Source organism: Isoptericola sp. NPDC060185 (assembly GCF_042728595.1).
GTDB lineage: Bacteria > Actinomycetota > Actinomycetes > Actinomycetales > Cellulomonadaceae > Isoptericola.
In genome coordinates, this window is sequence record NZ_JBHWYY010000018.1 from 1 (window position 1) to 57,671 (window position 57,671).

44 protein-coding genes (1 of these 44 running past the window's edge) are annotated in these 57,671 nt (G+C 73.6%); 26 read left to right on the top strand and 18 right to left on the bottom strand.

What is annotated here, in order from left to right; genetic code table 11:
* Positions 1–73 precede the first annotated feature (73 nt).
* Complete coding sequence (cysC, locus tag ACFWDO_RS08785; RefSeq protein WP_380323027.1) at positions 74–1,330, bottom strand: adenylyl-sulfate kinase; 1,257 nt, start codon at positions 1,328–1,330, stop codon at positions 74–76.
* Positions 1,327–2,301 carry a sulfite exporter TauE/SafE family protein gene (locus ACFWDO_RS08790; protein WP_380323030.1) on the bottom strand — a complete coding sequence of 325 codons (975 nt, stop codon included), beginning with the start codon at positions 2,299–2,301 and terminating at the stop codon, positions 1,327–1,329. The genes cysC and ACFWDO_RS08790 overlap by 4 nt, the downstream gene beginning before the upstream one ends.
* A 133-nt stretch (positions 2,302–2,434) precedes the next feature.
* Here ACFWDO_RS08790 and ACFWDO_RS08795 point away from each other — a divergent pair, with 133 nt between their 5' ends.
* The 5 genes from ACFWDO_RS08795 (at position 2,435) to ACFWDO_RS08815 (ending at position 11,521) form a co-directional block, all read left to right on the top strand.
* The gene (locus tag ACFWDO_RS08795) at positions 2,435–3,298 is read left to right on the top strand and encodes a 3'(2'),5'-bisphosphate nucleotidase CysQ (protein ID WP_380323033.1); all 864 of its coding nucleotides are present in this window, start codon (positions 2,435–2,437) and stop codon (positions 3,296–3,298) included.
* Positions 3,295–4,197 (top strand): sulfate adenylyltransferase subunit CysD, encoded by a 903-nt coding sequence (gene cysD, locus ACFWDO_RS08800; protein ID WP_380346900.1) that lies wholly within the window; start codon positions 3,295–3,297, stop codon positions 4,195–4,197. The genes ACFWDO_RS08795 and cysD overlap by 4 nt, the downstream gene beginning before the upstream one ends.
* Positions 4,198–4,200: 3 nt before the next feature.
* Complete coding sequence (gene cysN, locus ACFWDO_RS08805; RefSeq protein ID WP_380323039.1) at positions 4,201–5,520, top strand: sulfate adenylyltransferase subunit CysN; 1,320 nt, start codon at positions 4,201–4,203, stop codon at positions 5,518–5,520.
* Positions 5,521–5,622: 102 nt separating this feature from the next.
* A complete protein-coding gene (locus tag ACFWDO_RS08810) occupies positions 5,623–9,117 on the top strand; it encodes a CDP-glycerol glycerophosphotransferase family protein (protein WP_380323042.1) in 3,495 nt (1,164 codons plus the stop codon).
* Positions 9,118–9,181: 64 nt separating this feature from the next.
* Positions 9,182–11,521, top strand: coding sequence for a LicD family protein (locus tag ACFWDO_RS08815; protein WP_380323045.1), 2,340 nt, complete (start codon positions 9,182–9,184; stop codon positions 11,519–11,521).
* A 24-nt stretch (positions 11,522–11,545) separates the two neighbouring features.
* Here ACFWDO_RS08815 and ACFWDO_RS08820 read toward each other — a convergent pair whose 3' ends face one another.
* Complete coding sequence (locus tag ACFWDO_RS08820; protein ID WP_380323048.1) at positions 11,546–13,642, bottom strand: acyltransferase family protein; 2,097 nt, start codon at positions 13,640–13,642, stop codon at positions 11,546–11,548.
* 175 nt (positions 13,643–13,817) lie between these two features.
* On the opposite strand from ACFWDO_RS08820, the gene ACFWDO_RS08825 reads away from it, so the two are divergent.
* Positions 13,818–15,578: a glycosyltransferase family 61 protein gene (locus tag ACFWDO_RS08825; RefSeq protein WP_380323051.1), complete on the top strand. Its 1,761-nt coding sequence runs from the start codon at positions 13,818–13,820 to the stop codon at positions 15,576–15,578.
* A gap of 120 nt (positions 15,579–15,698) precedes the next feature.
* Entirely contained in the window at positions 15,699–16,694 is a 996-nt protein-coding gene (gene rfbB, locus ACFWDO_RS08830) for a dTDP-glucose 4,6-dehydratase (RefSeq protein ID WP_380346902.1), read from the top strand.
* Positions 16,695–16,775: 81 nt separating this feature from the next.
* Here the strand turns inward: rfbB and ACFWDO_RS08835 are convergent, their stop codons facing one another.
* Complete coding sequence (locus tag ACFWDO_RS08835; protein ID WP_380346904.1) at positions 16,776–17,393, bottom strand: dTDP-4-dehydrorhamnose 3,5-epimerase family protein; 618 nt, start codon at positions 17,391–17,393, stop codon at positions 16,776–16,778.
* A gap of 54 nt (positions 17,394–17,447) precedes the next feature.
* On the opposite strand from ACFWDO_RS08835, the gene rfbD reads away from it, so the two are divergent.
* Positions 17,448–18,332 carry a dTDP-4-dehydrorhamnose reductase gene (gene rfbD / locus ACFWDO_RS08840; RefSeq protein ID WP_380324008.1) on the top strand — a complete coding sequence of 295 codons (885 nt, stop codon included), beginning with the start codon at positions 17,448–17,450 and terminating at the stop codon, positions 18,330–18,332.
* A gap of 10 nt (positions 18,333–18,342) precedes the next feature.
* Here the strand turns inward: rfbD and rfbA are convergent, their stop codons facing one another.
* From rfbA to ACFWDO_RS08855, 3 genes are all read right to left on the bottom strand, one after another.
* Positions 18,343–19,206, bottom strand: coding sequence for a glucose-1-phosphate thymidylyltransferase RfbA (gene rfbA / locus ACFWDO_RS08845; protein ID WP_380324011.1), 864 nt, complete (start codon positions 19,204–19,206; stop codon positions 18,343–18,345).
* Positions 19,207–19,268: 62 nt separating this feature from the next.
* Positions 19,269–20,105 (bottom strand): class I SAM-dependent methyltransferase, encoded by an 837-nt coding sequence (locus ACFWDO_RS08850; protein WP_380324014.1) that lies wholly within the window; start codon positions 20,103–20,105, stop codon positions 19,269–19,271.
* 56 nt (positions 20,106–20,161) lie between these two features.
* Entirely contained in the window at positions 20,162–21,373 is a 1,212-nt protein-coding gene (locus tag ACFWDO_RS08855) for a CDP-glycerol glycerophosphotransferase family protein (protein ID WP_380324017.1), read from the bottom strand.
* Between the two features lie 128 nt (positions 21,374–21,501).
* On the opposite strand from ACFWDO_RS08855, the gene ACFWDO_RS08860 reads away from it, so the two are divergent.
* Entirely contained in the window at positions 21,502–22,479 is a 978-nt protein-coding gene (locus ACFWDO_RS08860) for a polysaccharide pyruvyl transferase family protein (RefSeq protein WP_380324020.1), read from the top strand.
* A 117-nt stretch (positions 22,480–22,596) separates the two neighbouring features.
* Positions 22,597–24,096: a S8 family serine peptidase gene (locus tag ACFWDO_RS08865; protein WP_380346906.1), complete on the top strand. Its 1,500-nt coding sequence runs from the start codon at positions 22,597–22,599 to the stop codon at positions 24,094–24,096.
* 75 nt (positions 24,097–24,171) lie between these two features.
* On the opposite strand, the gene ACFWDO_RS08870 is transcribed toward ACFWDO_RS08865, so the two are convergent.
* The 5 genes from ACFWDO_RS08870 to ACFWDO_RS08890 all read right to left on the bottom strand — a co-directional run bounded on the left by ACFWDO_RS08870 (position 24,172) and on the right by ACFWDO_RS08890 (position 30,127).
* Positions 24,172–26,088, bottom strand: a complete 1,917-nt coding sequence (locus tag ACFWDO_RS08870) for a gamma-glutamyltransferase family protein (protein WP_380324866.1) — start codon at positions 26,086–26,088, stop codon at positions 24,172–24,174.
* Entirely contained in the window at positions 26,085–26,780 is a 696-nt protein-coding gene (locus ACFWDO_RS08875) for a YoaK family protein (protein WP_380324868.1), read from the bottom strand. Before ACFWDO_RS08875 ends, ACFWDO_RS08870 begins: the two co-directional genes overlap by 4 nt.
* Before the next feature lie 145 nt (positions 26,781–26,925).
* A complete protein-coding gene (locus tag ACFWDO_RS08880; protein ID WP_380324870.1) occupies positions 26,926–27,864 on the bottom strand; it encodes a glycine betaine ABC transporter substrate-binding protein in 939 nt (312 codons plus the stop codon).
* A gap of 68 nt (positions 27,865–27,932) precedes the next feature.
* The gene (locus ACFWDO_RS08885) at positions 27,933–28,814 is read right to left on the bottom strand and encodes an ABC transporter permease (protein ID WP_380324873.1); all 882 of its coding nucleotides are present in this window, start codon (positions 28,812–28,814) and stop codon (positions 27,933–27,935) included.
* Positions 28,811–30,127, bottom strand: a complete 1,317-nt coding sequence (locus tag ACFWDO_RS08890) for a glycine betaine/L-proline ABC transporter ATP-binding protein (RefSeq protein ID WP_380324876.1) — start codon at positions 30,125–30,127, stop codon at positions 28,811–28,813. The genes ACFWDO_RS08885 and ACFWDO_RS08890 overlap by 4 nt, the downstream gene beginning before the upstream one ends.
* 609 nt (positions 30,128–30,736) lie before the next feature.
* Here ACFWDO_RS08890 and ACFWDO_RS08895 point away from each other — a divergent pair.
* The 7 genes from ACFWDO_RS08895 (at position 30,737) to ACFWDO_RS08925 (ending at position 40,477) form a co-directional block, all read left to right on the top strand.
* Positions 30,737–32,893 carry a hypothetical protein gene (locus ACFWDO_RS08895; RefSeq protein WP_380324879.1) on the top strand — a complete coding sequence of 719 codons (2,157 nt, stop codon included), beginning with the start codon at positions 30,737–30,739 and terminating at the stop codon, positions 32,891–32,893.
* 185 nt (positions 32,894–33,078) lie between these two features.
* Positions 33,079–34,245: a hypothetical protein gene (locus ACFWDO_RS08900; RefSeq protein ID WP_380324882.1), complete on the top strand. Its 1,167-nt coding sequence runs from the start codon at positions 33,079–33,081 to the stop codon at positions 34,243–34,245.
* Positions 34,246–34,529: 284 nt separating this feature from the next.
* A complete protein-coding gene (locus ACFWDO_RS08905; protein ID WP_380326209.1) occupies positions 34,530–35,129 on the top strand; it encodes a hypothetical protein in 600 nt (199 codons plus the stop codon).
* A gap of 187 nt (positions 35,130–35,316) precedes the next feature.
* Entirely contained in the window at positions 35,317–36,855 is a 1,539-nt protein-coding gene (ahcY, locus tag ACFWDO_RS08910; protein ID WP_380326206.1) for an adenosylhomocysteinase, read from the top strand.
* Between the two features lie 108 nt (positions 36,856–36,963).
* Positions 36,964–38,403 (top strand): sensor histidine kinase, encoded by a 1,440-nt coding sequence (locus ACFWDO_RS08915; RefSeq protein ID WP_380326203.1) that lies wholly within the window; start codon positions 36,964–36,966, stop codon positions 38,401–38,403.
* Between the two features lie 29 nt (positions 38,404–38,432).
* Entirely contained in the window at positions 38,433–39,101 is a 669-nt protein-coding gene (locus ACFWDO_RS08920) for a response regulator transcription factor (RefSeq protein ID WP_380326212.1), read from the top strand.
* Between the two features lie 146 nt (positions 39,102–39,247).
* Positions 39,248–40,477 carry an acyltransferase family protein gene (locus ACFWDO_RS08925; RefSeq protein ID WP_380326200.1) on the top strand — a complete coding sequence of 410 codons (1,230 nt, stop codon included), beginning with the start codon at positions 39,248–39,250 and terminating at the stop codon, positions 40,475–40,477.
* Positions 40,478–40,551: 74 nt separating this feature from the next.
* On the opposite strand, the gene ACFWDO_RS08930 is transcribed toward ACFWDO_RS08925, so the two are convergent.
* Positions 40,552–41,370, bottom strand: coding sequence for an RDD family protein (locus tag ACFWDO_RS08930; protein WP_380326025.1), 819 nt, complete (start codon positions 41,368–41,370; stop codon positions 40,552–40,554).
* A gap of 48 nt (positions 41,371–41,418) precedes the next feature.
* Between ACFWDO_RS08930 and ACFWDO_RS08935 the strand changes: the two genes are divergently transcribed.
* Together ACFWDO_RS08935 and ACFWDO_RS08940 are read left to right on the top strand one after the other, a co-directional pair.
* Positions 41,419–42,408 (top strand): stage II sporulation protein M, encoded by a 990-nt coding sequence (locus ACFWDO_RS08935; RefSeq protein WP_380326010.1) that lies wholly within the window; start codon positions 41,419–41,421, stop codon positions 42,406–42,408.
* A 165-nt stretch (positions 42,409–42,573) separates the two neighbouring features.
* On the top strand, positions 42,574–43,377 hold the full coding sequence (locus tag ACFWDO_RS08940) for a hypothetical protein (protein WP_380326013.1): 804 nt from the start codon (positions 42,574–42,576) through the stop codon (positions 43,375–43,377).
* Between the two features lie 33 nt (positions 43,378–43,410).
* On the opposite strand, the gene ACFWDO_RS08945 is transcribed toward ACFWDO_RS08940, so the two are convergent.
* From ACFWDO_RS08945 to ACFWDO_RS08965, 5 genes are all read right to left on the bottom strand, one after another.
* Positions 43,411–44,823 carry a DUF58 domain-containing protein gene (locus ACFWDO_RS08945; RefSeq protein ID WP_380326016.1) on the bottom strand — a complete coding sequence of 471 codons (1,413 nt, stop codon included), beginning with the start codon at positions 44,821–44,823 and terminating at the stop codon, positions 43,411–43,413.
* Between the two features lie 94 nt (positions 44,824–44,917).
* Complete coding sequence (locus tag ACFWDO_RS08950; protein ID WP_380326028.1) at positions 44,918–45,886, bottom strand: AAA family ATPase; 969 nt, start codon at positions 45,884–45,886, stop codon at positions 44,918–44,920.
* Between the two features lie 152 nt (positions 45,887–46,038).
* Positions 46,039–47,283: a DUF4350 domain-containing protein gene (locus tag ACFWDO_RS08955; RefSeq protein WP_380326019.1), complete on the bottom strand. Its 1,245-nt coding sequence runs from the start codon at positions 47,281–47,283 to the stop codon at positions 46,039–46,041.
* Entirely contained in the window at positions 47,280–47,963 is a 684-nt protein-coding gene (locus ACFWDO_RS08960; protein ID WP_380346908.1) for a DUF4129 domain-containing protein, read from the bottom strand. Before ACFWDO_RS08960 ends, ACFWDO_RS08955 begins: the two co-directional genes overlap by 4 nt.
* Positions 47,960–49,186, bottom strand: a complete 1,227-nt coding sequence (locus ACFWDO_RS08965; RefSeq protein WP_380325763.1) for a glycerophosphoryl diester phosphodiesterase membrane domain-containing protein — start codon at positions 49,184–49,186, stop codon at positions 47,960–47,962. Before ACFWDO_RS08965 ends, ACFWDO_RS08960 begins: the two co-directional genes overlap by 4 nt.
* Positions 49,187–49,352: 166 nt before the next feature.
* Between ACFWDO_RS08965 and mtrA the strand changes: the two genes are divergently transcribed.
* The 7 genes from mtrA to ACFWDO_RS09000 form a co-directional block, all read left to right on the top strand.
* Positions 49,353–50,033 (top strand): MtrAB system response regulator MtrA, encoded by a 681-nt coding sequence (mtrA, locus tag ACFWDO_RS08970; RefSeq protein WP_380325766.1) that lies wholly within the window; start codon positions 49,353–49,355, stop codon positions 50,031–50,033.
* Entirely contained in the window at positions 50,020–51,804 is a 1,785-nt protein-coding gene (gene mtrB / locus ACFWDO_RS08975; RefSeq protein WP_380325769.1) for an MtrAB system histidine kinase MtrB, read from the top strand. The genes mtrA and mtrB overlap by 14 nt, the downstream gene beginning before the upstream one ends.
* Positions 51,801–53,525: an LpqB family beta-propeller domain-containing protein gene (locus tag ACFWDO_RS08980; protein WP_380325772.1), complete on the top strand. Its 1,725-nt coding sequence runs from the start codon at positions 51,801–51,803 to the stop codon at positions 53,523–53,525. The genes mtrB and ACFWDO_RS08980 overlap by 4 nt, the downstream gene beginning before the upstream one ends.
* Before the next feature lie 142 nt (positions 53,526–53,667).
* A complete protein-coding gene (locus ACFWDO_RS08985) occupies positions 53,668–54,564 on the top strand; it encodes a ComF family protein (protein ID WP_380325775.1) in 897 nt (298 codons plus the stop codon).
* A 192-nt stretch (positions 54,565–54,756) separates the two neighbouring features.
* On the top strand, positions 54,757–55,419 hold the full coding sequence (gene hpf, locus ACFWDO_RS08990) for a ribosome hibernation-promoting factor, HPF/YfiA family (RefSeq protein ID WP_380325778.1): 663 nt from the start codon (positions 54,757–54,759) through the stop codon (positions 55,417–55,419).
* 293 nt (positions 55,420–55,712) lie between these two features.
* Positions 55,713–56,960 carry a winged helix-turn-helix domain-containing protein gene (locus tag ACFWDO_RS08995; protein WP_380324501.1) on the top strand — a complete coding sequence of 416 codons (1,248 nt, stop codon included), beginning with the start codon at positions 55,713–55,715 and terminating at the stop codon, positions 56,958–56,960.
* 108 nt (positions 56,961–57,068) lie between these two features.
* On the top strand, positions 57,069–57,671 hold the beginning of the coding sequence (locus tag ACFWDO_RS09000) for a cation:proton antiporter (RefSeq protein WP_380324498.1). Its footprint extends 1,002 nt past the window's final position; the window shows 603 of its 1,605 coding nt (coding positions 1–603); the start codon lies at positions 57,069–57,071; its stop codon lies off the right edge, out of view.

The following is a 57,671-nucleotide window of genomic DNA, read 5'->3' on the forward strand; positions in this document are numbered from 1 at the left end:
GCCCTGTCTCGACTCGAGACAGGGCCACGAGCCCACCCACAACATTGCCCGGGGTGGCGCGGGCGCGCGGTGCTCAGCCCAGGCGGTCGGCGAGCGCGGCGCGGACCTGCGCGACGGCGTCGGCGACGTCGACCTGCGACGTGTCGATGACGAGGTCGGCGTCCGTGGGCTCCTCGTACGGCGAGGAGATCCCGGTGAACTCGGGGATCTCGCCGCGGCGGGCCTTGGCGTAGAGGCCCTTGCGGTCGCGGGCCTCGCACACCTCGAGCGGCGTGCTGACGTGCACCAGCAGGAACGTGCCGGCGGCCTCGGCCAGCTCGCGCACCCGCGCGCGGCCGGAGGCGAACGGCGCGATGGGGGCCGCCACGGCCACGCCGCCGTGCGACGACACGAGCGACGCGACGTAGCCGATGCGTTCCACGTTCAGCTCGCGCGAGGCCTTGTCGAAGCCGAGCCCCTTGGACAGGTGGTGGCGCACCTCGTCGCCGTCGAGCAGCGTGGTGTGCAGGCCCTCGTCGTCGAGCTCGGCCGCGAGGGCGCGGGCCACGGTCGACTTGCCGGAGCCGGACAGCCCCGTGAAGAAGACGACGGCGCCCCGGCGGCGCGCGGTCCGCGCTGCGCGGGCCAGCTCGCCGGCGGCGGGCTCGGCGTAGAGGGCGGCGACCTCGTCGGACCAGAGCGCGCCGAGCCGAGCGACCCGCTCTCCTTCGCTGACGGAGCGGTGGTCGGCCAGGACCTCGGCGCGCGCGGCGCCGTAACGCGCGGCGACGTCGGGCCAGCGCAGCGTGCCGGGGGCGGTCGCGGGCCAGGGGACGACGACGACCTCGGCGCGCCGCCCGGTCGCGCGCAGGCGCTCCGCCACGTCGCGCGCGACGCGGACCAGGCCGGGCGCGCCCACGTGCCCGGCCGCGGGGGAGCGGCGGGAGGCGGGCACGAGGACCAGGACGGCGTCGGTGTCAGCGGCCAGGGCGGGCAGCGCGTCGAGCTCGGAGCGTGTGGGGGGCTCGGCGACGACGATCGCGAGGGCGGCGTCCGCGCCGGGCCGGACGTCGTCCGCGGTGCGGCGCAGCGCCGGGTCCCAGTGCGGGCCGGCGGCGCGGGCGAAAGGCTTGACGGCGCGCGGCGCGGCCTCGTCGCCGACGACGGCGAGGGGGGTGTTCTCGGCGTCGGTGAGCGTCACGGGGCCGTCGGGAAGCCCCGCCGGCGGGGTCCAGGGCGCTCCGCCGCCGAGGGCGAGCTCGAGCAGGTCCAGCTCGTCGGGGGACAGGACGCGCGTCGCGGCGGGCAGGTCGTCGGGCTGGTCTGCGGTGAGGTCGGCGGGGGCGGTCATGGTGAGGGGGTGACGTCCTTCGGTGCGGGCTCGGGCTCGATGTCGGGGGCGGAGACGGTGCCGAGGGGCTTGGGCCGCGGCGGGAGCTTCTTGATCCGCTCGCGCACCACGATCCACAGCACGTTGCCGACGACGAGGGCGCCGACGGCCGCGGCGAGGACGACGCCGAGCGGGGCGCCGAGCAGCTTGAGGCCGGAGGCGAGCAGCAGGATGGCGAGCGCGCGGCGGATGATGCCGCCGGGCGCGCGGCTGGAGACGTGCGCGCCGAACCAGGCGCCGGGGATCGCGCCGATGAGCAGGGAGGTGGTGAGCCCCAGCTCGAAGTCCCCGTACAGGATATGGCCGAGCGACGCGGCGGCGACGAGCGGGACCGCCTGCACGAGGTCGGTGCCGACGAGCTGCGACGCCTTGAGCGCGGGGTAGAGCAGGAGCAGGACCACGATGATGATCGACCCGGCGCCCACCGACGTGAGGCCCACCATCAGCCCGGCGACGGCGCCGAGGATCAGGGTGGGGACCTTGCGCACGGCCACGTCGGGGCTGGTCGGCCGGGCCGGTCCCTCGCCGAGGGCGGTGCGGCGCTGGAGCATGCCGAGCACGGCGCGCACGACCAGGCCGGCGGAGGCGATGAGCAGGGCGACGCCGAGCACCTTCTTGAGGACCTCGTCGAAGCCGTCGCCGAACGGCAGGTACCGGATGAGGAGCGCACCGGAGAACGCCGCGGGTACCGACCCGATGCAGAGCCAGAGCACGAGCTGAAGGTTCACGGTGCGCCGGCGGAGGTGCACGATCGCGCCGGCGGGCTTCATGAAGAGGCTGGCGACGACGTCCGAGGACACGGCGGTGAGCGGGTCCACGCGGAACACGAAGATGAGCATCGGCGTCATGAGCGCGCCGCCGCCCATCCCGGTGAGGCCGACGACGAAGCCCACGACGAGGCCGCCGAGGACCAGCGGGAGTTCGACGCTCAAAAGGGCACCATTCCTATCGGATAAAACGAATTTCGCTGTCGCGAACGCTCACTCAGGACTCCATTCCCGGAATGGTAGCCTCGGCCGCGGCCCTGTCGGGCCGCCGTCCCAGAGCAGTCAGCCGAGGAGCCGCATGCCGCAGTCCAGCCCGTCCTACCCGGACCCGGCGCTGCCCGACGGCGAGCTCGCGGTCGTTCTCGCGCGCGGTGCGGGCGAGGTCCTGCTCGGTCTGCGGGCCGAGGTGGACGCCGCCGGGGGCGACTTCGTCGCCGCCGGGCTGAAGGACGCCGGCGACACCGCGAGCCAGGCCTGGCTCGCGGGGGCCCTCGCGCACGCCCGGCCCGACGACGCCGTCCTCTCGGAGGAGGCGAAGGACGTCGGGGCCCGCGCGACGGCGGACCGCGTCTGGATCATCGACCCGCTCGACGGCACGCGGGAGTTCGCCGAGCGGCACGCCGAGGGCGAGCTGTCCGGCGCCTGGCGCGACGACTTCGCGGTCCACGTGGCCCTGTGGGAGCGGGGCTCCGGCCTCACCGCCGGTGCCGTCGGCCTCCCCGCGCGGGACGCCGTCCTCAGCACCGTGGCCACGGGCGCCGACCTGTCCGACGCGGGCGCGGTGCTCGCCGGCACCCGCCCGCTGCGCCTCGCCGCGAGCCGCAGCCGCCCGCCGGAGTTCGTCCGCGACCTCGCCGCCCGCGGCGACGTCGAGCTCGTGCCGATGGGCTCGGCCGGCGTGAAGGTGGTGTCCGTCGTCGACGGCACCGTCGACGCGTACGTGCACGGCGGCGGCCAGTACGAGTGGGACTCCGCGGCCCCCGTCGCCGTCGCGCTCGCCGCCGGCCTGGACTGCACCCGCCTGGACGGCACCGCGCTCGAGTACAACCGCCAGGACCCCTGGCTCCCCGATCTCTTCGTCAGCCACCCGGCCGTCGCGTCGCGCCTGCGCGCGGCGCTGACCGCGGTCGGGGTCGACATCAAGGAAGGTGCCCAGTCGTGACGTCTCACGTCCTGAGCCAGCTCCGCAGCCTCGAAGCGGAGAGCATCCACATCATCCGCGAGGTGGTGGCCGAGATGCAGCGCCCCTGTCTGCTCTTCTCGGGCGGCAAGGACTCCATCGTCATGCTGCACCTCGCCGCCAAGGCCTTCGCGCCTGCGCGGATCCCGTTCCCGATCATGCACGTGGACACGGGCCTGAACTTCCCGTCCGTGCTGGCCACGCGCGACCGGTGGGTCGAGCGGCTCGGCATCCAGCTGGTCGTGGCGTCCGTGCAGGACGCCATCGACCGTGGGCTGGTGCAGGAGGAGCCCAACGGCTCCCGCAACCGCATCCAGACCCCGGTGCTGCTGGAGGCCGCGGAGAAGAACGGCTTCGACGCTCTGTTCGGCGGCGGCCGCCGCGACGAGGAGAAGGCGCGCGCCAAGGAGCGCGTGTTCTCCTTCCGCGACGACTTCGGCCAGTGGGACCCCAAGAACCAGCGGCCCGAGATCTGGGACCTGTACAACGGGCGCGTCCACCAGGGCGAGTCGATCCGCGTGTTCCCGCTGTCCAACTGGACCGAGCTGGACATCTGGGCCTACATCGAGGCCGAGGAGATCGACCTGCCCGACCTGTACTTCGCCGCCGAGCGCGAGGTCGTGGACCGGGGCGGCATGCTCTTCGCCGTCAACGAGTTCACGCCGCTCAAGGACGGCGAGACCTCCGAGGTGCGCTCGGTGCGCTACCGGACGGTGGGGGACGCGAACCTCACCGCCGCCGTCGCGTCGACCGCGTCGACCCGCGCGGAGATCGTCGAGGAGGTCGCCGCCGTGCGCCTCACCGAGCGCGGCGCCACCCGTGGCGACGACAAGGTGAGCGAGGCCGCGATGGAGGACCGCAAGCGAGAGGGCTACTTCTAAGCCATGAGCACCGAGACCCAGACCCCGTCCGCCGCCTCCCAGCAGGCGGTCGACACGTCGGCCGACCTGCTGCGCTTCGCCACGGCGGGCTCCGTCGACGACGGCAAGAGCACCCTCATCGGGCGGCTGCTGTTCGACTCGAAGACGATCTTCGAGGACCAGCTCGAGTCGGTCGAGCAGGTGAGCAAGGACCGCGGGAACGACTACACGGACCTCGCTCTGCTCACCGACGGCCTGCGTGCCGAGCGCGAGCAGGGCATCACGATCGACGTGGCGTACCGCTACTTCGCGACGCCGAAGCGCAAGTTCATCATCGCGGACACCCCCGGCCACATCCAGTACACGCGGAACATGGTCACCGGGGCGTCGACGGCCGACGTCGCGCTCATCCTCGTGGACGCGCGCAAGGGCGTCATCGAGCAGAGCCGCCGGCACACGTTCCTCGCGACCCTCCTGGGCGTGCCGCACATCGTGGTGTGCGTCAACAAGATGGACCTCGTCGACTACTCCGAGGAGGTCTTCGAGAACATCCGCCGGGACTTCACGGACTTCGCCTCGCGCCTCAACGTGCCCGACCTGACGTTCGTCCCGATCTCCGCCCTCGTGGGCGACAACGTGGTGAACCGCAGCGAGAACACGCCGTGGTTCGACGGCCGGCCGCTGCTCAGCCACCTCGAGACCCTGCACGTGGCCAGCGACCGCAACCTCCAGGACGTGCGCTTCCCGGTGCAGTACGTGATCCGGCCGCAGTCGCACGACGCCCGCGACTACCGCGGGTACGCCGGCACCGTCGCGAGCGGCGTGCTCAAGCCGGGCGATGCCGTGCGCGTGCTGCCCTCCGGGCTGGAGACCACCATCGAGGCGATCGACACCGCCGACGGCCCCGTCACCGAGGCGTTCCCGCCGATGTCGGTCACCGTGCGGCTCGCCGACGAGATCGACATCTCGCGCGGCGACATGATCTGCCGCCCGAACAACAGCCCCGCCGCGCTGCAGGACCTCGACGCCATGGTCTGCTGGATGGACGAGTCCGCGCCGCTGGTGCCGGGCAAGAAGTACGCCATCAAGCACACCACCCGCTGGGCGCGCGCGATGGTCAAGGACGTCAAGTACCGCGTGGACGTCAACACGCTGCACCGCGACGAGGACGCGACCGAGATCCGGCTCAACGAGATCGGCCGCATCCAGCTGCGCGTCACGCAGCCCCTGTTCGTCGACTCCTACCGCCAGAACCGCCGCACCGGCGCGTTCATCCTGGTGGACGAGGCCACGAACAAGACCGTCGCGGCGGGGATGATCGGCGCCCTGCCGCACTCCTCCTGACCGACCGCCTCCCGGCCGCACACCTCCTGACCGCACACCTCCGGACCGCGGGAGGGCCCCCGACCGTCACGGACGCCCCGTCCGTCGCCTGATCGCGAGTTGATGACCACCGTGCTTTCGAACCTCCTGCGGTCCACGTACCGTCGTCTGCCGGCCTCCTGGCGCGCGCGCGTGACGGAGCTGCGCCGGCCGGGCCGCCGGACGCTCGTGTCCGTCGTCGTGCCGGTGTACAACGTCGAGCGGTACGTGGGGGAGTGCCTGGAGTCGATCCTCGCGCAGACGCACCGGCGCCTCGAGGTCGTCGTGGTCGACGACGGCTCGCCCGACGACTCGATCTCGGTGGTGCGGGCGATCGCCGCGCGCGACCGCCGCGTGCGGATCGTGCAGCAGGAGAACGGCGGCCTCGGCGCCGCGCGCAACACGGGCGTGCGGCACGCGCGCGGCGAGATGCTCTGCTTCGTCGACTCGGACGACACGGTGCCGCCGAACGCGATCGAGGTCATGCTCACGTCGCTGACGCGCAGCGGCTCCGACTTCGCGGTCGGCTCGCTGCTGCGGGACACCTCGGGCGGCCGGCACATGCCCGCATGGGCCCGCAAGCTCCACGACCGGACGCGCACCGGCGTGACCATCGTCGAGGAGCCCGACGCGCTCAAGAACGTCTTCGCGTGGACGAAGCTCTTCCGGGCCGAGTACTTCCGCCGGGTCGTCGTCGGCTTCCCGGACGGCCTCTACGAGGACCAGGTGCCCTCGGCGAAGGCCTACCTGCACGGTCGGTTCGACATCGTCGAGGACGTGGTCTGCTACTGGCGGATCCGGGACGACGAGTCGTCCATCACGCAGCAGAAGTCGACGATGAAGGACCTCACCGGCCGCTGGCGGATGCTCGACGAGCTGCACGAGGTGATGCGCGACGCGCCCGTCGCCGTGCGCCAGGCGTGGGAGGCGAAGGTCATCGGCTTCGACATGCGCCTCTACTACGAGCAGGTGCCGCGCACTGGCGACGAGTACTGGGACTTCCTCCGCACGGAGGTCCAGGGCTTCCTCGACATGGCGGGGTACGAGCGCCTGCGCGAGGTGCCGGTCTACGACCGGCTGCCCGCCGCGGCGGCGTACCACGGCCTGCGCGACGACGTGGCCGAGCTCGTGGCCCGGCGGGAGTCGATGACGTGGAAGGTGCACGGCATCGCACGGGACGGGCACGTCACCCTCGGACCGGACTTCCTCGAGGGGCTGGAGCTGGAGCCGGACGGGGTGCTCGACGACCTCGACCCGGACGCCGAGATCGTGGGCCGCGTGGCCGACGTCGTGCTGGGCGACGGGTCGCTCACCGTGGAGGGGAGCGCGTACCTCGCGTACGTGGACCTCGCGGGGACGTCGAGCGAGATCACGCTGGACGCGGTCGCCGAGGACGGCGGGCGCGTGCCGGGCACGGTCGAGCGCTTCACCGACGAGACCATCGACATGCGCGCGGTGGACCCGTGGAACGACCACGCCGCGTCCGGCTTCCGGGCGCGGTTCGACCTCGCCGAGCTGGTCTCGCCGCCGTACCGCCTCGAGGTCGGGGTGCGCGTGGAGGGCGTCGAGCGGGTCGCGCCGCTTCCAGTGCCGGACCCCCGGACGAGTGGGCGGCTCCCCGTCTTCGGCCCGCTGGACGCCGCCGGCCGCTGGTTCGTCGACGCACCGGCGGGGACGGACGCCCTCGAGCTGCGCCGGACGACCCCCGCCCGGGTCCCGGTCGAGGACCTCCGGGTGTCGGGCCGCCGCGTCGAGCTGGTCCTGCCGGGGGCGTCGCCGGAGATCCGCAGCTGCGCCGCCCGGGCCGGGACGTGGACCGTGCCCGGCGTGCGGCGGCACGAGGACGGCCGTGACGTCGTCGCGTTCACGCTCCCCGAGGCGCTGCCCACGGAGGGGCTGCGGACCTGGGTGTTCGCCGCCCGGCCCGCCGGGGGCGGCCGCGAGGTCCGGTTCTCGTGGGTCGCGCCGAGCAGCACCCTGGAGCCGGTCGCCGGCACCAGCGTGCTGCCCGCCGCCACCCGGTTCGGCAACGTGATCGCGCAGACCGGCCCCGTCCTCGGCGAGATCGAGGAGCTGAGCCTCGGCCGCGACGGCCTGCGGGTCCGTGGGTGGGCGTTCGTGTCCAAGGAGCTGCCCCGCGAGCAGCTGACGCTCGCGCTGTGGCACGAGGTCGCGGCGGGCAGCGAGGTCCGCCTCGACCTCGACGCCGACGGCGCGTTCGACGTCGTGCTCCCGATCACCGACGCCGTCGGCAGCACGCTGTCGAAGTCCGTGAGCTTCGTCATGGTCCTGTCGGTGGGCGACGTCGTGATGCGCCCGCGCGCGGCGGCGCGCCTCCTGCGGTCCCTGCAGCTCGAGCTCACGGACGGGGTCGTGTCGGCGTCGGTCTCGGCGACCCCGAAGATCGGGTCGGTGAGCGTGCGCCTGCGCACCGCGCTCGACGACGGCGAGCGGAGCCGCCGGGCGCAGCACCTCCTGTACCTGCGGTACCGCCGCGCCGAGCAGGAGCCGCTGGACGCGGTGCTGCTCGAGTCGTTCGGCGGCCGGACGGTCGGCGACTCACCCCTCGCGCTGAGCCGCGAGCTGCACCGCCGGCGGGACGCCCGGCCGCAGTACTGGTCCGTCGCGTGCCTGTCGACTCCGGTGCCGGAGTGGGCCACCCCGGTGCTGCGCTACTCGACGGCCTGGTACGACCTGCTGGAGCGCGCCACGCTGCTGGTCAACAACAACAACTGGCCGTGGTACTTCCGCAAGCTGCCGCACCAGACCTACCTGCAGACGTGGCACGGGACGCCGCTCAAGCGCATCGGCAACGACGTGCCGGGGGCGAACCTCACCCTCACCTACCGCCGGCTCATGGTCCGCGAGGCGCAGAGCTGGGACTTCCTGCTCGCGCAGAACGCGTACTCGGCCGAGATCTTCCCGGGGGCGTTCGGCTACGACGGCAGGATCGTCACCGAGGGCTACCCGCGCAACGACTCCCTGGTCGACGACACCGCGGCGGCCACGCGCGCCGCGGTCCGTGAGCGGTTCGGCCTCGACGACGACGTGCGGGTGCTCCTGTACGCGCCGACGTGGCGGGACAACATCAAGGAGGGCGCCCGGTACGGCCGGGTCGCGTTCCTCGACTTCGACGAGCTGCGCCGCGCGGCCGGGCCGCGCACCGTGGTGCTCTACCGGGGGCACTCGAACACGGCCGGCTCGTCGAGCGACCTGCCGGACGGCGTCATCGACGTGACGCACCACCCCGACGTCAACGAGCTCATGCTCGCGTCGGACGCCCTGGTGACGGACTACTCGTCGATCATGTTCGACTACGGGGTCCTGCGGCGGCCGATCTACCTCCTGGTGCCGGACCTGGAGCTGTACGGGTCGAAGACGCGGGGGTTCTACCGCGACCTCGTCGACGTGGCGCCCGGCCCGCTCTGCGCGGACACGGGCGAGCTGGTGGCTGCGCTGGGCGCCGACCACTGGTCCGCGTGGGGCGCCGCGCACGATAGGTTCGTCGCTGAGTTCGCACCGCGCGACGACGGCGCCGCGTCGGCCCGCGTGCTCGACGCGACTGGCCTGAGCCACTGACCGACCCCCAGCACCGGAGCACATCATGTCGATCTATCGTTCTGCCCGGTCCAGGCTCGGTCAGGTGGTGCGGAGGGCCGGCGAAGGACGCCGACGTCCGGACGCCGTCGAGGCGCTGCGCGCGTTGCGACTGCTCGACGACTACGAGGTGGCGGACGACCTCGTCCTGGTGGACGGCAAGGTGCCGGTCAACCACTTCACGTTCCGCTCCAGCTTTGGCGACGCCCTGTCGCCGTGGCTCGTCGGGCGGCTCACCGGCCGCGCGACGATGGTGGCGGACCGGTCTCGGCCGCACTACGGCGTCATCGGCTCGGTGATCAACCAGGGCACCGACGAGACGATCTTCTGGGGTACGGGCGTCTACGGGACCGAGGACGTGACGGAGGTGCCCGCCGCCGCGGCGTACACCGCCGTCCGCGGCCCGCTGACCCGGGCCAAGCTGTCGGCGGCCAAGGGGTTCGGCATCCCCGTCCCGGCCGTGTACGGCGATCCGGCGCTGCTCCTCCCGCTGGTGCACGCCCCTGAGGTGCCGGTGACGCACGACGTCGGTGTGGTCGTCAGCTGGAACGAGCGGCGCTGGGCCGAGGCGACCTACGGCCCGGGCGTCCTGCTCATCGACGCCGGGCGCGTCGACGTCGAGGCCGTGCTCCGCGACATCCTGTCCTGCCGGCGCATCGTGTCGTCGGTGCTGCACGGGCTCGTGGTCGCCGACGCCTACGGCATCCCGAGCGCGTGGCTGGAGTCCGACGCCCCCCGTGGGGGCGCGTTCCCGTTCTACGACTACTTCGGGGCCGTCCAGAAGCTCCGGGCCCCGCACCGGTTCGACCTCGCGGCCCAGCCGGTGACCCGCGAGCTGCTCGACGAGACCTTCACGTTCGCGGACGACCCGATCCGGTTCGACCACCGGGCGCTCCTCGACGCGAGCCCGCTCCTGCATCGGAGGGGCGCGCCGCGTCGACACACCGAGCGCCTGCCCCGGCGGGAGCCGAGCACGCTGGCGAGCCAGGGCGGCACCCGCGTGCTCCTGCCGTCGCTGGGGTACTTCGGCGGCATCGGGGCGAACTACCTGCCGGTCCGGTTCGCGGCTCCGGTGGAGGAGGTGCGCTTCTCGCTCCCCCGGGAGGGGCAGCACCAGCTCGACCTGCGCGGCCTGGAGCTCTTCCGCCGTGGGAAGCGCGTGGAGGTCGACCTGTCGACGGCGACGGTGACGCAGAGCTCCGACGTGACCAAGGACGACCGGTCCCCGTTCGGCCTCGGCGGCATCCGGACCGCGCGCGAGACCGGCCCGTGGTGGACCGTGCGTTTCGACCCGCCCGTCGACGCCGACGAGGTGCGCGTCTACAACCGCCTCGACGGGTACGGCATCCGCACGCGGGCGCTGAGCGTCGCGGTCGGCCGCGGAGCCGACGGCCCCGACGTCGTCGTCACGGTGGACTCCGACCGGGTGGTCCGCCACACGCTCGACGTCCTGTCCCGGATCGGCGGGGCGCCGGTGGACGAGGCGGTCCTCGCCTCGGCGGAGGCCGCCGGCGCGGCACGCGCGGACGTCCTCGCGCGGCTCGCCGAGCGGGCCCGTACGGGGCTGCTGACGGCGGACCCGGCGGAGCAGCGGCTGCTGGCGCAGCTGCTGCCGACGGAGCGCCCGGACGACGACGTCGAGCTCTCCGACGACGAGTGGGCGCTGCTCGGCCACCTGCTGGCGGCGGAGCGGCACCGGGCACCGGGGACCGCCACGTCCATGCGGGCCTTCCAGTTCGTCCTGCGCTCGAAGGCCGACCTCCACCGGCTCGGCGACGAGGTCAACCGGGCGGGCGAGGTCCTGGGCGCGCCGCGGGCGGTGCTCACGCGGCACGGGATCGTCGACGTGGGCGGGCTGCGGGAGCGGTCGGACGACTACATCGCGACCATCGAGCACGCGTCCGCGGTCCTCGAGTCGTGCGGGTACCCGACGATGCTCGCCTACGGGACGCTGCTGGGCGCCGTGCGCGAGGGGGACTTCCTGGCGCACGACGACGACGTCGACCTCATGGTGCCCCTCGACGCGCCCGGCCGGGCGGAGGGCGAGCCCCTGCTCGCCGAGCTCCGCGAGCGGCTGCAGGGGAAGGGCTGGAGGGTGTCGCGCCCGAACACCTACACGAACTTCCACCTGCACGACCCGGAGACCAAGCTCCACGTGGACGTGTTCCCGCTGTTCGTCGGCGGCGCGTCGACGGCGCTGCACATGGAGAAGATGCAGCTCCGCACGATCGACACCGACATCGTCCTGCCGCCGCGGACGTTCTCGTTCAAGGGCCACGACCTGCTCGTGCCGGCGCGGCCCGAGGCGTTCCTCGAGGAGCGGTACGGCGCCGGCTGGTCGGTGGCCGACCCGTTCTACGACTGGCCTTGGACGCTGCGCGACTGACGCGGCGCGGTGGGCGCGCGGCCGTCAGGACAGCGCGCCCACCTTCCGCAGCTCGCGGAGCACGTACGGCGCCATCGTCTTGGTGTACGTGGTGGTGAGGTGGCTGTTGTCCCGGTAGACGTTGACGCCCCCGATCACGGACGGGCACGTCGTGTCGTCGCAGTAGAAGTCCGTCAGGTCGACGTACTTCGCGCCGCGGACCTCCTGCGCGGAGGCCTTGAACGTGTTGGGGAACGGGAAGGCCTTCGCCCGCGTCGTGTCGCAGCTGTCGGGCTCGATCACGTCGAGCTGCTCGAGGCACTTCGAAGGACCCGTGCGGTGCCAGGGGTTGTCCCCGAGCGCCACGATCGGCACGTCCTTCTCCGCGACCGGCCGCCACGCCGCCACCATCTGGTCACGCTGCTGGTCGGCGTCGCCGGAGAGCATCTTGAGGTAGCCGGTCGTGACGATCAGGTCGATGTCCTCGGCGTGGTCCACGAGCCAGGGAGCGAGCTGGTCCTTCCACGTCTCGCACGTCGCGGAGCGCTGCGGGTCGTCGTAGTTGATCGTCCCCGTGGTCCACGCGCAGGTGGCCTTGAGCTGCGGGGTCAGGCTGATCGTGCCCTTCTCCGCGAGCGCGATGAACGCGGGCAGCATGGCGCGGGCGTGCGAGTCGCCGATGAGGACGACGTGCGGGACGTCGGGGTCGTCCACGGGCCCGAACGAGCACTCCTTGAGGCGGTCCTCGTTGCCCTCGACCCAGCAGTCGGGGTAGTCGGCGTAGTCGCCGCCGACGGCCTCGGGGGCGGGGACGAGCATGCCGTCCAGGTCGGGGTTGTCGCAGGGCTTCTCCGGGTCCATGGATCCGGCGCCGAAGCACGGCGGCATGTCGGCGACGAGCCGGGCCGCGAGCTCCTCTTGCTGCTGCGTGCGGTGGTCGGCGACGGCCAGGCCGGCACCGGCCACGAGGGCGAGGACGGCGGCGACGGCGGCGGTGAGCCCGAGGGCGCGCCCGGTGCCCTGCAGCCCCCAGCGGCGGGTGAACCGGAAGGTGTCCTCCACGTACCGCTTGGACAGCATGGACAGCATCAGCACCGCCACGAGCAGGGCGACCCGCTCGAGGAGGCCGGGCGTGTGCCCGAGGACGTACGGCAGGATCACGATCGCCGGCCAGTGCCACAGGTACAGGGAGTACGAGATCTCCCCGGTGTACTGCACGGGGCGCCAGCGCATGAGCGGGGTCGGGCTGAGGGGGCCGGACGGCGTCCCGGCCCAGATGACGGCGAGGGTGGCGACCACGGGCAGCAGGGCCGCGGTCCCGGGGAACGGCGTCTTCGCGTCGTAGAACAGTCCGCACGCCGCGATCGCGGCGAGCCCGGCCCAGCTGACGAGCACACGCCACCGGGCGCCGAGCAGGGCTGGCGCCGACCGCGCGAGGACGACGGCGAGGAGGGCGCCGGCCCCGAACTGCCAGGCACGCGTCGTGGTGACGAAGTACGCGGAGGCGGGGTTGGTCGTGGTGAGCCACAGCGAGTAGCCGAAGGACGCGAGGGTGGCGACGGCCAGGACGGCGCCCGTCACGCGGCGGCGCGAGCGGCCGGCGCGCGCCGCGAGGAGCGCGGCGACCAGCACGAGCACCGGCCAGACCAGGTAGAACTGCTCCTCGGCCGAGAGGGACCAGTAGTGCTGGACCGGCGAGGGGGCGTTCTCGGCGGCGAGGTAGTCCACCGAGTCCGCGGCGAGCACCCAGTTCTCCACGTAGAGGGTGGCGCCGATGGCCTCGCGGAACCACTGGTGCCACTGCGTCATGGGCACGACCAGCAGCGTCACCACGACGGACACCGCGATCACCATGTAGGCCGCGGGCAGCAGGCGCCGCGCGCGGCGCGCCCAGAACCTCCCGAGGGCGACGGTGCCGGTGGACTCGACCTCCCGCAGGAGGTGGCCGGTGATGAGGAAGCCCGAGATCACGAAGAAGACGTCCACGCCCACGTACCCGCCCGGCAGGCGACCCGGCCAGAAGTGGAACAGCACCACGAGGAGCACCGCGAGCGCGCGGAGCGCCTGGATCTCGTACCGCAGGACCTTCGCGGGGGGCCGGGGCGCGGTGGTGCGCTCGGGCGCGTCGAGGGTCTGGCTCACGACGCGGACGCCGGGACGGGGTGCGGGCGGAGAGCGGTCAGTGCCACGGGAGAACCTTCGATGGGGTACAGAACCAACGGGACATGGTAGCGGTGATCCTGCCGTGTCCTTCGACCTACGCGTGCGATCGCCAAGTCGGTCATAATCGCTGCGATCACGACAGGTGGAGGTACGAGTGGATGACGACCGGGGCGAGCACCGTTCGCGTCGAGGGGTGCTGGCTGCTGCTGCGGCCAAGGCGGACCTCCGACGATCGGCAGCGGCGGCCAGACGTCGAGTTCGGCTCGGCCGCGGAAGCGGTGGGGCCGAGCGCCGCAGGGTCTTTGTCGTTGCTGATGATGGTCCCCCCGACGTGCTGCGTGCCGTCATCGACCGGTACCGGGACGACGAGCTCTTCGTGGTCGCGCCGAAGCCCTACGACGAGTGGTGGTTGGACGGCACGCGCCAGCGGTACCTGACCCTGGCGAAGGAATCGAACGTCCATTGGTTCCTCAAGCTGCACGGTCCCGTCGACCGCATCGTCGACACCCGGGTCAGGTGGCCCAAGGAGCACGAGGCGTCGCTCCGCAAGCTGCTCTTCCATCTGGCGCCCGACGGCGAGTACGTCATTCCGCGATCGGGGTTCAGGGCCTACGGGGCCGGCAACCCGCTGGAGAAGCGGCTGGTGAAGTTTGCTCGCGCGCTCTCCGTGGGTGAGCCCGACGACGACTTCCCGGAACTGTCCCGTGCGGTCGCAGAGGTGCGCCTGGACCGTGAGGAGATCGTGGTGCGCAAGAACGGGCGCCACTACCTCAAGCTCACAGATCACTGGGCGAACCGGATGATCACGACACGGAACGACCAGACCACGACGGTTCGTGAGCTGACGAAGCTGCGCGAGCAGCGATTCGATTCCGCCACGACGGTGACGTCGCACGGGGCTTCGGCTCCGTTGGCAGGGCTGGAGACCACGGTCGAGGTCCCCCCGATGCACCTGCGCCACTACACAGGCCGGATCGGGCTCGTGAGCAACGCGCTGACGTTCTCCGCCAACGAGATCCTCCCCGACTCCTTCCGCCACCACCTGTCCAACCGGCACAATCCCCGACTCATCCAGGTGGACAAGGACTTCGCGCGGATCCCGCAGCACGTCCAGCCCACCGAGACGCTCCCGGGCTCGTACTACATGCTCGACTCGGAGAACTCCGGTCACTACGGGCACCTCATGACGGAGGTCATCTCACGACTCTGGGGCTGGGACCGGGCGAAGGCACAGGACCCGGACCTCAAGGCGATCATCCGGCTCAGGTTTGCGGCCGAACGGGAGCCCGACCTCGAACGGTCGATCCTCAGGGCGTACGGCATCGCCGAGGAAGACCTCGTCACGATCGATCACCCGGTGTACCTCGAGTCGATGTACGGGGCGACGCCGATGTTCCACAATGCCCGGCCCTACTACGTGCACCCGGAGATCCGGGCGGTGTGGGGACGCATTCGAGACGGATTGATCACGGAGCAGGGTGCGACGTGGGATCGCGTCTTCGTCTCGCGAAAGGACTCGCTCGGGAACCGGCGCTGCCTCAATCGCGTCGACGTGGAGGAGTTTTTCGCCGCAGCAGGGTTCGAGGTGATCTACCCCGAGGACTACTCGCTCGGTCGGCAGGCGGAGATCTTCGCGAACGCCCGAGTCGTGGCAGGGTTCGGCGGGTCAGCGATGTTCAACGCGGTCTTCTCCGAGCAGCTCGAGCACATGATCGTGCTGACGCAGGAGGCGTACACCGCCCGCAACGAGGTGCTGATCGCGCTGCCTCTCGGGATCGACATGCACTACTTCTGGAACACGCCGACGACCGCGCACCCGCCGGGCGGCTGGTCCGAGGCGGCCTACAAGTCTGACTGGTCGTTCGACTTTTCTCGCCACAGCGGTGAGCTCGAGGCGTTGTTGCGCTCGTTCTGAGTTCGACGCCTCGCTCTGGCGGGAGCGGGACGATGTGGCGGATTGCCCCCGAGGGGAATCCGACGTCCTTCTCGTCTCCAGGCGTTCCTTGTCCGTCCGAATTGTTCTGAGGGGTCATTCATGCGTGTTCTCGTGACGGGCGGTGCCGGGTTCATCGGGGCGAACTTCGTGCAGCAGACGGTGCGTGAGCGGCCGGAGGCCGTGGTGACGGTGCTGGACGCGTTGACGTATGCCGGGGACCGGTCGTCGCTGGACCCGGTCGCGGACCGGATCAGGTTCGTGCAGGGGTCGGTCACGGACGCCGACCTGGTCGACGGCCTGGTGGCGGACGCGGACGTGGTGGTGCACTTCGCGGCGGAGTCGCACAACGACAACTCGCTGACGGATCCGTCGCCGTTCGTGCAGACGAACGTGGTGGGCACGTTCACGCTGCTGGAGGCGGTGCGCCGTCACGGGGTGCGGTATCACCACATCTCGACGGACGAGGTGTACGGGGACCTGGCGCTGGACGACCCGGCGAAGTTCACGCCCTCGACGCCGTACAACCCGTCGAGCCCGTACTCGGCGTCGAAGGCGGGCTCGGACCTGCTGGTGCGCGCGTGGGTGCGCTCGTTCGGCGTCGAGGCGACGATCTCGAACTGTTCGAACAACTACGGCCCGAACCAGCACGTGGAGAAGTTCATCCCGCGGCAGGTCACCAACCTCATCGACGGGGTGCGTCCTCGTGTATACGGGGCGGGGGCGAACGTGCGCGACTGGATCCACGTGGCCGACCACAACGCCGCGGTGTGGGCGATCGTCGACCGCGGCCGCATCGGGGAGACCTACCTGATCGGCGCGGACGGGGAGACGTCCAACCTGCAGGTCGTGCGGACCCTGAACGAGCTGTTCGGGCGCGACGCGGACGACTTCGACCACGTGACCGACCGGGCGGGGCACGACCTGCGGTACGCCATCGACGCCACGAAGCTGCGCACCGAGCTCGGCTGGACCCCGCGGTTCACCGACTTCCGCTCGGGCCTGGCCGCGACCGTCGAGTGGTACCGCGAGCACGAGGAATGGTGGCGGCCGGCGAAGGCCGCCGTCGAGGCGAAGTACGCCCGGACCGGCCAGTAGCGAGAGCCAGGGTTGACGACAGGGCTCCGGCACCGCGCGCAGCGGTTCCGGAGCCCTTCGTCGTGCTCGCTCGACCTGGCGTCAGTCGCGCAGGGTCGCGAGGTGGTCCTGGACGGCCTGGTGGGTGGGTAGCAGGCCTTGGGCCTTGGCCTGGGTGAGGGTGGGGGCGGTGGTGTCCTTGTCGGACAGCTGCGGTGTGAGGGGGGTGCCGTCGGGGGCGGTGGTGGGCCAGGCGATGCCGATGTCGGGGTCCAGGGGGTGGATGCCGTGCTCGTGGGCGGGGTTGTAGCCGGTGGAGCACAGGTACAGGACGGTGGAACCGTCCTGGAGGGACATGAAGGCGTGGCCGAGGCCTTCGCCGAGGTAGATGGCGCGGCGGTGGACGTCGTCGAGGAGGACGGAGTCCCAGTGTCCGAAGGTGGGGGAGCCTTCGCGGAGGTCGACGACGACGTCGAGGACGGCGCCGGTGGCGCAGGTGACGTACTTGGCTTGGCCGGGCGGGACGTCGGCGAAGTGGATGCCGCGCAGGACGCCGGCGGCGGAGACGGAGGCGTTGGCCTGTTGCAGGTCGAGGGGGTGGCCGAGGGTGTCGGTGAAGGGGCCGGCTTTGAACCATTCGAGGAAGACGCCGCGGGGGTCGCCGTGCTGGGTGGGGGTGATCTCGTAGGCGCCGGGCACGGCCAGCTCGCGGAACTGCACGGGTGCTCCTCCAGGGGTGGGCAGCGGTCGGTGAGGGGGCCGTAGGATCCTACGGTGACCGAGACGACGACCACGCCGCCTGCCGTTCCTGCTCGTCGCCGTTGGCTGGTCGTCGGCGCGGCGGGGATGCTCGGGACCGATCTGCTGGCCCGCCTTCGAGTCGTCGGCGGGGACGTCGTCGGACTGGGCCGGGCCGAGCTGGACGTCACGGACGCGGCCGCGGTGGCGGCCGCCGTGCGTGACGTGGACGTGGTGGTGAACTGCGCGGCGTGGACGGCGGTGGACGACGCGGAGGCGCGGGAGGCGGACGCGTTCGGGGTGAACGCGGTCGGCGCGGCGCACCTGGCGAGGGCGGCGCACGCGGCGGGGGCGCGGCTGGTGCAGGTGTCCACGGACTACGTGTTCGACGGTGCGGCCACCCAGCCGTACGCGGAGGATGCCCCGATGAGGCCGGTGTCGGCGTACGGGCGGACCAAGGCGGCGGGGGAGTGGGCGGTGCGGGCGGAGGCGCCCGACCATCTGATCGTGCGGACGGCGTGGTTGTACGGGGCGTACGGGGCCTGCTTCCCGAGGACGATGGCGCGCCTGGGTGCGGAGAAGGATCGGTTGGCGGTGGTGGACGACCAGGTGGGTCAGCCGACGTGGACGCGTGACCTGGCCGATCTGATCGTCCGTCTGGTGGAGGCGGGAGCGCCGGCGGGGACGTATCACGGCACGGCGTCGGGGCAGACGTCGTGGTTCGGGTTCACGGGCCGGATCCTGGCGTCGGCGGGGCTGAGCACGCCGTTGGAGCCCACGACGTCGGCTGCGTTCGTGCGTCCCGCTCCTCGGCCGGCCTGGTCGGTGCTCGGTCACGACGCCCTGCGGGCCGTCGGGGTCGAGCCGATCGGCGACTGGGCCGCGCGGTGGGACGCCGCCGCGGCCGACGTTCTCGCCTGAGCCTGCCGGGCTACTCCTCCAGCAGGCCCAGCAGGTAGGTGCCGTACCCGGACTTGGTCAGCTTCTCGGCACGCTCGCGCAGCTCGTCGTCCGTCAGGAACCCGCGACGCCACGCGACCTCCTCGGGCGCGCCCACCTTGAGCCCCTGGCGGCTCTCGATCGTGCGGACGAAGTCGGACGCCTCCAGGAGCGAGTCGAACGTGCCCGTGTCGAGCCAGGCCGTGCCGCGCGGGAGCACCTCCACCCGCAGGTCGCCGCGGTCGAGGTAGGCACGGTTGACGTCGGTGATCTCGTACTCGCCGCGCGCCGACGGCTGCAGGTTCTTGGCGATCTCGACGACGTCGTTGTCGTAGAAGTAAAGGCCCGGCACGGCATAGTTCGACTTCGGCTGCGCCGGCTTCTCCTCGAGGGAGACCGCACGCATGTCGGCGTCGAACTCGACCACGCCGTACGCCGTCGGGTCCGCGACCCGGTAGGCGAAGACGGCGCCACCATCGACGGACGTGAACTTCTGCAGCTGGTCGCCCAGCCCCTGCCCGTAGAAGATGTTGTCGCCCAGCACCAGGGCCGCAGCGTCCGACCCGATGAACTCCTCGCCCAGCACGAATGCCTGCGCCAGCCCGTTCGGCTCCTGCTGCACCGCGTAGGAGATCGAGATCCCGAACTGCGACCCGTCGCCCAGCAGTCGCCGAAACTGCTCGGCATCGTGCGGCGTCGTGATCACCAGCACGTCCCGGATGCCCGCGAGCATCAGCGTCGAGAGCGGGTAGAAGATCATCGGCTTGTCGTAGACCGGCACGAGCTGCTTGCTCACCCCGAGGGTGATCGGGTGCAGCCGGGTGCCGCTGCCACCAGCCAGGATGATTCCGCGCATGCGGTAAGGCTACCGAGTCGTCGGTACCTGGACTTTCGGCACCAGCACGCCCGGCCCGGGGCTCAAGCCGTCGGCCTGGCCCGGCCTAGCTGAGACTGTGCCCACTCCCGGGCGGCGCGCCGCCGCCGTCGGTACGCGGCCGGCTCCCCGAGCGCCTGCCGGATCTCGGCCAGGCCCCGCTCGCGCCGCCGCCACGGCCGGTCGCCGCGGTGCAGCAGCCCCCACACGGGGCGGCCGAGCAGCCGCTGCGCGTCCCACGCGCCCGTCCGGTCGAGGACGTCCTGCGGTACCGGCTGCGGGTCGTCCTGGGTGTAGTCGGCGACGATCCGGTCGTAGCCGTCGGACAGCACGGTGCTCGTCGGGTCGAGGCCGAGCACCACGACGGTCCCGGTGGGGGCGGTGTCCACGGGGAGCACGGTGAGGTCGGGCCGCAGGTCGCGCAGCACGTCCGCGACCCGGAACACGTCGCCCGTCCAGGCGCTGGTGTGACGGTCACGGGCCGCCTCGTCGACGTCGCGCGGCAGCATGTCGTCGAGCACGACGACGCTGGACCACCGGCAGTGCTTCTCCACATTGATGAAGTCGCGCAGGGCGTACTCGAACAGGTGCATGCCGTCGATGAAGGCGAGCTCCACCGGCCCGCCGAGCCACTTCTTCGGGTCGGTCGTGGCGAAGTACTCGTCGCTGGTGGTGCGCGCGAGCCGGACGCGGGCGCCGAGCTCCTTGGTGACCGAGTAGGCCGGGTCGATCGCGACGCTGGGCACCGACGAGAGCTGGAGGCTCGACCCGTTGGCGACTCCGATCTCCAGGTACGTGCGGGGTCGCAGCCGCCGGTGCAGCCCGGTGAGCAGCTCGTGCCTGGTGGTGCGGGTCCGAGGGCGCCGTGCGTGAGGTGACATGCCTCACATCATGACGACGACCTCGGCCCGGGGGAAGGGTGCCCCGCGGCCGCGTCTCAGTCCCGCAGGGCGGCGCGGCGCGCGAGGATCTGGTCGCTCGCGTCCACGAACCGCTGCAGCGAGGCGCCCGGGGTGACGTCCCCGAAGTACCGCTCGACGATCTGCTGGTAGCGGTGGTGGTCGCCACCGTCCGCGACGGCGTCGATCGCGGCGAGCACGTTCCCGGCGTCCTCGGCGCGGAACGTGCGCAGCAGGCCGGCGATGCCCTCCCGGTCCACCTCGGTGGCCGGGTCGGCGGGCTCGGTGAGCAGCAGCGGCTTGCCGGTCGCGAGCCAGTCGAAGGCCACGGCGGAGATGTCGGCGACGCACACGTCGGCGGCCTTGAGGTGCCAGCCGAACGCCGAGTCGGTGTCCACGACGTGCCCGGCCGCGGGGTCGGCGCGGTTCGCCGCCTCGAGCTTGGCCACGACCGCGCGGTGCAGCTCCTTGTACCGAGGGGCGAAGGCGCCCGTCCGCGGGTGCGGCCGGTAGATCACGCGGTGCGTCCCCGTGGCGAGGAGGGCGTCGAGCATCGGGCCGGCGTGCGACGCCAGCGACGAGTAGCGCATCGACGGACGGTCACCCTCCCAGGTGGGTGCGTACAGCACCACCGTCCGGCCGTCGTCGGGCAGGGCCGGCCCCTCGTAGTCGACGTCGACCTGCGGCCGGCCGACGCGCACCAGGCGCGTGTCGCGGTCGTAGTCCACGAGCCGCCGGCCGATGCGCTCGTACGCGGCCTGCCCGGCGATGTACGTGTAGTCGTAGGCCTTGAGCTGGTTCGAGGCCATGTAGTCCTTGTCGGACTCGCCGTGGCTGATGAAGATGTGCGCCGGGTCGCGGAAACGCAGCATGCGGAAGTTCGTCATGTTCTGGTTGACGTAGAACACGATGCCCACCGACTGCCGCGCCATCCAGTCCTCGGTCTCCGCGACGGTCGGCTGGAGCACGACGGGCAGCGGGCACTCCCGGGTGAGCGCGACCGCCGTCAGCACGTCGCGCGTCAGCACGACGACGGGGTGCTTCTCCGCGAGCCGGCGCATGGGCTCGTACCACTGCCGCACCTGGTACAGGTTGACCGGCGGGTCGGCGAAGAAGATCACCACCTCGAACTTCTGGTCCGCGGTGTGGTGCACCGCCTCGTGGCGGCTCCACTCGATCCGTGCCTGCCGCCGGTCGAGCGTCGAGCGCACCAGGCCGGACATCGTCTTGAGATCGCGGAGCAGGGGCACAGGCGGAGACCTTCGTGGAGGGGACGGGCGCAGCCATCCTAACGGCGGAGGTCGACCGCCCCGGAGCCTCCGTTTATCCGTGTAGTCTGATCGGAATAGTGAAGAAAGCCAACCCATGGAGCACCCCTATGCCGACCTTCCCCTCCGTCCGGGCCCGCCTCGACCGAGCGGCCCGGACCAGCCTCGGCCGCCGGGTCCCGGACACGTTCGGCACACGGCGCTCGCGCCACCTGCTGGACGACTACGAGGTGGCGGACCTCATCGAGGTGGACGGCAAGGTGCCGCTCAACTACTTCACGTACCGCCCGAACTTCGGCGACCTGCTCTCGCCGTGGCTCGTAAAGAAGATGACGGGCAAGAAGGTCGTGGTCGCGGACCGCAAGGAGCCGCACTACGTGGTGATCGGCTCGATCATCAACCAGGCGACGGCGCACTCCGTCGTGTGGGGCAGCGGCACGTACGGAACGGAGGGCAAGAACGAGGTGTCGCCCGACGCGCAGTACACCGCGGTCCGCGGTCCGCTGACGCGGGCGAAGCTCGGCGCGTCCAAGGGGTTCGGCATCGACGTGCCGGAGGTCTACGGCGACCCGGCCCTGCTGCTCCCGCTGTACTACATGCCGAAGGTGCCGGTCACGCACGAGTACGGCGTCGTGGTGCGGTGGAGCGAGCGCCGCTGGGCGAAGGCGACGTTCGGGCCCGGCGTGAAGCTGATCGACTTCGCGCGGAGCGACGTCGAGGCCGTGGTGCGGGAGCTGCTCGCGTGCCGGCGGATCGTCACGTCGTCCCTGCACGGGCTCATCGTCGCCGACGCCTACGGCATCCCCAGCGCGTGGCTGGCGTCGGGCTCGCCGCGCGGCGGCGTCTACAAGTTCTACGACTACTTCGCCTCGGTGGAGAAGTTCCGCAACCCGCAGTCCTTCGACCTCACGGGCGGGCCCGTCACCGCGGAGCGGCTCCGCGACTCCCTGTCGTTCGACGGCGACCCGATCGAGTACGACTACCGGCCCCTGCTCGACGCGTCGCCCTTCCTGCGACGCCGGGAGTCCGCCGCGTCCCTGGCGTCCGGGGCGGGCACCGGGCTGCTGGCCGGGGCCGCCCGCCCGTAGCGTCCGGCCCTGACCTGCGACGACGGCGGTCACCGCACGCACGCGGCGTTCCCGTCCTACTGTCACCCCTGACGGCCGCAACGACGCGGCCGTGCCCAACGAAGGGGAGACATGACCATGCGCACCACGAGTCGCGCGCGTCTGGCCGCCGTCGGAGCCGCCGCAGCCCTCCTGATCGCCGGTGCCGGCAACGTCGCCGTCGCCGTCGACACACCGGACGAACCACCGTCCACCCCGGTGCCGGTCGCCACGCCGGACGGGCAGACGTTCTCGTACGTCGTCAACGCCAAGCACGCCAACCCCGGCCAGACCATGCTCGCCGAGCGCGCGGTGCGCGACGCGGGCGGCGTCGTCGTGCAGTCCTGGCCCGAGATCGGTGTGGTCGTCGCGCACGCGGCCCGCGCCGACTTCCGTGCCGACGTCGTGCGGCTCGCGCGCGGCCACGCGGTCGAGTCCGTGGGCTTGACGCGCACGGTCCCCGTCTCGGAGGCGACGCCGTCCGCCGTCGCGGACGTGCCGGGCGCGAAGGGCGGCCCCCGCGAGGCCACGGTGACCAAGGAGCCGGGGGCGGACGTCTCCGACGGCACGGCGGTCACGGCCGCCGACCCGGGCGAGGCCACCCAGTGGGACATGGCGATGATCAAGGCCGACCAGGCGATCGCCGTGAACCCGGGGTCGAAGGACGTGCTGGTGGGCGTGCTCGACTCCGGCATCGACGCCAGCCACCCCGACCTCGCCTCACAGGTCGACGCCGCGGCGTCGGTGAACTGCACGGCGGCCGGCCGCCCTGACACGTCGCCCACGGGCTGGCTGCCCACGACGTCCGACCACGGCACCCACGTGGCCGGCACCATCGCGGCCGCGGACAACGGTGTCGGCGTCGTGGGCGTCGCCCCCGGGGTCCGGCTGGCGTCGGTGAAGGTCGTCAACGACGACGGCTTCATCTACCCCGAGTACGCCGTCTGCGGCTTCGTCTGGGCAGGCCTGCACGGGGTGGACGTCACCAACAACTCGTACTACATCGACCCGTTCGAGTACTGGTGCGACGACCAGCCCGACCAGGCGGCGGTGAAGCAGGCCGTGCGCCGCGCGATCGACTTCTCCACCGACCACGGCGCCGTGCACGCGGCGGCGGCCGGCAACTCGGCCGCCGACCTGGCGACCAACACCCGGGACACGGCCAGCCCCAACGACTCGACGGCCGTGGACCGCACCATCAACTCGGGCTGCGAGGACCTCCCGACGGAGGCGGACGGCGTCGTCACGGTGTCGTCCGTGACGCGCACGGGCGCGTTGAGCTCGTTCTCGAACCGCGGCCTCGGCAAGATCGACGTCGCGGCCCCGGGCAGCTCGATCCTGTCGACGGTGCCCGGCGGCTGGGGCCTCAAGAGCGGCACGTCGATGGCGTCGCCGCACGTGGCGGGCGTGCTCGCGCTCATGAAGTCCGCGCACCCCGGCTGGACGCCCGCGATGCTGGAGCAGGCCGTGCGCGACCAGGCGGACGACCGTCCGTGCGGGACGACGGGCGCCGGTCCGGTGTGCGTCGGCACCCCGGAGGAGAACAGCTTCTTCGGGGACGGCATCGCCGACGCCCTCGACGCGGTGACGCTCGGCTGACTCCGGCGGGCCGCGACGACGCAGGAGCCCCGGCCTCGCGCGAGGCCGGGGCTCCTGTCGTGCGACGGGCGCGGGCTACCGGCCCGCGGCGTACCCCTGCGCGCCGCGGGGATTGGCGGCGGCGCCGACGACGCCGGTGGCGGGGTCGCGCGTGACGGCGCTGAGCCGCCCGAGCGCCCAGTCGCCGGCAAGGGTGAGGACGTGGCCGCGCTCGGCCAGCCCGGCCAGGACGTCGGGGCCCAGCCGGTCCTCGGCGACGGCACCGCCGGGAGTCCAGGTGCGGGGCCAGAACGAGCCCGGCGCGGACGTCGTGTGCAGGGCGGGGGCGTCGATCGCCTCCTGCGGCGTGTAGCCGCCCACCAGCACGCGCAGCAGGAACGCCAGCTGCCACTGGTCCTGCTGGTCGCCGCCCGGGGACCCGCACGCGAGCACGGGCTTGCCGTCGCGCAGCACGAGCGTGGGCGTCAGGGTGGTGCGCGGGCGGCGGCCGGGCTCGAGCCGGGACGGCGACGACTCGTCGAGCCACGTCATCTGCAGGCGGGTGCCGAGGGCGAAGCCGAGGCCGGGCACGGTGGGGGAGGACTGCAGCCAGCCGCCCGACGGCGTCGCGCTGATCATGTTGCCCCAGCGGTCCACGACGTCCAGGTGACAGGTGTCGCCGCGCGTCGCGCCCGTGGCGTCGGTCTCCAGGCCGTCGCCGTCCAGCGGGGCGGCGGGGACGACGGCGGTGGGAACGACGACGGTGGGTTCGCCGATGCCCGCCGCGGCGCCGCCGGTGGGCGCCCCGGGCAGCGCGGCGGCGGGCACGTCGGTGGCGTACTCGGTCCGCAGCGGCGGGAGGGCGGGCGCGGGCCGCCCGGGCACGCGGCCGGGCCGCACGTCGTGGGAGGCGCGCTCGCCGATCAGGGCGCGGCGGGCGGCGGCGTACTCCTGCGACAGCAGCGTGTCGAGCGGCACGTCGTCGTCCCCGTCCGCAGCGTCCCCGTACCAGGCGTCCCGGTCGGCGAGGGCGAGCTTGAGCGCCTCGAGCACCGTGTGCGCGCCGAGCTCGGTGGACGGGTCGAGGCGGTCGTCGTCGAGCCCGTCGAGGATCCGCAGCGCCTCCAGCAGGGCGGGGCCCTGGCCCCACGCGGCGGTCTTGGCCACCGTGTACCCGCGGAAGCCGATGGTCGTCGCGTCCTCGTACGACGCCTCGAACGCGGCGACGTCGGCCGCCGTGAGCACGCCCGCGTGGTCGCGGCCGTCCGCGTGCCGGTGCGGCGTGCGCACGAACTCCTCGACCGCCTCGCCCACCACGTCGCGCCAGGCGGTGCGGGCAGCGTCGACGGCGGCGGCCCGGTCGGCGCCCGAGGACATGGCCTCGGCCTCCGCCGCACCGAGGCGCTCGAGCACGGCGGCGAGCTCGGGGTTGGTCACCAGCTCGCCCGGGTGCGGGGCCCGGCCGCCGGGCAGCCAGCGCTCCGCGGAGGTGGGCCAGTGGTCGCGGAACAGGGCGGACACGCCCTCGACCGTGCGGCAGACCGCCGCGAGCACCGGGTGGCCGTCGCGCGCGTAGCCGAGGGCGGGGGCGAGGGCGTCCGCGACGGTCCACGTGCCGTGGTCGCGCAGGAGCAGCAGCCAGGCCTCGACCGCGCCCGGGACGGCGGCGGCCAGCGCGCCCGACCCGGGCACCAGGTCCAGGCCCTCGACGTCGCGGTAGTGCGCGATCGTCGCGCCCGCCGGCGCCGGGCCCTGCCCGACGAGGACCCGCGGGCGCCCCGGCTCGGACGCCGTCGCGAGGATCGCCGTCATGTCCCCGCCGGGGCCGTTGAGGTGCGGCTCGACGACGTGCAGCACGAACGCGCCCGCCACCGCCGCGTCGAACGCGTTGCCGCCGCGCTCGAGGACGGACTGCGCGCTCGCGCTCGCCAGCCAGTGCGTGGAGGCGACCATCCCGAACGTGCCGCGCAGGTCCGGACGGGTCGGGTGGGGCGGCGGGGGCGTGAACGTCATGCTTCGGCTTCCTCCGTGGTGTGTCCGAGGGCTGCGACGAGGAGCGTGAGCACGGCGCTCACGGCCACGCCCCACGCCAGGTGGGCCTGCAGCAGCAGCGCGCCGACGGCGGCCCCCGCGCAGATGAGGACGATCGCGGCGATGCGCCGCCCCGAGTGCTTGCCGTGGCCGCCCGCGAGCCGGGAGTCGGCGGCCAGACCGGTGATGGTCGAGGTGACGACGACGGTCGTGATGTCCTTGACCGACAGGTGCCGGGCCGTCGCGGCCTGGGTGCCCATCGCGAGGGCCAGCAGCACCGTGACGACGAGCTGCACGGTGCGCGGCAGGTCGGCCTCCGCCACGGCGAGGAGCACCGTGATCGCGGCGAGGACGAGGCCGACCGCCGTGATCAGGCCGGTGGTGCGCGGCGTCCAGCCCACCTGCACGGGGCGCAGCACGACGCCCGCCAGCGCGGCCCCGGCCATGAACGTGCCGAGCGCGAGCAGCGGCCCCGCGACGGGCAGGTCGTCCCCGCCGGCCAGCGCCATCCCGAGGATGACGACGTTGCCCGTCATGTTCCCGGTGAACACCCGGTCCAGGCCGAGGTAGCCGACCGCGTCGGCGATGCCGGTCGAGAACGTCAGGGCGAGCATGAGCACCAGGTGCAGGCGGTCGCGGTCGCCGGTGATCCGGCGCAGGGTGGAGCGGGGCACCCGGCCACCGTACCGACCACCGCCGAGGTAGTTCAGATCTCGCCGAGGTAGTACGAAACTCGCCGAGGTAGTTCCTCTTGAGGAACTACCTCGGCGGGTTCGGAACTACCTCGGCGAGATCTGAACTACCTCGGCGAGGGGAGGGTCACTTCGCGGAGTCGCTGTCCGACGCGCCGCCGGTCACCTGGTCGACGAAGTCCGGGTTCGCCTTCAGCCACGCGTCGACGGCGGCCTCCGGGTCGTCCTTGTACTGCTCGTCGTTGAACATGGTGTTCTCGAGGGAGAACAGCTGGTCGTCGTCGAGCGTGAAGTCCTTCAGCCAGCCGGCCAGCTCCGGGTAGCGGTCCGCGAAGTCGGCGGTGCCGTAGGTGTGGATCTCCTCGGCGTCGCCCATCGCGCCCTCGGGGTCCTCGAGGTCGCGGATCGGGTACTCGTCGTAGGCCCAGTGCGGGCGCCACAGCGTGACGGCGATGTTGTTGCCCTTGTCGACGGCACCCTTGAGCTCGGCGAGCATCGCCGGGGTCGAGGAGATGGTGTAGTCGAGGTCCTCGAGACCGTAGGTCGGGATCGCCTGCTCCTTGGTGACCTTCGTGAGGCCGGCACCGGCCTCGATGCCCACCAGCTTGTTGCCGTAGTCGTCGGCGTACTTCGCGAGGTCGCCGATCGTCTTGGCGGGCGAGTCCTCGTTCACCGCGATGGTGAGCTTGGCGTCGTCGTACCAGGTGCCGAGGTCGGAGATGTCGTCGCCGAACTTCTCCACGTAGCTGGCGTGCGTCAGCGGCAGCCAGGTGTCGAAGAGCACGTCCATGTCGCCGCCGGCGAGGCCGGTGAAGACCACGCCGATGTCGGCGGTCTTCGTGTCGACGTCGTAGCCCTTCTCCTCGAGCACCTTGGCCCAGAGGTTGGAGACGGCGATGCCCTCGTCCCAGCCGGACGGGATGCCGATGGTGATCTCCTTCTCGTCGCCCGAGCCGGTGTTCGAGCCGCCGTCGTCGTCGCCCGACGCGCAGGCGGCGAGGGACACGGCGAGGGCGAGGGTGCCGCCGGCGGCGGCGACGCGACGGGTGTGTCGTCCGAGATTCATGGTTGTCCTTCCGTGAGGTGCCCGTGCGGCGGCGCGGCGGCCGCCGCACGGGCGAGGTGCGGGGAGCGTCAACGCGCGGCCTTGAGGGCCTTCGCGACCGGCGAGCGGTCGGCGAGGGCGGAGGTGACGCGGTCGAGGTAGATGGCGAGGAACACGACCGCGAGGCCGGCCTCGAACCCGAGGGCGATGTCGACGCTGGACAGCGCGCCCACGACGTCGCCGCCGAGGCCGCCGGCGCCGACCATGCCGGAGATGACGACCATCGACAGGGCCAGCATGATCACCTGGTTGACGCCCGCCATGATGGTGGGCATCGCCAGCGGGATCTGGATCTGGCGCAGGATGCGGCGGTCGGTGGAGCCGAACGCGCGGCCGGCCTCCACCACCTCGGAGTCCACCTGGCGGATGCCGAGCTCCGTGAACCGGACGCCCGGGGCGAGCGCGAACACGATCGTCGCGATGATCCCGGGGACGGGGCCCGTGAGGAAGATGACGACGGTCGGGATCAGGTAGACGAAGGCGGGCATCGTCTGCATGAAGTCGAGGATCGGCCGCACCACGCGCGAGACGCGGTCGTTGCGCGCCGACCAGACGCCGAGCGGGATGCCGATCAGCAGCGCCACCACCGAGGCGAGCAGCACGAGCGCCAGGGAGTCCATGGCGTTGCCCCACTGGTCCATCGCGGCGATCAGCACGAAGCCGATGAGCGAGCCCAGCGCGAGCTTCCAGCCGCGGGCCCAGAACGCGATCGCCGCGAGCACGAGGGCGACGACGAAGAACGGCGGCGTGCTGAGCACCCAGTCCAGGCCGTCGTAGATCGACTCGAAGAACGTCTTGATGGCGTCGAAGAGCGGGTCGAACGTGTCGGTGACCCAGTCGATCGCCGTCTCGATCCAGTCGCCGACGGGGATGCGGGGGACGAGGGTGTCGCTGGCAGCGGTGGCGATCATGCCGGGGCTCCTTCCGTCGTCCCGGCAGGTTCGTCGTCGGCCGGCTCCTCCGTCGTCGTCCCCGGGGTCGAGACGTTGCCGTTCTCGACCGCTTCACCGGCCATGGCCTCGAGCAGCGTCACGCGCGGCACGACGCCGACCAGGCGGCCCTCGTCGTCGACCACCGCGAGCGGCACGGCGGACTCCGCCGCCGGGGCGAACAGCTCCGCGATCGGGGTGTCCTGGTGCACCGACGTGACGTCGGTGTCGAGGATGCCGTCCAGCTTCTCCGCGCCCTCCTTGGTGGCGCGCACCGCGTCGTCCGCGCGGACGAGCCCCTTGAGGACACGTCGGCGGTCGACGGCGTACGCGCCCGACACCTCGGCCTCGCGCATCTCGCGTGCCGCCTGCCGGGGTCCGCCGCCGGCGGGGACGGTGAGGCGCGGCCGCTGCATGACGGACGACGCCGTGAGCACGCGCGACCGGTCGACGTCCGCGACGAACTTCTCCACGTAGGAGTTGGCCGGGTCGGACAGGATCTGCTCGGCGGAGCCGATCTGCACGATCCGCCCGTCGCGCATGACGGCGATGCGGTCGCCGAGGTGCATGGCCTCGTTGAGGTCGTGCGTGATGAAGATGATCGTCTTGCCGAGCTTGGCCTGGAGCTCCAGGAGCTGCTCCTGCATCTCCGAGCGGATCAGGGGGTCGAGGGCGCTGAACGCCTCGTCCATGAGCAGCACGTCGGTGTCGGCGGCGAGGGCGCGGGCGAGGCCGACGCGCTGACGCATGCCGCCGGACAGCTGCGAGGGCAGCGAGTCCTCCCAGCCGGACAGGCCGACCATGTCGAGGGCCTGGCGGGCCTTCTCCTGCCGCTCGGCCTTGCCGACGCCCTGGATCTCCAGCGGGTACGCGGCGTTGTCGAGCACCGTGCGGTGCGGCAGCAGCGCGAAGTGCTGGAAGACCATGCTGACGCGGGTGCGGCGCAGCTCGCGCAGGCGCTTGCCGTCCACGGTCGCGAGGTTCGCGTCCCCGAGGAGGACGTCGCCCGCGGACGGGGTCCACAGGCCGTTGAGCATGCGGATGAGCGTCGACTTGCCCGAGCCGGACAGGCCCATGACGACGAAGATCTCGCCGGGGGCCACGTCGAAGGACGCGTCGATCACCGCGGCGGTACCGAGGCTCTTGACCTCGTCGCGAGTGGCTCCCGCCTCCAGGCGGCGCACGGCCTCGCCGGGCTTGGGACCGAAGACCTTGTAGACGCCTCTCACCGACACCGCGGGCGTGACCCCGGGCGTCTCGGCGGGCGTTGTGGTGGTACTGCTGTCTCCCGACATACGGGCAGGGCTCGCCACCTTCCATCACGTTCGGATGTACCCACGGTTCGCCGGGCGATGCGTCGAGCACCGGTCACGGGTTCCCGTGCTTCCGCGGTTCCGGTGGGCACAAGGGCATCAAGCACCCTCCTACGCCGACGGGTGCCGTGGCGAACTGGGAAAGTGCGCCTGATCTGCGCGTTTCTTCCGTGTTGTCCTGGGGTTTTACCGACTTTTGGCTGGTCAGAGCAGTGGAGGGATCGTTACCGGAATGTGATAGAGCGCGTGACTCACCTCACGACTCGTGCCCGGACAGTGTGTCCTGGGCCACCCACGCCCGCCACCGGGGAGGCGAGGTCGATGAAGAGAGCATCAGGATTCGGCAAGATCTGCGTCAACCGAGGCCTCGGCGAGGGGCGGACGGGAAGGCGCGGCCGTCCCGCGGCGGGGGCCGCGGGAGCGGGTGAAATCCGGGCCGAGAGCGGGTGAATTCCGGCCTCGTCGCGGCACCCCGGGCCGGGACGGGTGCCCGCGGCTCCATACTCGGCGCAGCACCGCCCGGCCGAGCTCCCGTCGCACAACGAGCCCGGCCGCGGCGACCGGCACCGACGCCGCCGTGACCCTGTGGTCGTGCCCACCTCGCCGGCCGGGAGACCCGGCCGGCACGAGTCCCCGGAGGACCCGTGGACCCCCGTCCTGTCCCGTCGCGCGCGGCACCGCGCGCGCACGACGGCGCTCGTCGCCGCCCTCTCCCTGGTGGTCGCGCCGCTGGTGGTCGCGCCCGCCGCCGTCGCGGCCACCGACCCCCCGCCCGAGAGCCGGGTCGCCGTCGCGCCGACGGCCGATCCGACGACCGATCCGACGACCGATCCGACACCTGATCCGACGACCGATCCGACGACGCCCTCCGAGGCCGTCGACGTCGTCGCGCCGTCCCCCGAGCAGCTCGCCCTGGAGGGCGCGCTGCGGGTGGGCGAGCAGGTCACGGTCGACCCGCGCGCCGAGCTCTGGACGCCCGCCGACGTCGAGCTCACCTTCACCTACCGCTGGTCCGTGGACGGGGTCGAGCTCGCGGGCGAGACCGGGCCTGCCCTCCTCGTCCCGGCCGGCGCCGTCGGCGGCGTCCTCAGCGTGGCGATCACCGGCACCGCGCCCGAGGGCGCCGTCGACGGTGCCCCCTCGGCGTCCGTCGTGGTGACCGCCGCCGGCACCGTCGCGCCGGGCGCCATCGCGGGCACCGATCCGGTCCTGTCCGGCACCGCGCGCGTCGGGAGCCGCGTCACGGTGCTGCCGGGGGAGTGGCCCGAGGGCACCGCGCTGACCTACCGCTGGAGCGTCGCGCGCGCGACCGGGACGACGGCGGTCGGGACCTCGACGTCCTACACGCCGGTCGCGGCCGACAAGGGAGCGGTGCTCACCGTGGCGGTGACCGGCGAGCGGCCGGGGTACGACCCTGCGACCCGCACCCTCTCGGCGACCGTCGGTGCCGGCGTTCTCACCGCGCCGACTCCCGTGCTCTCCGGCACCGCGCGCGTCGGGTCGAAGGTCACTGCCAAGCCGGGCACGTGGACCTCGGGCACGACGCGCACGTACCGGTGGTACGCCTCGGGGGTCGCGATCCCGGGGGCGACGGCGTCGACGTACACGCCGACGGCGTCGGTCAAGGGCAAGACGCTGCGGGTCCGCGTGACCGGCACGAAGGCCGGCTACACCACGGTGACCCGTGCGAGCGGGTGGAAGACCGTCGCCGCCGGGGTCTTCTCCGCGCCGAGGCCGACGATCCGCGGCACCGTGCGGGTCGGGTCCAAGGTCACCGTGGCGAGGGGCACGTGGAAGCCCGCGGCGAGCACCTACCGCTACCAGTGGCGCGTCAACGGCACGAAGATCAAGGGCGCGACGAAGTCCTCCTACACGCTGCCCGCCAGGTACGCGGGCAAGAAGCTCACCGTCAGCGTCACGGGCAGCCGCTCGGGCTACACGACGAAGACGGTGACCAGCGCGTCGTCCACGGTGCTGCGGGTCTACTCGCGGACGTCGGCGCCGAAGATCTCCGGCAGCGCGCGCGTCGGGTCCACGCTCAAGGTGAGCAGCCGCGGCACGTGGACGCCGAAGCCGTCGTCCTGGCGGTACCAGTGGAAGGCGAACGGCGCCGCCATCAAGGGCGCGACGAGGTCGAGCCTCAAGCTCACGGGCGCGCAGTACGGCAAGCGCATCACCGTGACGATCAAGGGCGTCCGCTCGGGCTACTACCCCTCCGCACGCACCAGCGCCGCGACCGCGCGGGTCACCGTGCCCGCCGCCGTGCTCACGAAGAACGGGACGTACAAGGTCGGGACGCAGATCAAGCCGGGCACGTACGTCGCCCCGGGCTCGCCAAAGGGGTGCCGCGTCCAGCGGCTCGACGGCAACAAGAAGATGGTCTGGGCGGGCCTGACCTACGGCCGGACGATCGTCACGATCCGCAGCACCGACAAGTACTTCTCCACCACCGGCTGCGGCACGTGGCGCCGGTACGCCGCGTACGGGACGGTGCGGACGTCGACGGCGACCGACGGCATGTACAAGGTCGGCACCGGGGGCGGCCAGCTGAAGCCGGGGCTGTACTACACGGCCGGACCGGCCTACTCGGACGACATCTGCTATGTCGCCGCGCTGAAGAGCTTCGCCATGACCAGCTCCGCGGTCGACGAAGCCGCCGAGTTCACCGAGCCGGGCTACTGGAAGGTCCTGCCCGGCGACGTCGGGTTCGAGGCCTACGGCTGCTCCTGGCGGCGCGTCTCGGGCTGACGTCGCACGAGGTGCTCGGGCGGAGTTCACCCTCGCGGTGCGGGTGAACTCCGCCCGAAACGGCCGGCTGGTGACGGGTCGTCGCGGACACTGGCGCTCGGCGTCGTGGCCCCCGGGCGGACCGGGGCGGCGCCGATCGCGACCCGACCCGTGACGACGGTCGGCCTACCCACCTGGAGATGTCGGTGAAACTCACTCAGCCTGTGCGCCGGTTCGGGCGCCTCGTCGCCCTCGCGACGGCGGCGACGCTGCTGGCGGCGCCCCTCGCCGTCGCCCCTGCCGCGAGCGCGGCCCCCCTCACGTCGACGGCTGCCTCGGCCGGCTCCGTCGCAGCGCTGAAGACGGTGGTGTCCACGCGGCCGACGATCTCCGGGAAGGTCCGGGTCGGCAGCAAGCTCACGGCGAAGCCGGGCACGTGGACGAAGGGCACCACGCTCACCTACACGTGGAAGGTGAGCGGCAAGGCGGTCAAGACGGGCAAGACCTTCACGCCGGCGGCCAAGCACGTCGGCAAGAAGGTGACCGTCGCCGTCAGGGGGAAGAAGTCCGGCTACAGGTCCGTCACGCGCACCAGCGCGGCGAAGACGATCGCCAAGGGCGTGTTCAAGACGGTCATGCCGACGATCTCCGGCAGCCGGACGGTGGGCGCGACGCTCACCGCCAAGGCGGGCTCCTGGTCGCCCACCCCGACCAGGTTCACCTACCAGTGGCGCGCCGACGGTGCTGTGATCAGCGGCAAGACCAGCAAGACACTTCGTCTGACGAGCGCTCAGAACGGCAAGCGGATCACGGTCAAGATCACGGGGTCGAGGGCGGGATATGCCACGGTCAGCCGGACCAGTGCGGCCACTGCCAAGGTCGTCGTGCCCCCGCCGGTCCCGGGCAACGGGAGCTACCGCGTCGGCAGCGAGGTGAAGCCGGGGACCTATGTGAGCAAGGGTGGAAGCCTCTGCTACTGGGAGCGCCGAAGCAGCGCCGGTTCGTCCTTCGAGGGGATCATCGCCAACGGGTTCAGCTCGGCCGGCCAGGTCATCGTGACGATCGGCTCGGGGGACATGTACTTCGTCACCGACGGCTGTGGTTCGTGGGTCACCCTGGCCGCCAGCGGGTCGCCGAAGAAGACCTCCGTCTCTGACGGCATCTACGCGGTCGGGCAGCACATGGCGGCGGGAACGTACAAGACCGCGGGCAAGGCCGGCTGCTACTACGCGATCACCAGCGGGTTCAGCGGGGAGTTCGACGAGCTGCTGGACAACGACTTCACCTCGGAGAAGTCGTCCCGGTACGTCGACCTGGTCAGCGGCCAGGGCTTCGAGACCTCCGGGTGCGGCACCTGGACCAAGGTCGGCTGATCGACGGGCTTCGCTGACGCCGGGTCGAGCCCTCGCCCTCCGTCCCTCAGGGGCGGAGGGCGAGGGCGTTCGTCGCGACCGAACGAGGGCGACTGCGGCGAAGATCACCCACGACGCACCGGGTGAAGTCCGACATCTGCCGGTTGTCCTCGGTAAGAGCGCTCACATACTTGACCTGCGACACCGTCGCCCGACGAGCAGCCCGTCACGGGTCCTCGCCGCGGGAGCGCCGGGCCGCGTCTCACGCACCGCCGACCGTCGTCGGCGCTACCCAGGAGAAGCCCGTGAAGCACACCTCGCCCGCGCGCCGGGGCGGCCGCCTCGCCGCGATCGTCGCCGCCGTGACCCTGCTGGCGTCGCCCCTGCTCGTCGCGCCGACCGCGACGGCGGCCACGACCACGCAGGTGACGATCAAGACGATCGGCACCAAGACGGCCCCGTACAAGCGGTCCGTCACGGTGCGCCCGAACGTCACCGCCAAGGGGCACGTCTCCGTGAAGTCGAAGACGCTCACGGTGAAGAAGGCCGGCAAGACGGTCGCGAAGAACAAGAAGTCCGTCGCGCTGAAGGCCGGCACGTACACGGTGACCACGAAGGTCACGTACAAGACCTACCGGCTCACGGCGTCGAAGGCGAAGGTCTGGTCGGCCACGAAGGTGAAGTCGAAGACGCAGAAGCTCGTCGTGAAGCAGGGCAAGAAGCCGTCGCAGACCTCGCCGATCAGCAAGTACAACTGCCCGAGCTGGGCCCCGATCAAGGGCAACCAGTCGGGCATCTACCACGTGCCCGGCGGTCGGTACTACAAGGTGACCACCCCCGAGAAGTGCTTCACCACCGCCTCCGCGGCGCGCAAGGCGGGCTACCGCGCGTCGAAGAACGGCTGACATCCCACCGCTCCGCACGCGGCACGAGGCCGGCTCCCACCCCGGGGGCCGGCCTCGCTGCGTCCGTGACGCGCCGCGGACTACCCTGGGTGCTGGCCCGCGCCGTCGACCAGCGACGACGGGCCACCGCGCAGACGGGAGCCCCCAGCGCGACCGACATGACCCCGAGACGTCCAGGAGGGCGACCATGTCCACGACCGCTGAGGCACCCGGAACCACCGGCTTCGACGAGGTTCCCGGCCGCTACAAGGTGCGCTCGCTCGCGCTCGCGGAGGCGGGGCGGCACCAGATCCGCCTGGCCGAGCACGAGATGCCCGGCCTGATGGCGCTGCGCGCGGAGTACGGCGAGTCGCAGCCGCTGGCCGGCGCGCGCATCGCCGGCTCGCTGCACATGACGGTGCAGACCGCCGTCCTCATCGAGACGCTCGTGGCGCTCGGCGCCGAGGTCCGGTGGGCGAGCTGCAACATCTTCAGCACGCAGGACGAGGCCGCCGCGGCGATCGTCGTCGGCCCGCACGGCACCCCCGCCGACCCGCAGGGCGTGCCCGTCTTCGCCTGGAAGGGCGAGAGCCTCGAGGAGTACTGGGACTGCACCGAGCAGATCCTCGTGTGGCCGGGCGCGGAGAACGGCCAGGGCGGCCCCAACCTCATCCTCGACGACGGCGGCGACGCCACGATGCTCGTGCACCTGGGCCTGCAGTACGAGCGTGCCGGCGTCGTGCCGCCCGACACGCTGCCGGGGGAGCCGGACCACACCCACGAGATGAACGTGGTGCGGGGCGTGCTGCGCCGGGCGCTGGAGTCCGACCCGCTGCGCTGGACCACGGTCGCGCAGGCCATCGGCGGCGTCACCGAGGAGACGACGACGGGCGTGCACCGGCTCTACCACCTCGCGGAGGCGGGGGAGCTGATCTTCCCGGCGATCAACGTCAACGACTCGGTCACGAAGTCGAAGTTCGACAACAAGTACGGCATCCGCCACTCGCTGCCGGACGGCATCAACCGGGCCACGGACATCCTCATCGGCGGCAAGGTCGCGTTCGTCTGCGGCTACGGCGACGTCGGCAAGGGCGCGGCCGAGGCGTTCCGGGGCCAAGGGGCGCGCGTCATCGTGTCCGAGGTGGACCCGATCTGCGCGCTGCAGGCGGCGATGGACGGCTTCCAGGTCGCCCGCCTCGACGACGTGATCGGCGAGGCCGACTTCGTCATCACCACGACGGGCAACAAGGACGTCGTGCGCGTCGAGCACATGCTCGCGCTCAAGGACAAGGCCGTCGTCGGCAACATCGGGCACTTCGACAACGAGATCGACATGGCCGGGCTCGCCGCCGTGCCGGGCGTCGTCAAGACCGAGATCAAGCCGCAGGTGCACGAGTGGACGCTGCCTGCGGCCGACGGGCGCCCCGAGCGGTCGATCATCGTGCTGTCCGAGGGCCGCCTGCTCAACCTGGGCAACGCGACCGGCCACCCGTCGTTCGTCATGTCGAACTCGTTCGCCAACCAGGTGATCGGCCAGATCGAGCTGTTCGCCGACATGGCGCGCCCGGTCGACGAGCGCCAGTACGAGCGCCAGGTCTACCGCCTGCCCAAGGTGCTCGACGAGAAGGTGGCGCGCCTGCACCTCGACGCCCTCGGCGTCCGGCTCACCGAGCTGAGCAAGGAGCAGGCCGAGTACATCGGCGTGCCGGTCGAGGGCCCGTACAAGCCGGAGCACTACCGCTACTGACGTCCGACCCCTGCCGAGACACTGACCGTCTCGGCAGGGGGGACAACCCCCGGCGCGACGGCGGCGGGCCGGATATCGGCTCGGCGCCGCGGGCGGCAGGCTGGGAGCATGACCAGCATGACGTCCACCGACGGCACCGCCGCCACCCCGCAGACGACGGCGGCCGCGCCGGTGTCGCACGGCGAGGACGACGGCGCGCCGCCGTTCCTCCTCGCCCCGTTCGACGGCCGCACCTGGCGCGCCTACGGCTTCCTGTGGCTGTCGCTGCTGCTGGCGCCGTTCGCGTTCACCTATGCGATCTTCACCGTCTCCTTCATGGCGGGCGTCGCGGTCACCGTCGTGGGCCTTTTCGTGGCGGGCGGCGTGCTGGTCGGGGCACGGGGCTGGGGCTCGATGTACCGCCGGATGGCGGTGCGCTACCTCGGCGTCGAGATCGCCGACCCGGCGCCGCGCACGCCCCGCAAGGGCTTCTGGCGCCGCCTGGGCGGGATGCTGGGCGACTCGACGGCGTGGCGGTCGCTGCTGTACATGGTCGTCACCTTCCCGCTGGCGATCGCGTCGTTCGTCGTGAGCACGGTGTTCCTCGTCGTGGCGCTCGGCGGCATCACGCACTGGTTCTGGTCGCGCTGGCTGCCGATGCAGCAGGCGAGCGACGGCTCGTGGCACCGGGGCGCGTCGTTCGGCTCCGACTGGTTCGTGGACACCCCGGCGCGCCAGCTCCTGCTCGTCGCCGTCGGCGTGATCCTGCTGTACCTGTGGCCACAGGTGCAGGCCCTGTTCGCGGGGCTGTTCCGGCTCCTGACCGTGGGGCTGCTCAGCCCCACCAAGGCGAGCCTGCGCGTGGCGTACGCCGAGCGGGCCCGCGCCGTCACGGTGGAGGACGCCGACGCCCGCCTGCGCCGCATCGAGCGCGACCTGCACGACGGCACCCAGGCGCACCTCGTGGCCGTGGCCATGCAGATCGGCGAGGCGCGCGAGCTGCTGCGCGACGGCGCCGACGGCGTCGACACGGCCGAGCTCGCCGCCGTCCTGGAGACGGCGCACTCCAGCACCAAGGACACGCTCGCGGAGCTGCGCGAGCTGGCCCGCGGCATCCGGCCGCCCGCGCTGGACGCCGGCCTCGCCGTCGCGTTGGAGACCCTGGCGGCGCGCGCCGCCCTGCCGGTCCGGGTGCACGCCGTCGGCCTCGACTCCGCCGACCTGCCGCCCAGCGTCACCGCGATCTCCTACTTCGCGGTCGCCGAGCTCGTCGCCAACGCGACCAAGCACGCCCGCGCGACGGGGGTCGACGTCGTCGCCGGCGTGGAGCCCGTGGCCGACACCTCGACCGGCGCGGCCGTGCGTGCCCTCGTCCTGCGCGTGCACGACGACGGCGTGGGCGGGGCGGGCGTGCGCGCCCCCGACCCGTCGGGCCGCGGCAGCGGGCTGGCCGGCCTGACCGACCGGCTCTCCGGCGTCGACGGCACGCTCGGGGTGGTCAGCCCGGCCGGAGGGCCTACGGTGATCACCGTGACCATCCCGCTGCCCGCCCCCGGCACCGCCCGATGACGCCGGACGCCCCCGCAGGGTCGCCCGGCCTGCGCGTCGTCGTCGCCGAGGACTCCGCGATCCTGCGCGACGGACTCGTCGCGCTCCTGTCCCGACGCGGGTTCGACGTCGTCGCCGCGGTGCCGGACGGCGACGCCCTGGTGCGCGAGGTCACGACGCTGGCCGCCGCCGGCGCCCTGCCCGACGTGCTCGTCGCCGACATCCGCATGCCCCCGTCCCACACGGACGAGGGGCTGCGCGCCGCCGAGGCGCTGCGGGCCGCCCACCCGGGGCTGCCCGTGCTGGTGTTCTCGCAGTGGGTCGAGACGCGGTACGCGTCGCGCCTGCTCGAGGGCGACCCGCGCGGCGTCGGCTACCTCCTCAAGGACCGCGTGGCCGACGTCGGCGACTTCGTCGCGGCGCTCGGGCGCGTGGCCGCGGGGGAGACGGTGCTCGACCCGGAGGTGGTGCGCCAGCTCATGGGCGCGCACCGCTCCGTCGAGGACGGGGTGGCCCGCCTGACACCGCGCGAGAAGGAGGTGCTCGAGCTGATGGCGCAGGGCCGCTCCAACGGCGCGATCGCCGAGTCGCTGTACCTGTCCTACGGCGCCGTGGAGAAGAACGTCGCGGCGATCTTCACCAAGCTCGACCTCCCGCAGGACTCCGCCGACCACCGGCGCGTGCTCGCCGTCCTGCGCTACCTGGGCGTCGACGCCTGATCCGTGGCCCTGACAGGTCGGCCGGGGGACGTCCCCCCGAACGGCCCGGGGGAGGAGCCGGACGGGGCGGGGGCCAGGCCCATGTCCGACGACGCCGCAGGTCACGAGGCTGAGAGTGTCCCTCTCACCGAGCCTCAGGAGCCATCGTGGCCGTCCTCGACGCCCCCGCACCGCCCGCCCCGTCCGCGCCGCCGCCGGTCGTCCGGAGCCGGCCCGACGCCGCCGCGGCCCCCGCCGTCCCCACGGCGCCGCGCCGCCCGCGCGACCCGTTCGTCGACGTCGTCCGGGCGGTCGGCACCGTCGGCGTCGTGCTGCTGCACTGGCTGATGGCGGAGGCCGCGTGGGACGGCAGCACGCTGCACGTCGGCAACGCCCTCGGGCACGGCGCCGGCTGGCTCGTGACCTGGCTGCAGCCGCTGGCCCTGCTGTTCTTCGCCGCCGGCGCGTCGGCGGGCTACCAGCGCGGCGGCACGGCCGTCGCCGGCCGCGGCTGGGGCGGCGTGGTCCTGGCCCGGCTGCGGGGCGTCGCCCGCCCGGTGGGCGCGTTCGCCGCGGCCTGGGCGCTCGCGATCGCCGCGCTCCTCGCCCTGGGCGTGCCCGACGACGCCGTGTGGCGGATGGCGCGGATGGCGCCGCAGCTGCTGTGGTTCCTCGGCGTGTGGGTGGTGCTCATGGCGATCACTCCGCTGCTGCGGGCCGCGTGGGAGCGCTGGCGGTGGGGCGCCCTCGCCGCGGCGGTGGCGCTGCCGCTCGCCCTCGACGCCCTGCGCTTCGGTCTCCCGAACGACGTCACCGCCGGCCTCGCCTGGGCCAACGTGCTCCTCGCGTGGGCGGCCCCCTACCTCGCCGGCATCGCGTACGCCGCCGAACGGAGCGCCCCGCGCCGCCCGGCCGAGCCCCTCGGCTCCCGTACCGCACGCCGGCTGCTCGCCGCGGGGGTCGTCGCCGCCGTCGCCGCCATGGCCGTGCTGGTCGCCGTCGGGCCCTACCCGCCCAGCATGATCGGGATGCCCGGCGACGAGATCTCCAACCTCGGCCCGCCCACCGCGCCCGTCGTGGCGCACGCCGTCGCCCAGGTCTGCCTCGTCCTGCTGTTCCGTGCGGCACTGGTGCGCCGGGCGGGCACGGCCGCAGGACAGCGGGTCGTCGGGGCGCTGGCCCGCCGGTCGATGACGGTCTACCTGTGGCACCTCACGGCGATGTTCGCCGTGGTGGGCGTGGCGCTCCTCGGCCTCGGGCAGCAGCTGCCCGCCGCGTGGGGCGCGGACTGGTGGGCGTCCCGGCCGGTCTGGTTCGCCGCGTTCCTGCTGGTGCTGCTGGGCCTGGTGCGCGTCTTCGGGCGGTTCGAGGACCGCCCCCGCCCCCGCGGCGCCTGACCCGGGTGGTGTTGTGGGCGGGCTTTTGGCCCTGTTTCGCACGGCGAACAGGGCCAAAAGTCCGCCCACAACATTCAGCGGGGCGGGTCGGGGACGGCGTAGGGCAGGCGGTGCAGCGTGGCGGCGCGGGCCTCGGCCCGCTCCTGCTCCGCCCGCCCGCGCTCCAGCTCGCGGTCGCGGCGCTCGTGCAGGACGGCGTGCAGGAACGCCTCGGCCGGCGTGCCGGGCGGCGGCCCCGGGGCGACCAGCGGCTCGATGCGGCCCGCGAGGTCGTCGGCCAGGCCCGCGCGGGACACGGGGGCGAGTCGCGGCGCCCGGTCGAGGAACTGCCGGGCCGAGAGGGCCAGGCCGTCCGGCAGCCGCCGGATGTCCGCCGTGCGGGCCCAGGCGGCGAGCTCCGGGGGCATCGCGAGCGGCATCGACCAGCCGCGCCCGCCCCGCACCCGGATGACGTACGTCCCCGCCAGCAGGTCGCCCAGGCGCTTGCCGCGGGAGTTCGACAGCGACGCGATCAGGGCCACGCTGCCGAACGTCAGCCACAGCTCGCCCACTCCCACCAGCGCCCGCACGAAGGCGTGCCGGAAGCGGACCGGGCCGCCGTCGTCGCGCACCACCCGCAGCCCCGCCGCCAGCTTGCCCAGGGAGCGGCCGCGGCTGAGCGTCTCGACCGTGACCGGCAGGACGACCATCACCAGCACCGCGGCGAGGACGCCGAGCACCGCGGCCCACTGCTCGTCGACCTGGACGTCCTGCAGCGCGACCACGACCAGCAGCGCGATCCCCACGACGACGATCGCCGCCAGGTCGAGCAGCGCCGCGAGCGCGCGGCTGACGAAGGAGGCGGGGCGCGCGTCGAGCACCACGCCCTCGCCGATGACGATCCCGTCGTGCATGTGCATCCCCCGCTCGTGCGACCTGTCCCGTGTGGAAGGGTATCGACCGTGGACCTCGACGCCTTCACCGCCGTGCACAGCCCCCAGTGGGAGCGGCTGCGGCAGCTCACCCGCAAGCGGCGGCTCGACGGCGCGGAGGCGGACGAGCTGGTGCGGCTCTACCAGGCGGTGGCCACGCACCTGTCCACCGTGCGGTCCGCGGCCCCCGACCCGGTGCTCGTCACCCGGCTGTCCGACCTGCTCAGCCGCGCCCGCGTGCGCATCGCGGGCGCCCACGAGCCGGCGTGGTCCGACGTCGTGCGGTTCGTCGCGGTGACCGTCCCGGCCGCGCTGTACCGGGTGCGCTGGTGGACGCTCGGCGTCGTCGTGGTGTGCCTGGCCCTCGCGGTGCTGGCCGGATACCGGGTGGCGACCGACCCGGGCGCGCTCGCCGCGATGGGCACGCCCGCCGAGCGGGAGGCGTACGTGAACGACGCCTTCGCGTCCTACTACGACCCGGGCGCGTCGTTCGCGGCGATGGTGTGGACGAACAACGCGTGGATCGCGGCGCAGTGCGTGGGCCTGGGCATCACGGGCGTGTGGCCCGCCCTCGTGCTGGTGCAGAACGCCGTGGGGGTGGGCGCCACGGGCGGCATGATGGCGGCCTACGGCGAGCTCGACCTGTTCCTCCAGCTCATCGCCCCGCACGGGCTGCTCGAGCTCACCGCCGTGTTCGTCGCGGGCGCGGCCGGGCTCAAGCTGTTCTGGACGGCAGTGTCCCCGGGGCCCCGCCCCCGCACCGTGGCGCTCGCGCAGGAGGGGCGTGCCCTGGTGACGGTGGCGATCGGCCTCGCCGGGGCGCTCGCGGTCTCGGGCCTGATCGAGGGGTACGTCACCGGCTCCGCGCTGCCGTGGTGGCTCAAGATCGTCATCGGCACGATCGCGCTCGCGGGGTTCTGGGTCTACGTCGTCGTGCTGGGCCGTCGCGCGACGGCGGCCGGCCTCACGGGCGACCTCGACGCCGACCGTGCCGGCGAGGTCGTGCCCACCGTCGGCTGACGGCCCCCGGGTCGGCCCGGCCACCCCGGGTCGACCGGGTGGATTCTGGCCCCGGGCCTGTTCCACGCGGGGCGGCGTCGCCTAGCCTGGATGGCTTCCAGGAACCCTGGTCGGGCCCGGCCGTGCCTCCCGTGCGTCGGCGCCCGTCGGCCCGAGGAGGCCGCCATGACCAAGAAGCCGCTCGCCCCCACCTCGCTCGCCCTCACCGCGGTCGCCCTCGCCGGCGTGCTCGCCCTGGCCGGCTGCGACGGCGGCCCGCCGACGGAGACCCCCGCGGCGAGCACGTCCGCGCAGGAGGGGCAGCCCGAGGAGGCGGCCGAGGAGTCGCCGTCCGCGCAGGAGGCCCCGCCGTACTCCGAGATCGCCGACGACGTGAAGGCCAACGTCGCCGCCCTGACGTCGCTGACGCTGCACGGCACGTTCACGGACGGCGGCGAGACGATGACCGTGGACGGGTCCGGCGCGGTCACCGACAAGGGTGACTACACGCTCTCGCTCTCGGGGAAGGCCGACGGCGAGCCCGTGGACGCCACCGTCCTGCGGGTCGACGGCTCCACCTATCTCAAGGCGTCCGCGCAGTTCTTCAAGGCCAACTTCGGCGACTCGGACGGCGCGATGGCCGAGGCGCTCGGGGACAGGTACCTGCTGCTGCCGAAGGAGGCCGGCGCGGACGACATGTCGCTCGAGACCATCATGGACGCCTTCACCGAGGACTTCCCGACCGGCGACGACGCGTCCGGCGTCGCCGAGACGGGCGAGCTCGTCGAGGTCGACGGCCAGCAGGTCTACGAGTACACCGCCGCGGACGGCGCGACGATCGACGTCACGTCCGACGGGTCGAACCAGCTGGTGCGCGTGAGCAGCCCGCAGGACGGCGAGGTGGTGCTCTCCGACCTGGACGCGGCGCCCGACGTCCAGGCGCCGGCCCCCGACGACGTGATGGACCTCAGCGAGATGACGGGCGAGTGACCTCGGGGCGGCGGGGGAGAGCCGGCGGCAGGGTCACAGGCGGCCCGCGGCCTTGAGCGCCAGGTAGGTGTCCGCGAGCCGCGGCGCCAGGTCGTCGGGGAGCGCCTCGACCACCTCGGCGCCGTGCTGGCGCAGCACGGCCGAGACGGCAGCCCGCTCCAGGTCCGCGCGGGCGGCCGCGGCCGCGTCGTACACGGCGGCGGACGACGAGCGGTCCGCACGCAGGCGGGCGGCGTCCGCGTCCGCGACGGCGGCGACGACCACCTGGTGCGTGCCGGACAGCCGGTGCACCACGGGCAGCAGCCCCGTCTCGACGGCGGCCGGGTCGAGCGCCGTCAGCAGCACGACCAGCGACCGCTGCGACACCCGCTGGCGCACCTGGCCGACCAGGCCGGGCCAGTCCGTCTCCAGCAGCGCCGGCTCGACGACCGCCAGCGACTCGGCGAGCGCGGGCAGCAGCCGCGGGCCGGACGCCCCGGCCACGCGGGCGCGCAGTGTGCGGTCGTAGGCCAGCACCTGGACGCGGTCGCCCGCGCGGTCGGCGAGCGCGCCGAGCAGCAGCGCCGCCTCGATGCTCGCCTCGAGCCGGGTGCCGCCGAGCGTGGTGGCCGGCTCGTCGCCTTCCTCGGCCCCGGGGGCCGACGGGACGTGCGTGCCCGGCGCGGACCCGATGCGGGCGGCGGAGGTGCGACCGGTGTCGAGCACGATCACCACGCGCCGGTCGCGCTCGGGGCGCCAGGTGCGCACGACGACGTCGCCGCGGCGGGCGGTGGCCCGCCAGTCGATCGAGCGGACGTCGTCGCCCACCACGTACTCGCGCAGCGAGTCGAACTCCGTGCCCTCGCCACGCACCTGCACCGCCGCCCGGCCGTCCATCTCCCGCAGCCGCGCCAGGCGCGACGGCAGGTGGCGGCGGCTCGCGAACTCGGGCAGCACCCGCAGCCGGCCGGGCACCGGGATCGACGCCTGGCGCGCGGCGACCCGCAGCGGCCCGTACGACCGGATCGTCACCGGGCCCGCCGCGCGGTCGCCGCGCCGGGTGGGGAGCAGGGGGGTGCGCACCCGCGCGGACTCGCCGGCGGGCAGGTCGACGGCGTGCCGGGCCGAGCGGGCCACGACCGGCTCGCCCGCGGCGGCGCCCTCGGTGCGCACGGCGGCGTCGACCACGAGCGACGGCGGCCACGCGTCGCGGACCAGGGCCCGCAGGCGGCGCCGGGTCGTGTTGGTGAGGACCAGCTCGGAGCGGGTGGTCGCCCCGAGCCGCACCGCGCGCGGCGCCCGGCGCTGGATCGCGACCGCGCGTGGCGAGGCGGCGAGCGCGACGTCGACCGTGCAGACCGCGGCCACCACCAGCGCCCACACCACCACCGTCCCGGCGACGGGGAACAGGGCCACCGGGACCACGCCGAGCGCCGCCAGGACGACGGCACGCCACGTCAGCGCCATCGGCCCTCCCGCCGCGGATCGAGCGTGCTGAGCTGCTCCACGCACCCGACGTCTGAGGAGCAGCTCAGCACGCTCGATGCCGGGGTGCAGAGCGTCATCGGGGGACGGGCACGGTCGCGAGCACGCTGGTCAGCACGCTCTCGGCGGTGACCCCCTCGAGCTCCGCCTCGGGCCGGAGCTGGACGCGGTGCCGCAGCGTCGGGTGCGCGAGCGCCTTCACGTCGTCGGGCGTGACGTACGAGCGGCCGGAGAGCCAGGCCCAGGCGCGCGACGTCGCGAGCAGCGCCGTGGCGCCGCGGGGCGACACACCGAGCGACAGCGAGGGGGAGCGGCGGGTGGCGCGGCACAGGTCGACGGCGTAGCCGAGGACCTCGGGCGCCACCTGGACCTGGCGCACCTCGGCGCGCGCGGCGGCGAGCTGCTCCGGCCCGGCCACGGCCCGGACTCCCGCGGCGTGCAGGTCGCGCGGGTCGAAGCCGGCCGCGTGCCGGGCGAGGACCTCGATCTCCTGCTCGCGTGCCGGGACGGGCAGCACGACCTTGAGCAGGAAGCGGTCGAGCTGCGCCTCGGGCAGCGGGTACGTGCCCTCGTGCTCCACGGGGTTCTGCGTCGCGATGACGACGAACGGGTTCGGCAGGGGGCGCGGCGTGCCGTCCACGGACACCTGGCGCTCCTCCATCGCCTCGAGCAGCGACGCCTGCGTCTTCGGGGGCGTGCGGTTGATCTCGTCCGCGAGCAGCAGGTTGGTGAACACCGGCCCCTCGCGGAAGGAGAACTCGGCGGTGCGGGTGTCGTAGACCAGCGACCCGGTGACGTCGCCCGGCATGAGGTCGGGCGTGAACTGGACGCGCTTGGTGGACAGGTCCAGCGACGCGCCGAGCGCGCGCACCAGCAGCGTCTTCGCGACGCCGGGCACGCCCTCGAGCAGCACGTGGCCGGAGCAGAGCAGCGCGATGAGCAGGCTCGTCACCGCGGAGTCCTGCCCCACGACGGCCTTGCCGACCTCGGTGCGCACGCCGGCGAGCGCCGCGCGCAGCTCGACGGACGGCGCCGCGGGGGGCACGGCGGGCGCGGGGGTGTCGGCCGGGGCGTCGGCCTCGGCCGGGGCAGGGGTCTCGACCTGCCCGGGGGTCTCGGCCGGCGCGGGCGGGTCGACGGGGGCGGACGCCGCGGTCTGCGGGACCGGGGCCGCCTGCGGGTTCTCGTCGGGGGTCGTCACGATCGGTGGACCTCGCTCTCCAGGATGTCGAGCCGGCGCGCGAGCTCGGCCAGCGCGTCGTCGTCGGGGGGTGGTGGGCCGTACAGCAGGTCGGCCACGTCGCGCGTGGGGCGGCCGGTGGCGCGGGAGACGGCCTCGATGAGGGTCGTCGGGTCGGCGGAGCGGGGGACGCCGAGGCGGCGCGCGACCACGTCGGCGCTCGCGGCGCGCAGCCCCGCGGCGGCGTGCCCGCGGGACCGGGCGCGCCGGTACAGGCGTCCGCGACCGCGGGTGGTCTCGGTGGCCCGCACGACGACGGGCAGCTCCTCGGCGACCAGCGGGCCGAGGCGCCGCGCCCGCCACACGGCGGCGACGGCCACCACGAGCAGCGCCCACAGGCCGACGACCCCCGCCCAGTCCGGCAGCACGGCCGTGCCCGGGTCGGACGTCTCGCCGGCGGCGCTGGTGTCCAGCGGGTCGGGGACCAGCCACACGAGCATCGGGTGCTCCCCGAGCAGGCCCAGCGCGAGGGCCGCGTTCCCGTCGTCCAGGACGGTGTCGTTGCGGACGAACGACGCGTCGTCGACGGCGGTCACGGTGCGCGTGCCGCCCGTGGCCGGCAGCTCCACGCGGGCGAGCGCCGCCTGGTCGTCGACCACCCAGCAGAGGGTGACGTCGCGCGCCGCGTCCGGGTTCGCCTCCAGCCCTGCGCCGAGCTGCAGGGTCCCGGCGCGCCGGGCCGCCGGCAGGTCGCAGCCGGGGGCGAGCGGTCCGCCGGGGGTGGTCGACGGGTGCACGCGGCCCACGTCGCCGTCGGTCGCAGCGCCCACCAGCAGGTCGTCGGCGCCGATCAGCACGAGGTCGGCCTCCACGCCGGCGAGGGCGTCCGCCTGCTCGGGCAGCAGCAGGGAGGACGGCGTCACGAGGAGCGTGGTGCCCGGGCCCGCCGCCGCGACGGCGTCGGCGACGCGGGTCACGTGCTCGACGTCGACGCCCTGGCGGCCGAGCACCTGCGCGACGGCGCGGGCCCCGTCCGGGTCGGCGTTGTCGGGGGCGTACGGCGTGCTCGACGTGACCGGGCGCGTGACGGCGAGCACCGCGACCACGAGGACGAGGACCCCGAGCACCAGCAGCGTCCAGCGCGCGCGCCGCCACCGGCGCGCGGCGCGGCCGCCGGCGGTGGTGCCGTCCCCGGTGACGACGGAGGACGTCACCGCGTCCGGGGCGGCGGCGCCCGTGCCGCGGTCCGTGTCGAGCGTCATGGGAACGACACCTCGCTCGGGGACGGCGCGACGGGCTCCGGCCGGAGCGCGCGCACGCGCACGTCGAGGTCGCGCAGGCGCTGGTCGTCCTCGGCCCGGGCCGGGAGGGTGCCGTAGCAGACGTCGTCGAACAGGCCGGCGGCGCCGTGCAGCTCGTCGGCCACGGAGGGCAGGCGGGAGCCGGCGTCGTGCGCGGCCTCCTGGGCGGTGCCCCCCGGGCGCTCGTCGATGACCACCCGCTCCTCCAGGGACCGCACGAGAGCGCGGAAGCGCTCGAGCACGGCCGTCGACCAGTCGCCGCGCGCGGCCGCTGCGTCCGCGGCCGCGCGCAGCTCGTCGGCGGTCCGGGTGTCGTCGCCGAGCACCACCGCGGAGCGCTGCCGCCGTCGCGTGAGGCGCACCGGTCCGGCCACCCACCACGCGATCGCGGCGACGAGGACCACGGCGACGACCACGACGAACGCGACCGGGAAGCTGCCGCCGCCGATCGTCAGCCCGTCGAAGAGGTCGGTGAACCAGCGCAGCAGGCGCTCGAGGAGGGACGGCGCGGTGGAGTACTCGGAGCGGGACAGCTCCTCGAGCAGCCAGCGGTGCGCCGTCTCGCGGTCGGGGTCCACGGGCACGCCGGCGGGCAGGGCCGCCGGCACGACGGCACGGAGCACCGCCGACGCGCCGGTCACGCGATCGTGCCGGGAGGCGGGCCCGCCGTGCCGCCCGCAGCGCCGCCCGCCATGCCGCCCGGCTGGCCGCCCTCGGGAGCCTGCGCCGCGGCGGCGAGCTGGACGTCGAGGCCCTCGCGGCGCATCCGCACGTCGATGTAGAGGAGCGCGACGACGGACGCCGTGAAGATGGTGGTGATGGCCGTGCTGACGATGATCGACAGCACGCTGGCCACGATTGTCGACACGCCCATCACCTCCGAGCTCTCGCTCGCGCCCCCGATGGCGGTGGTGATGAGGGTGATGGGGTACGTGATGAGGTTCGCGGCGAAGCCGATGATGATCGACGCGAGCAGGTAGATGCCGAACAGCCGCCAGAACGACCCGCGGGTCAGCCGCCACGCGCGGGCGATCGTGGCGCCCAGCCCGCGACCCTCGAGGGCGAGCGCGGGGGCCACGAGCCCCACCCGCACCCCGAGCCACACGACCGCCGCGAAGAGCGCCACCACCAGCAGGAGGACGACGACCACGGTGCCGCCCACGGACGAGTCGCCGAGCGTCGCGATCACGACGGCGAGCACGACGGACCAGACGGCGACCAGCACGAGCGAACCGAGCGTCCGCAGCAGCGCCCACCCGATCAGCCGCCCGACGCGTCCGCGCAGGCGCTCCCAGACCTGCCCGAGCGTCTGCTTGCGACCGATGACCGACTGGCTCACGGACGTCGTGAGGATGCCCTCGACCACGGGCTGCGCGATGAGGATCGTCAGGCCGGTGCCGAGGCTCGTGGCGATGACCTGCGCGTAGACGGTGTCGAACCCGAGCTCGGCGAGGTCCGGGTCGGACGCCGCCACGGAGCCGAAGGCGGACGACAGGGCGGGCACGAGGAGCTGCGCCACCAGCACGCCGAGGACGGTGGCGACCAGCAGCACGAGCGTCGCCGCGCCCAGCATCACCTTCGGGTTGTGCCGGATCGCGGTGAAGGCGCCGTCGTAGATCTCGCCGAGGGACAGCGGCCGCAGCGGCACGATGCCGGGCTTCGCCGCCGTCGGCCCGTACGGCCCGTACGGGCCCGGGGCGCCGGCCGGTCGCTGCCCGTACTGCTGCCCGTACTGGCCCTGCCCGTACTGCGGCTGGCCCTGCCCGTACTGCGGCGCGCCGCCGGGTGCGCGCTGCCCGTACCGCGGGGGCTCGGGGGCCTCGCCCCAGCCGGACGGCGGCGGGGGCTGGTCGGGCGTGGTCATCGCGGCCTCCCGGGCTGCAGGGCGGTCGGTCGTCGGCGCGCGGCGTCGACGGACTCTCGGCAGGTGTGACCGGCGTGACGCCGGTCGCACCGACCCTAGTACGCGGCGCGGCGTGGCTCACGCGGCTCTCCACAGGACGACCCGCCGGGCCTGGCAGAATGACCCCATGAAGTCCCGTGTCCTGGTGGTCGACGACGACACTGCGCTGTCCGAGATGATCGGCATCGTCCTGCGTTCCGAAGGTTTCGAGCCGACGTTCTGCGCCGACGGCGACGGCGCGCTCGTCGCCTTCCGGGACGAGCAACCCGACCTCGTCCTGCTCGACCTCATGCTGCCCGGCAAGGACGGCATCGAGGTCGCGCGCGAGATCCGCGCCGAGTCCGGCGTGCCGATCATCATGCTCACCGCGAAGACGGACACGGTCGACATCGTGCTCGGGCTGGAGTCCGGCGCCGACGACTACATGACGAAGCCGTTCAAGCCCAAGGAGCTCGTCGCGCGCATCCGGGCACGCCTGCGCCGCACCGACGAGCCCGGCCCCGAGCGCCTGCGCGTCGGTGACGTCGAGATCGACGTCACCGGGCACAACGTGGTCCGGGACGGCGAGCGCATCAGCCTCACCCCGCTCGAGTTCGACCTGCTCGTGGCCCTCGCCCGCAAGCCCTGGCAGGTCTTCACGCGCGAGGTGCTGCTCGAGAAGGTCTGGGGCTACCGGCACAGCGCCGACACGCGCCTGGTCAACGTGCACGTGCAGCGGCTGCGGTCCAAGGTCGAGCGCGATCCCGAGAACCCGACGGTCGTGCTGACCGTGCGGGGTGTGGGCTACAAGGCCGGTGCACCGCGCTGAGCCCGCCGCGCGCCGCGTCCGCCGGACGTGGCGGCGGTGGCGCGCATGGACCGTCTCGCGGACGCGGTACGTCGTCCGGCGGTGGCGGTCGTCCCTGCAGCTGCGGGTCGTGACGTCGGGGCTCGCCCTCGGCGTCGTCGCGGTGGCGCTGCTCGGCCTCTACCTGTCGGTGTCCATCCGTGACGGCCTGTTCGAGCAGCGGGTGGACCGCATCGAGCGCGAGAACGCGTCGATGACCGAGCAGGTCCGCACGACGTTCTCGAACTCGCCCGCGACGTCCCCGTCCGACCTCCAGCTCCTGCTGTCGCAGATGGTCAAGACGCTCGACGCGAGCGCGTCCAGCGCGCAGGACTTCCTGCTCCTCAACGCGCCCGACCAGCCCGCGCGCCTGGCCGACATCGGGACGCAGACCGGGCTGACGTCCATCATCGGCGACGACCTGCGCGCGGCCACGCTCGCCACGGACGGCCAGGTGCTGCAGTCGGTGCAGATCCCCGCGGAGTACACGGACTCCGAGGCGCCCGAGCCCGGGGTCGTGGTCGGGTCCACCGTCGAGGTGCCGTCCATCGGGACGTACGAGCTGTACGCCATCTACTCGCTCCAGGCCGAGCAGCAGACCCTGTCGTTCGTGCAGCGCACCCTGGGGATCGGCGCGCTGGCCATCCTCGTGCTGCTCGGCGCGCTCACGTGGGTCGTGACGCGGCAGACCGTGGCGCCGGTGCGGCGCGCGGCCACGGTCGCGTCCCGCCTGGCCGACGGGCACCTCGACGAGCGCCTGCCCGACGCCAAGGGGCAGGACGAGATGGCGACCCTCACCCGCACGTTCAACGAGATGGCCGCCAACCTGGAGGACCAGATCGCGCGGATGGAGGAGCTGTCCGCCGCCCAGCGGCGCTTCGTCTCCGACGTCTCGCACGAGCTGCGCACGCCGCTGACGACGATCCGGATGGCGGGCGAGGTCATCCATGCGTCGCGCGAGGACCTGGACCCGGCGGCCCGCCGGTCCGCCGAGCTCCTCTACGCCCAGCTGGACCGGTTCGAGGTGCTGCTCACCGACCTGCTGGAGATCAGCAGGTTCGACGCCGGCGCCGCGGTGCTCGACGTCGAGCAGCGCGACCTGCGCGACATCGTCGCCTCGGTCGCCGACGCGTCGATGCCGCTCGCGGAGACCAAGGACGTCTTCCTGTCCGTGACGCTGCCCGACGAGCCCGCGACCGCCGACGTCGACCCGCGGCGCGTGGAGCGCGTCGTGCGCAACCTCGTGGTGAACGCCGTCGAGCACGCCGAGGGCAAGCCCGTCGAGGTCACGGTGGGCATGGACCAGCACGCGGTCGCGGTGGTGGTGCGCGACCACGGCGTCGGGCTCTCGCCCGACGAGATCGAGCGGGTCTTCCACCGCTTCTGGCGCGCCGACCCCGCGCGGGCCCGCACCACGGGCGGCACCGGTCTCGGCCTCGCGATCTCGCTCGAGGACGCGCGCCTGCACGCGGGCTGGCTCGAGGCCTGGGGGCGGCCGGGCGAGGGCGCGAGCTTCCGCCTCACGCTGCCGCGCCGCGCCGGCATCCGGCTGGAGCGCTCGCCGCTGCCGCTCGAGGGCCCGTCGAAGGGGGTGTCGGCGCCGCCCACGGGGCAGCTGCCGGTCGTGAACCCGCCGACCGGCCCCACGCCGACCGCGATCCCCGAGCTCGGGATGGTGGACGCCGACGGGGTGGACATCGCGCATCAGCCCGTCCCGCACCTGGGCCCGCCCGCCGCCGAGGAGGACCGATGACCGCCGACCCCGCCCGCCGGCGCCCGCGCGCGGCCGCCGCCCTGGTCTCGGCGGTCCTCGTGCTCGTCGTGACGGTCGCGTGCGCCCGCATCCCCACGAACGGCCCGGTGCGCGACGGCGACACGCAGCTCGAGAACCTCAGCGAGATCGGCTACATCCCGGCGGGGCCGACCGCCGGCGCCAACCCGGACCAGGTCGTGTCCGGGTTCCTCAGCGTCGCCCAGCTCGGCCCGACGTCGAACTCGTCCTACGCCGTCGCGCAGGAGTACGTCACCCCGAAGGCCTGGGAGGGCTGGGACCGCTACTCGCGGGTGCTGGTGCTGGCGGAGGACCCGCAGATCGACCCCGTCGAGGTGCCCGAGGACGCCACGGAGACCACCGTCACCGCGTCGGTGCGCGTCGTGGCGACGCTCGACGAGCGCGGCATGTACACGGAGGAGGCCACGCCCTACACCTTCGACGTGCCGTTCGGCCTGACGCGCGAGCCGGGCGGCGAGTGGCGCATCTCCCAGCTCGACGACGGGCTCATGCTGCCGTCGGCGTTCTTCAGCCAGGCCTTCCACCCCACCACGCTCTACTTCCCGACGCCGGACCTCACCTGGTGGGTGCCCGACGTGCGGTGGTTCCCCCGCCAGACCTGGCGCACCGACGCCACCAGCGAGATCCTCGCCGGCCCGCCCGAGTGGCTCCAGGACTCCACGACGACGGTCATCCCCGAGGGCACCGACCTCGCCATCGACGCGGTCACCGTGACCGACGACGGCTCCATCGACGTCAGCCTCACGTCCACGATCACGTCGGCCAGCGCCGAGGACCGGTCGCTCGCCGTCGCGCAGCTGCAGGCGACGCTCGCGGAGGGCGAGGGGCGCACCGTCGTGCTGTCCGAGGGGAGCACGCCGCTCACGACGACCGGCACCAGCACGCTGTCCGTGCCCCGGACGACGGGCGACGCGCTCGCCGTGACGGACGGCCGCCTCGTGCGGGTCGTGGGGCGCGAGCTGACCGAGCCGAAGCAGCCCGTCCCGCTCGCCGGCCTCGACCCGACGGCCCTCGCCGTGGGGCCGGGGGACGACCCGGTCGTGGTGCGCGACAGGTCGCAGGGGATCGTCCGCGTCTCGGGTGACGACGGCCCCTCCGTGCTCATGGCGGGGAAGGACCTGGTGCCGCCGTCGATCGACCGCTTCGGGGCGGTGTGGACCGCGCAGGGGTCGAAGCTCCGGGTGGCGCTCGCGTCGGGGCAGGTGCGGACGCTGGACGTCGACTGGCTCTCCTCGCGCACGGTGCGGTCCGTGCGGGTCTCGCCGGAGGGCGCGCGGGTGGCGATCGTCAGCTCCGGGCCCTCCGGGCGGCTCGTGCACGTGGCGGGCGTGGTCCGCGACGCGGAGAACGTCCCCACCGGGCTCTCCGCGCCGGTGCAGGTCGGTGCGTCCGTGCGGCAGGTGTCGCAGGCGACCTGGCAGGACGAGGCGACCCTCGCGCTGCTGGGCAAGGAGTCCGACGGCGACGGCGCGGTGTTCGTCGCCGGCGTGGGCGGCCTCTCGGGCCAGGGCGGGCTGTCCCGCGCGCTCGCCGGCGTCACCGACCCCCGCTGGGTCACCGGCTCGGTCGGCACCGGCGCGATGCTCGCCATCGACGACGGCGGCACGCTCTACTCGCGGCAGAGCTCCGCGCTGTGGTCGATGGTCGCCGACGACGTCGACCTGGTCGCGTACCCCGGCTGACGCCGCCCGGGCCTTCTCCGGGGCCTTTTCCCGGGACGCTCGACGGTGGCGCACCGGTCGGACGCTGCCCCCAGGCGGGCGTCGTCCCCAGGCGCTCCCGGGCGCGGGTGCGCGGCTCATGCCGGCCGGCACGCTGGCCGGCATGAGCCCGCCATCCGTCGCGTCCCCCGCCCGGCCGCCGGCCCCGCCACCTCTCGCGCCGCTCTCCGGCGCGCCTCCCGGACCGCGCCCGGCGCCCGCCGCGGACCCGCGCCGGGCGGGGGAGTGGCTGCGGGAGCTCGGCCGCCTCGTCGTCCCCGTCGCGTGTCCGGGCTGCGGCGCGCCGGACGTCCTCTGGTGCCCTGACTGCGGCGCCCTGCTCGACGGCCCGGCCGCGCGCGTCGAGGCGGCGGCGCCGCGCCTGGACCGGCTCGACGGCGTGCCGCCGCTGCCCGTGTGGGCGCTCGCCCCGTACGCCGGGCCGGTGCGCGAGCTCGTGGTGGCCTGGAAGGACCGCGGCCGCGTGGACCTGGACCGGCTCGTCGGGCCGCGCCTGCGGGCCGTCGCGCGGGACCTGGCCCCGGCGCTCCGCGGTGCCGTCCGCGGGCGGAGCCTGCTCGTCGTCGGCGCCCCGTCCACCGGGGCCTCGCGCCGGTCCCGCGGCCGCGACCACGTGCGGGCACTGACCCGGGCCGCCGGGGCAGGCCTGCGCGACGCAGGGCTCCCCGCCGGCGTCGTGGCCGCGCTCGTCCGCCGCGGCCGCGGGCACGACCAGGTCGGGCTCGGCGCCCGTGCCCGCGCCCGGAACCTCACCGGCTCCGTCGCCGTGCGACGGGGCGTCGTCGAGCGCCGCGACGGCGCCCCCGCGGCCGTGCTCCTCGTCGACGACGTCGTCACCACCGGGTCCACGCTCGCCGCCGCGGAACGGGCGCTCGAGGGCGTCGGGGCCGACGTCGTCGGCGCCCTCGTCGTGGCCGCGACGCCCCCGCCCGGGGCCGTCACGAGACCCGTGACGGACCTCCCGCAGCCACCGGTATACCTCGCGCGCGGGAGGGGTTAGCCTGGGGGTCCCACGCGGGAGAACAGCCCCGAGACCACGGTCCGGGACGTTCCTCCGTGCGACCCACGAGCGGTCCGGACCGAGCGTCCGGCGGACCCGGGAGGTGGTGCCGAACACGGCGCCCCCCAGGGTGCCCAGACCGGAACTCGGGGCCGCTCGTGAGGCGGCCTCACGACGAAGTGGAGCAACACGATGGAGATCGTCGTCGTCGGCAGGCACACGGAGGTGGCGGACAGGTTCCGCCGTCACGTGGAGGACAAGCTGAGCAAGGTGACCCAGCTCGCACCGGCCGCCCGTCGGGTGGACGTGGAGGTGACCCGGGAGAACAACCCGCGGCTCTCCGAGGTCCGCGAGCGGGTCGAGCTGACCGTGCGCGACAAGGGGCCCGTGATCCGCGCGGAAGCCGCGGCGGACGACCGGTTCGGCGCCCTCGACATCGCGTTGGACAAGCTCACGGAGAGGTTGCGCCGCTCGCGCGACCGCCGCAAGGACCACCGCCGCCGCGCCAACGACGTCCGCCCTGCCGTGGACGTGCGCACCTTCGACCAGGTCGCCGCCGCCGAGACCGTCGCCCCGCCGCCGGCGCCCGTGGCGCTGGCCGAGCCCGGCGACGAGGTCGAGCAGCAGCTCGGCGACTCCCCGGTCGTCATCCGGCGCAAGCTGCACCACGCCGAGCCCATGACCGTGGACGACGCGGTCTACCAGATGGAGATGGTGGGGCACGACTTCTTCCTCTTCATCGACAAGGAGACCGCCCGGCCGTCCGCCGTGTACCGGCGTCGGGGCTGGACCTACGGCGTCATCGAGCTGGACTCGACGGTCGGAGGGGTCGAACCGGTGACCGAGCTGACGTGATCTGACCGGCGGGCACCTTGCCCGTCGGTGCGGTCGAGCCGGTCGAGAAGTTCTGCGCGGGGACGCGTTCACGGGCGCCAGGGCGCCCTCCACTTCGGGAGGGATACGTCCCCGCGCAGAACTTCTCGGCCGGCTCTCGTGCGTCGCCTCGGCTTCGTGCGTCGTACCCCGCCGTCAGCACGTCGGAGTGAAGCGCGGGTGCTGGGCGCTGGGCGCTGTGACCTGTGCTGGCCGCTGTGACCTGTGCTGGCCGCGTGCCGTGTCCTGTCGGTGGGGGTCGGCAGGATGGGCGGGTGGACTCCCTCTCGCTCGCGCAGGCCCGCCGTGTCGCCCTCGGGGCCCAGGGGCTGCACCGGCCGCGGCCCGGTGGCGCGGGCGCGGGCGCCGGCGGCGGGGTGACGATGCGGCGGGCGATGGCGACCGTCGAGCGGCTCAACCTGCTGCAGATCGACTCCGTGAACGTGCTGGCGCGGGCGCACCTGATGCCGCTGTACTCGCGGCTGGGGCCCTACGACGTGGGGCTGCTGGACCGGGCGTCGGGGCGGGCGCCGCGCAAGATCGTCGAGACGTGGGCGCACGTCGCGTCCTACGTGCCCGCCGAGACGTACCCGCTGCTCGACTGGCGGCGGCGGGACTACCTGGGGGAGGCCTGGGGCACGATCTCCGGCACCCCGCTGGCGCACGCCGCCGAGCTGGAGCTGGTGCGCGGGATGGTCGCCGACCGGGGGCCCGTCACCGCGCGCGAGATCCACGACGAGCTCGTCGCGCACGGGCACTCCGGCCCGCGCTCGCGCGAGGAGTGGGGCTGGAACTGGACGGCGGCCAAGCGCTGCCTCGAGTTCCTGTTCTTCACGGGCGAGGTGATGTCGGCGCGGCGCAACACCGCCTTCGAGCGGTGCTACGACCTGCCCGAGCGGGTGCTGCCCCCCGCGGTGCGCGCCGCCGGCCCCGTGCCCGACGACGAGGCGGTGCGCCGCCTCCTGGAGCTCGGCGCGCGGGCGCACGGCGTCGGCACCCTCCGGTGCTTCGCCGACTACTTCCGCCTCAAGGGGCCTGCGGTGCGGCGCGCGCACGCGGAGCTCCTCGAGGAGGGCGTGCTCCAGCCCGTCGAGGTGCGGGGCTGGGCCGAGAAGACCTTCCGCCACCGCGACGCGCGGCTGCCGCGCCGGGCCGAGGCCCGCACGCTGCTCAGCCCGTTCGACCCGCTCGTGTGGGAGCGCCGCCGGCTCGAGGCGCTGTTCGACGTCTTCTACCGGATCGAGATCTACGTCCCCGCGCCGCAGCGGGTGCTCGGGTACTACGTGCTGCCGTTCCTGGAGGGCGACGCGATCACCGCGTTCGTCGACCTCAAGGCCGACCGGCAGGCCGGGGTGCTGCGCGTGCAGTCCGCGCACCCCACGGCGCACGCCGGGCCCGGCACCGCCGCCGCGCTCGGCGCCGAGCTGGACGTGCTCGCGGGCTGGCTGGGCCTGGAGACCACCGGGGTGACGCCCGCCGGGGAGCTCGCGCCCGCGCTCGCGGACGCCGTGCGCGCGGCATGACCCGCGCGGCATGACCCGCACCGCCACGGCGGCGCTCGTAGGATCGGCGCGTCACGACGTCGGGCGCGCCGGCGTCGGACCCGGATCGGGAGCAGGTCGGGATCGCCGATGACCACCGCCGTGCTGTACCTCGCCGCCGCGCTCGTGGGCGGGCTCGCGGCGACGTTCCTGCGCCTGCCGCCGCTGGTCGGGTTCCTCGCCGCGGGGTTCGCGCTCGGGGCCGCGGGGGCGCCCGACCTGCCCGGCCTGGAGACGGTCGCGGAGCTCGGGGTCGCGCTGCTGCTGTTCGCCATCGGGCTCAAGCTCGACGTCCGCTCGCTGCTGCGGCCCGAGATCTGGCTCACCACCCTCGTCCACCTGGTGCTGACCGTCGCGGTGGCGGTCGGCTTCCTCGGCCTGCTCGCCGTCGTCGGCATCCGTCTGCTGGCCGACGAGTCGTTCGGCTCGCTGGCCCTGGTCGGCCTCGCCCTCTCCTTCTCCTCCACAGTGTTCGTGGTCAAGGTGCTCGAGGACCGCTCCGACACGACGGCGCTCTACGGCCGCATCGCCGTCGGCGTGCTCGTGGTGCAGGACGTCGTCGCCGTGGTCTTCCTCGCGGTGTCCACCGGCGAGCCCCCGAGCCCCTGGGCGTTCGCGCTCGTCGCGCTCGTGCCCGGCGCGTGGGTGCTGCGGCGCGTCTGGGACCGCGCCGGGCACGGCGAGCTGCAGGCG

What these genes read in the sequence shown, in the direction of transcription:
- ACFWDO_RS08915 (WP_380326203.1), top strand. Translation starts at nt 36,964, where the DNA reads ATGACCAGCATGACGTCCACCGACGGCACCGCCGCCACCCCGCAGACG.
- ACFWDO_RS08850 (WP_380324014.1), bottom strand. Translation starts at nt 20,105, where the DNA reads ATGTCACCTCACGCACGGCGCCCTCGGACCCGCACCACCAGGCACGAG.
- ACFWDO_RS08810 (WP_380323042.1), top strand. Translation starts at nt 5,623, where the DNA reads ATGACCACCGTGCTTTCGAACCTCCTGCGGTCCACGTACCGTCGTCTG.
- ACFWDO_RS08945 (WP_380326016.1), bottom strand. Translation starts at nt 44,823, where the DNA reads ATGGCGCTGACGTGGCGTGCCGTCGTCCTGGCGGCGCTCGGCGTGGTC.
- ACFWDO_RS08865 (WP_380346906.1), top strand. Translation starts at nt 22,597, where the DNA reads ATGCGCACCACGAGTCGCGCGCGTCTGGCCGCCGTCGGAGCCGCCGCA.
- cysC (WP_380323027.1), bottom strand. Translation starts at nt 1,330, where the DNA reads ATGACCGCCCCCGCCGACCTCACCGCAGACCAGCCCGACGACCTGCCC.
- hpf (WP_380325778.1), top strand. Translation starts at nt 54,757, where the DNA reads ATGGAGATCGTCGTCGTCGGCAGGCACACGGAGGTGGCGGACAGGTTC.
- ahcY (WP_380326206.1), top strand. Translation starts at nt 35,317, where the DNA reads ATGTCCACGACCGCTGAGGCACCCGGAACCACCGGCTTCGACGAGGTT.
- ACFWDO_RS08885 (WP_380324873.1), bottom strand. Translation starts at nt 28,814, where the DNA reads ATGATCGCCACCGCTGCCAGCGACACCCTCGTCCCCCGCATCCCCGTC.
- ACFWDO_RS08940 (WP_380326013.1), top strand. Translation starts at nt 42,574, where the DNA reads ATGACCAAGAAGCCGCTCGCCCCCACCTCGCTCGCCCTCACCGCGGTC.
- ACFWDO_RS08930 (WP_380326025.1), bottom strand. Translation starts at nt 41,370, where the DNA reads ATGCACGACGGGATCGTCATCGGCGAGGGCGTGGTGCTCGACGCGCGC.
- ACFWDO_RS08955 (WP_380326019.1), bottom strand. Translation starts at nt 47,283, where the DNA reads ATGACGCTCGACACGGACCGCGGCACGGGCGCCGCCGCCCCGGACGCG.
- rfbB (WP_380346902.1), top strand. Translation starts at nt 15,699, where the DNA reads ATGCGTGTTCTCGTGACGGGCGGTGCCGGGTTCATCGGGGCGAACTTC.
- cysN (WP_380323039.1), top strand. Translation starts at nt 4,201, where the DNA reads ATGAGCACCGAGACCCAGACCCCGTCCGCCGCCTCCCAGCAGGCGGTC.
- ACFWDO_RS08795 (WP_380323033.1), top strand. Translation starts at nt 2,435, where the DNA reads ATGCCGCAGTCCAGCCCGTCCTACCCGGACCCGGCGCTGCCCGACGGC.
- ACFWDO_RS08980 (WP_380325772.1), top strand. Translation starts at nt 51,801, where the DNA reads ATGACCGCCGACCCCGCCCGCCGGCGCCCGCGCGCGGCCGCCGCCCTG.
- mtrA (WP_380325766.1), top strand. Translation starts at nt 49,353, where the DNA reads ATGAAGTCCCGTGTCCTGGTGGTCGACGACGACACTGCGCTGTCCGAG.
- ACFWDO_RS08890 (WP_380324876.1), bottom strand. Translation starts at nt 30,127, where the DNA reads ATGTCGGGAGACAGCAGTACCACCACAACGCCCGCCGAGACGCCCGGG.
- ACFWDO_RS08860 (WP_380324020.1), top strand. Translation starts at nt 21,502, where the DNA reads ATGCCGACCTTCCCCTCCGTCCGGGCCCGCCTCGACCGAGCGGCCCGG.
- ACFWDO_RS08880 (WP_380324870.1), bottom strand. Translation starts at nt 27,864, where the DNA reads ATGAATCTCGGACGACACACCCGTCGCGTCGCCGCCGCCGGCGGCACC.
- ACFWDO_RS08965 (WP_380325763.1), bottom strand. Translation starts at nt 49,186, where the DNA reads ATGACCACGCCCGACCAGCCCCCGCCGCCGTCCGGCTGGGGCGAGGCC.
- ACFWDO_RS08985 (WP_380325775.1), top strand. Translation starts at nt 53,668, where the DNA reads ATGAGCCCGCCATCCGTCGCGTCCCCCGCCCGGCCGCCGGCCCCGCCA.
- ACFWDO_RS08870 (WP_380324866.1), bottom strand. Translation starts at nt 26,088, where the DNA reads ATGACGTTCACGCCCCCGCCGCCCCACCCGACCCGTCCGGACCTGCGC.
- rfbA (WP_380324011.1), bottom strand. Translation starts at nt 19,206, where the DNA reads ATGCGCGGAATCATCCTGGCTGGTGGCAGCGGCACCCGGCTGCACCCG.